Below are 57671 nucleotides of genomic sequence, written 5' to 3'. Positions count from 1 at the left end.
CCGCTCTGATCGCCGAAGCCCAGCATGCGTTAGTCTGGAAAGTTCACGCGCGGGATTATGGGTCGGCCGCGCTAAAGTTATACCACCGCGCAGATCGCGGGAACGAAGCTGCTTCGACCAGGCTTTTGTCGCTTTGGCAGGATCGTGGCGCGGTTGCCATTTATGCCGAAGCGGGCAAAGCCGTATTGATGGAGTGGTTGGAGGGTCCGACACTGGGTGACATCGCGCGTGACGGAAACGCTGAAAGCGCGCTGCAGGTTTTCTCGGAGATGGCCCACCGCCTTCACCAAAAGCCCACGGTTGCGTTCGACGAGCTGCGACCGTTGCACGAGGTATTCAATCCACTGTTTGATTGCACGTTTGCCCGCGATTGCCCTGATGCACTACAACGCGATGTGATCCGCGCAACGGAACTGGCATCAAACCTTCTGACGAGCCAACCGCAGGTGGTGCCGCTGCATGGTGACCTTCACACCGATAACGTAATTCAAACGCCTTCAGGGGCACGGGTAATTGATGCAAAGGGGTATCTGGGCGATCCTGCTTTTGAACTTGCAAACGCATTGCGGCATCCCAAAGGTATGCCCGATCTGGTTCGCAGCCGCGACCAGATCGAACGCTGCCTCCAGCTTTACTCCGGAGCGTTAGGTGTGTCGCGGAAACGTCTTGCCCAATGGGCCGCTGCAAAAGGTGCGCTATCCATCATGTGGCGCGGCCACGGGACAGTTTCAGCTGCGCCCGAGGCAACGCTCTTGAACCTATTGTTGCGCGCGGCGGATCAGTAAAGCCCGCCGCCCTGCAAATCGCCCTGGCTGGCATTTGGGCCAACGGTGATGGTGTCGCCGGTCGACGTGGTCACCTGACGACCCGAGCTGTTGACCTCTTCAAACAGCGGCAGGTCGGAACCCATCGCAAAACCACCGTCATAGATGCGGTCGATAAAGCCGTCGGCGCCATCGCGGAAATACTCGGCCACGACAAAGTCTCCGGACGCATCAGATGGCAAGCGCGCGCCGCTGAACCGGTCGATTTTGATAAAGTGACCACCTGGGGGCACCTCGAACGGGCCTCCACCGTATTTCTCGACTGCGGTTTCCATGAAGCTTTGGAACACAGGTCCACACAAAGTGCCGCCATACGCGCCCCGGCCCATCGGGCGGGGGCGGTCATAGCCGATATAGCAGCCTGCAACAATGTTCGAGGTAAAGCCGATGAACCAGGCGTCTTTGGATTCGTTGGTTGTTCCGGTCTTCCCAGCGGTGGGCACAGGCAGATTGATAACGCTGGATGCCGTGCCGCGATCTACGACACCTTTCATCATCGACGTCAGCTGATAGGCGGTAATCGCATCCATGACCTGACTGCGGTTTGTCTCGATCGTGGGGGATTCATCAGGTTCCAGCCAGGCCGAATTACAATCCAGGCACTGGCGGTCATCGTGGCGATAGATTGTCTTGCCGAACCGATCCTGAATACGGTCAACCAGAGTGGGTTCAACCCGCTCGCCGCCATTTGCGAACATCGCATAGGCCGCAACCATCTTGTACAGCGTCGTCTCTTCGGACCCCAGCGAGTTGGCCAGGAAAGCACCCATCCGGTCATAAACGCCAAAGCGTTCCGCGTATCCGGCAACCACGGGCATCGTGACTTCTTGCGCCAGACGGATAGTCATCAGGTTCCGCGACTGTTCAATCCCGGTACGCAATGGCGTCGGCCCGTAGAATTTGTTGGTCGAATTCTTGGGTCGCCACAGGCCCTGCGGTGTGTTCACTTCGATCGGAGCGTCGACCACAATGGTCGCAGGGCTATACCCGCTGTCCAACGCAGCGGCATAGACGAAAGGCTTAAAGCTTGACCCGGGTTGACGCTGCGCCTGCGTGGCACGGTTGAACACAGAATCCTGATACGAGAATCCGCCCTGCATCGCCAAAACTCGGCCCGAGTTCACATCCATCGCAACAAAGCCGCCCTGAACCTCGGGGACCTGACGGGCGGACCATTGGCCTTCTTCCCCGGCCATCACCAGAATGACGTCACCGCGTTTGAAGTTGTCGAAGAAGCTGCCCTGCATCCACTTGATGTCCGAGCGCGGGATGATGCCGTCAGCCGGACCATTTTCAATGCCGACGGTCAGGGCCTGCTCACCGACATCCAGTACTACGGCGGGATACCACTGCGTAGGCAGAACCACATCACGGGGGATTTCCAGAATCGCCAAGGTCTCACGCCACTGCACCTCATCCGCCAGTATTTCTTCGGCGATCACTTCGTCGGTCCCGTGCCATTTTCCACGAGACCGGTCGTATTTCTGCAGCGCCTCGCGCAGGGCGTGCGCGGCTTTGACTTGCATTTCCTCGTCCACAGAGGCGCGGACAGTAAAACCACCTGTAAAGAACTCGCCCTCGCCGAAATCTTCGCTCAGCTGGCGGCGGATTTCGTCGGTGAAGTAATCCCGCGGCGGTAAGGCGGTGCGGAAACTTTCGAAATCACCATTCTGGACAGACCGCAAAGGCATCTCGACCTCGGCCTCATAGGTCGCCGTGTCGATATAACCGTTTTGGTTCATCTCGCGCAGCACGTAATTGCGCCGGTTCACAAGGCGTTCTTTCTGCCGAACCGGGTGATAATCCGACGGCGCCTTGGGCATAGCCGCCAAAGTGGCGGCCTCATGCGGAGCCAATTCCTGAAGGGTCTTGTTGAAATAGGTTTGCGCTGCTGCGGTTACACCATACGAGTTCTGGCCCAGAAAAATCTCGTTCATGTACAGTTCTAGGATCTGTTCCTTATCCAGCGTATTCTCAAGCCGTGTGGCCAGGATGATCTCTTTGATCTTGCGCTCGGCCCGACGGTCCCCCGACAACAGGAAGTTCTTCATTACCTGCTGTGTGATCGTCGATGCACCCCGTACATTCTCGCCCTTGGATTTCACTGCCTCGACACCAGCGGCAATAATCCCGCGCGGATCATAGCCCTTATGGTTATAGAAATTCTTGTCTTCGGCCGAAATAAAGGCCTGCTTAACCAGTTCGGGGATTTCTTCTGACGGGGTGAACAGACGGCGTTCCTGCGCAAATTCGTCGATCAGCTGACCCTCGCCAGAATAAATCCGGCTGATCGTGGGCGGTTTGTACTGCGCCAGGGATTCGTGACTGGGCAGGTCGCGCCCATACATCCAGAACACCGCGCCGATAACCAGCGCAGCCATAAAAATACCCAAGGTCACGAGGCTGAATATCGCCCCGAAAATCGAAAGAATGAAACGGATCACGTTACTGCCTTTTGCTCGCGGTGCCGCCTATATAGTGTCGCACCTGTGCAGGGTCAAAACACCATGGCCAATAATAGCCGGTTTGCGCCACGGGGTCACTGTCCAATCAGGGATCGTTTTACCATATCGTCCTGGCGCCATTTCTCTAGCCCATCCCGAATACCGCGCGCCATTCCCATGCGCCACTCCTGATTTCGTATATTTTTCAAATCTCTAGGGCTGGAAAGGAAGCCAAGCTCAATCAGAACGGAAGGAATATCCGCTGCCTTCAGAACCGAAAATGAGGCGGTGCGAATTGGCTTGTTGTTCATCGGACCGCCCTGTTGCGTCATTCCATTCGCCAGCATTTGTGCCAACGCATCCGTACGCGGCCTGGTTTCCTGACGCGCAAGGTCCAGCAGAACATCTGCAACCTGATCATCCGCACCGCTCAGATCGACGCCCGAAATCAAATCACTGCGGTCGTGCCGCTCGGCCAGTTTATGGCTTGCCACATCCGAGGCATCTTGAGACAGCGTATAAACGGCCGCGCCATGAGCCCGCCCTTCTGTCAGAATGTCGGCATGTATAGAGATGAACACATCTGCACCTGCACGGTGTGCCAATGCAATACGACGTTCAAGAGAAACGAACTGATCATCGGTCCGCGTCATCTCAACCTCGTATCCGCCCGTGCGCAATAGCATCTCGCGCAGCTCTCGGGCAAAGGTCAGCATCAGCGTTTTCTCATCATCACCGTCAACTTCGGCGCCGGGATCAATTCCTCCATGCCCGGGATCCAACATGACACGCAAAGTTCCGTTGCCCTGCCCCCTTGGCGTGACAGATGTTACCGCCGGTTCCGGCAAATCCCAGCCGGTTTGCCGGGGCGTGCCAGCGCTGGCTGCGAAACTGTCGAAATCTGTCCCTTGCAGCCCAAGCGTCAAATGCGCGGCCCCAGTCGCAGAGTCCACTCGCATATCCGCCGTCTCGACCATCAGAGGCGCGCCCAACTCTAGCACCATGCGGGACCAGCCCGGTACGTAAGAGCCGAACTGCACACCACTGATACGACCAGTCTGTAGAAAGCGGTCACGATCAAGACCGGTCCAGTCTACCTCCTGGAAATCCAGGATCATCCGATACGGGTCGCGCAGGGTAAAAACGCGATAAGGCACCCCCTGGCTAAGCCCAAGCTGGATGCTTACACCGGACCGCCCGTCATCAACAATCGAACTTTGGTCTGGCAAAACACGGGCGAGTGCGCTGAAATCCTGCGCAACGGCGGTACTGCCTAGCGCCCAGATCAGCGCGATGGCGTAGATAATTCTGCTCATGGCCTCAAGTTTTCCCGAGATCGATTGAAGCGCAGCCTACCCGACCCGCACTTGGATGTGAACGCTTTAGGCTTGGGCAGAAATCAAGCCCCGATCAGCCATGAAACGCTGAAGCCGCCGCAGCCCCTCTTCGATATCCCCAGTCGAACGTGCATAGGAAAAACGGATGGTGCCGTGCCCGCGCTGAGGATCGAAATCCAGCCCCGGAGTGACCGCCACGCCGACCTTATCCAAAATCTCAGCCGCAAAGGCACGGCTGTCGTCGGTCAGGTCAGACACATCGGCGTAGACATAGAATGCCCCATCAGGTGGCGCGATATTGGTGAAACCGGCTTTGGGCAGACCGTCCAGCATCAGCGCCCGGTTCCGCCGATAGACATTAAGATTGGCCTGCAATTCCTCATCACAATCCATCGCCGCCAGCGCTGCCACCTGGCTGGCGTGAGGCGCGCAGATAAACATGTTCTGCGCAATCCGCTCGACGACGCGCACATGATCCTCAGGCACAACCATCCAGCCAACGCGCCAACCTGTCATAGAGAAATACTTGGAGAATGAGTTGATCACATAGCACTCATCTGTCAGCTCCAGCGCGGTGACGGCTTTGGCTTCGTATTCCAGACCGTGGTAAATCTCATCACTGATGAAAGACGCACCCTGCCCCTGAGCGGCCTCGATCAGCGTCCCCATTGCGGAGCGATCCAGCATGGTGCCTGTCGGGTTGGCGGGCGAGGCCACCATCAGCCCCTGCAAATTTAGCCCTGCGAAATCGGCTGGCACCGGCTGCAGGCGGTGTTCCGGAGCGGTGGGCAGATCAACCGCGACCAGCCCCAGGGCCCGCAATATCTGCCGATATGACGGATAGCCGGGGGCCCCAATACCCACGCGATCCCCGCTGTCGAACAGCGCGGTGAACGCCAGCAGAAATCCGCCTGACGAACCGGGGGTTACCACCACCCGTTCGGGATCGAGATCGACATTATACCACTCGCCATACATCTGCGCGATCCGGCGGCGCAGTGCTGGCAGACCCAATGCAACGGTATATCCCAGCGGGCCTTGCTCCATTGCCTTAGCCAATGCCTCGGTCGCCCCTTTGGGTGCGCCGGTTCCAGGCTGGCCGACCTCCATGTGGATGATGTGACGGCCGGCTTCTTCAGCTTTGCGGGCAGCCTCCATCACGTCCATCACGATGAACGGATCGACCCCGGACCGGCTTGAGTTTCGCATGGCCATCTCCCATGTTGCAATCATGGCTTTTGAACGCGTATCCAGGCTGGCGTCAATCCCAGCCCTGTTGCTGTTTGCAGTGACTTGGCTCGTAGGCGCTGTTCAGGCCCAAAGCCTGATCCGTGATCCAGATATTGAACACGGTCTGCGAGAGCTGGCCTTTCCCGTTCTGCGCGCCGCCGGTCTGAATACCAACCGGGTCCAGATACTGGTGGTCAATGACAGCACGTTCAATGCCTTCGTTCTGGATTACAATGCGATCTATCTGAACTATGGGTTAATCCTTTCAGTCGAAAGCCCCGAGATGTTGCAGGCGGTTATCGCACATGAGGCGGCCCATATCGCCAACGGGCATCTATCGCGCCGTTACGAAAACCTGAATGCAGCACGGCAAAAAGCCGGGCTTGGGACGGCTTTGGCTCTGATTGCTGCAGCTGCTGGCGGCGGCGAGGCTGCATTCGGAATTGCGGCCGGTACTAATTCGGCAGCCCTGCGCAGCTTTCTTGGCCACACCCGCGCTGAAGAGTCCTCGGCGGATCGCAGCGCAGCAAGCTATTTACGTTGGGCCGGCATCTCGCCCAGTGGCATGGTGTCTCTGCACCGTAAATTCGCGGGGCAAGAGCTGTTAAACACGGTCAACCAGGACCCATACATGCGATCACACCCCACCAGCCGCGAGAGGCTGCGTGCCGCCGAGGCGTTTCTGGAAGAGTTCGGCGACAAAGCCAAACCCAGCCAGAATGCCGATTACTGGTTCGCAAGGGCGAAAGGTAAACTATCGGCCTTCATCCGCTCGCCCACATGGACGATGCGGCGCGCCAAAGAAGAAACCGCCCAGGACATACGACTGATGCGCGAGGCAGCAGCCCACCATCAAAACCGTGATCTAACCAAAGCGCGCGCCGCGATTGATGGTGCTTTGGCAATCCGGCCCAATGACCCCTATTACTATGACCTCAAAGGCCAGATCATGCTTGAAAACCGTCAAGTGGCTGATGCGGTAGCAGCATATGGCAAAGCCGTTGAATTGGCGCCGAATAACCCACTTATCCTGGCCGGATACGGGCGGTCCCTGTTGGTTCAAGGTAAGACAGTGGAAGCCTTGCCCATTCTTGAAAAAGCACGGGCCAGAGATTTTCGTAACGCAAGATTGATGCAAGACCTGGGTGCAGCTTATGCCAAAACAGGCAATACTGGCATGGCATCGGCGGTTACAGCCGAAAGATATGCCCTGCAGGGCCGTTTGGATGACGCCGGTATTCACGCGAAACGCGCGGTTGCGCAGTTGCCGGTCGGATCACCGGGTTGGCAACGGGCCCAAGATGTGTTGATTGCGTTTGAACAAGCAAACAAGAGTAATTCGAAAAGGAAACGGAAATGACCCTCAGACACGCTGCACCAGCCCTTCTGGGGCTTTCCCTGATCGCAGGATCGGCGCAGGCCCTGGACCTGAGCCAGCTGACCGACGCCGAAAAACAACAATTCGGAGAGCAGGTACGCGAATACCTCCTGGAAAACCCCGAAGTCATCATCGAAGCGATCAACATTCTGGAACAACGCAACGCCGTGGAAGAAGCGCAGGCGGATAAAGAGCTTGTCGCCAGCAATGCTGATGAGCTTTTCAACGACGGGTACAGCTGGGTGGGCGGCAATCCGGACGGAGATATTACTCTGGTCGAATTCATGGACTATCGCTGCGGATATTGCCGCCGTGCGGTTCCCGAAGTGGCCAGCCTGCTGGCCGAAGATGGCAATATTCGGCTTGTGATCAAAGAGTTTCCGATCCTCGGAGACGCGTCGATGATCTCATCCCGCTTTGCCGTTGCCGCCAAACATGTTGCCGGGGACGATGCCTATAAACATGTTCACGATGCCCTGCTCGAATTCACCGGGGAACCGTCGCCGGTTACTTTGCGCCGTATCTCGGACGGGCTGGGTTTAGACAGTGACGCGATTCTGGCGGCAATGGACAGCGAACAGGTCACCGAGGAAATCCAAAAGACCCGTGAATTGGCGCAGCGGATGCAGATTTCGGGCACGCCTTCGTTTGTTCTGGGCACCGAAATGCTGCGCGGGTACCTGAAAGCAGATCAGATGCAGCAAATTGCGAATGCCGTTCGCGCCGAGCAAGGCTGATTTGGCAGGCCGGTTCCGCAACAGGAGCCGGCCATTCCGTCAGGGCATCGGGTCGCCAGCAAGGTGGCTTAGATATTCCTCTAGATTAGACCAGCCATCGCCGTCCCGGTCCGCCCAGACATCAGAGGGATCATTCGGGTCCAGGCCAGTCCGCCCTGTTTCCCAAGTATCAGACATTCCGTCCCGGTCAGTATCAACTGCCGCGTGAACAATGGGCAAATCCGGCCAACCGCCCACCTCGCCCGGATCGTTTATCCGATGTCCATCACAGCCACGGACGTTTTCGATCACCATCGCATCCAGACTGTCCAAAGCTTGGTCATCCCCGTGCCGGGCCCCCACGGTTCCAAGAACGGTTTCGTATGTCGTGCTCACCTCGGCAGGTTCAACCGACAGCGGCTGGTGAGGTTCAGCCACAAGGAATTCGACCGCCGCATCATCCGCAATCTTGCCCTTCACTGATCTGTCGCATAGCAGCTCAATACGGCTGTCCAGATGCAGGTTATCTTGTTCGAAAACCGAGATGCTGAACCCTTTGTCCGCGCCATAAGGGAACACCTCGAATGCGGCGGGGGGCGGCCTGTTCCGTGTACTGGGGCCCGGCAGGACCACGTTTCCCACATAGGCGATCCATGTGTCGCCGTAATGGTTCCAGAACTCACCGAATTGCGAGGTCGCGTCGTAGAACACGTTGTTAATAATGTCGACTTGCCCAGATGGTGACGACTGGATGTCTGGATTTCTGTCGCGGTTATGGGCAAACAGGTTTTGATACAGGGTGACCCGCCCACATTGCCTTGCCGTTCCATCATCGGAACACAGCAGAGCACCTTTTGAATGCTTTCCCTTTGTATGGGTGGACTTATCCAGAGCCAGGGCTGAGATGCTGCGGGCTATCGTGATATCTTCGCTTGGCAGGTTTTCCGTTCCAACGCCCAGATTCTCATCCGTGGCAAATTGGATCGAGACACGGTCAACGTAGATATTCGAACTGCTCTCTATGGAAAGCCCGTCCACGTTCGACGAGGGCTTGTAACTGGGTCCAGGCCGAAATTTGAGGTTCCGCAGCAAAACGTCCTGCGCCTCAAAAATCATCAGGGGTGAATCCAGAACCTTGCCAAGTTTGATCTGCACCCCCTGTCCCGGCGCGGTCTGTCCGGAGATATAGGTGTTCGAAGCCACTTTCATCTGGGTGTCTACAGTGATCGTCCCTGAAATATCGAAAACGCAAACCCGTCCGGAGCCGTCATTTTCGACGCACTCACGCAGGCTGCCCGGGCCGGTATCGTCCAGGGTTGTGATATGAAACACTTCGCCGCCACGCCAACCCGTAGCGTTCTGCCCATATCCCACCGCACCGGGAAATGCGGGCTGATCGGCCACTACGCTATCTGCCACCATGAAACCCGAACACCCGGCGATCACTGCACCCAGGCCGAAGGCTTTCAAGTTACGGCGCATTGCATAAGCCCCCTGTTAGAGTCCGGACCGCAAAGACCGAGGGCCGAAGAGGCAGGAGACAATCTAATCTTCAAACGATCGCTTACTGGCATACGACTAAGAAACCCATGAAACAAAAACAACAAATCTAAGCGGGAATGAAAATCTCATTCCTCACAATAATGTGGACCAACATCGTCGCGTTTTCAATGAGGTGTCTGGGATTGGGGTCCACCAGATACACGCGGCCAATAACATGCAGGCCCTATGAATTGACCCTGCATGCCCGCCGATCTGGTCATTCAACGGCCAATCAAGCTGGAAAATTACTCAGCGGCTTCTTGCGCAGCGTCCAATTCAGCGGCCTTCTTCTCGACCTCTTCAACAATGTGGTCGACCATCTGATCGTTGGACATCTTGTGGCTGGCCTTGCCCGCCAGATACACCATACCCGATCCGGCACCGCCGCCGGTAAAGCCGACATCGGTCATCAACGCTTCGCCCGGGCCGTTCACGACACAGCCGATGATCGATAGGCTCATTGGTGTTTTGATATGTTCAAGACGCTGTTCCAACGCCTCGACTGTTTTGATCACATCGAACCCCTGCCGCGCACAAGAGGGGCATGAGATGATATTAACCCCGCGATGGCGCAAGCCCAAAGATTTCAGAATCTCGAACCCTACCTTGACCTCTTCGACAGGATCCGCAGACAGGCTGACGCGGATCGTGTCGCCAATGCCCATCCACAGCAGATTGCCCAGACCAATCGCCGATTTAATGGTGCCCGAAACCAGTCCTCCGGCCTCGGTAATACCCAGATGGATGGGGGCGTCCGTGGCCTCGGCGATGCCCTGATAGGCAGCTGCCGACAGGAAGACATCGCTGGCTTTCACGCTGATCTTGAATTCGTGGAAATCGTTGTCCTGAAGAATACGGATATGCTCTAGCCCGCTTTCAACCATCGCTTCGGGGCAAGGCTCGCCGTATTTCTCGAGCAGATGCTTTTCCAAGCTTCCCGCATTCACCCCGATCCGGATCGAGCAATTATGGTCACGCGCGGCCTGAATGACCTCTTTCACCCGACTTTCATTCCCAATGTTGCCAGGGTTGATCCGCAAGCATGCTGCGCCTGCCTCGGCGGCCTCGATCCCACGGCGATAGTGAAAGTGGATATCCGCCACGATAGGTACTGGACTTTCGCGCACGATCTCTTTCAGCGCCTTGGACGAGGCCTCATCCGGGACCGAAACGCGCACGATATCCGCACCCGCCTCTGCGGCGGCCTGCACCTGAGCCACAGTCGCCGCCACATCCGTCGTCAGCGTGTTGGTCATCGTCTGCACCGCAATCGGAGCGTCACCTCCGACGGGGACGTTTCCAACCATGATCTGACGAGATTTGCGGCGGTAGATATTGCGCCATGGGCGCACGTGATTAAGGGACATGTGGACGGGTCCAAGACTGTCTGAGTTGATCTTTAAATAGTCAGCCTAACTGGCCACTGCAATGGTCAGATCATTCTGTCGGTGCGGCAGAGCTTTGCGCCTGAAGTTCCGCCACCAGTTGCTTGAGGGCGACGTTTTGCTCGGCCTCAAGATCAGCTACCGTATAGCGTTCGGAAACCGCATCCTTGGACAGAACGACACCTTTGGCGACAGTTCCTGGTGCTCCGACCGGGCCGAAATGGTCACCATTCATCGAGAAATAGACAGATCCGGCGGCACCTGCACGTAGGTTAGGCGGTTCTTCTGTCAGCGGTACCTCGAATGTACTGCCCTGTTCGACGGTTCCAAGCGTACCCTCGAAGATGATACTTCCATCCGCAGCGGTGACCCGCATCCACGCCGGATCAACGGCGACGATTTTCAGGGTCGTATCAATCTGTTCAACCACCTGCGGCAATGCCGGGCGAAGAACCGTATGGACTTCGGCAACCTCAACCTTGGGCGGCTCAGGCGGCTGGAAGGTGCCAACGGTACGCGGGTCCAGTGTAGAAATTGGTGCATCACGGGCAACGAGCACCGGCAAATCCAGGGCCTGTGGGCGATACAGCCTATCCAGAGCCTCAGCCGAGGGGGTGTCGATCAGCGCGACTTGATCTTCGGTAGTGCCACGCGCCGCCTCAAGCGGGTCCAAATCAGACAAGACAACCGGAGCCTGTTCAACCGGGCTTACCTGCACTTGCTGAATCCGGTTCAGGACGGACCATCCGCCATACCCAATACCGCCGATCACAGCCAACAGAACCAGAGACGACCCGATGGCACGCGGCTCGATCTGGCTGACCAACGATTCCCGTCCGGGAATATAGGGAGTGTTTGGCGAGATAAACGGATCGCGCCCCATCGGACCGCGAGCCGGCAAGCTGCCCGAGGTCTTTCGAACCACTGACGCCTCGGCCGACATGCCATGCGCGACCTCAAACCCGCTTTCCTTACAAAACGCAAAGAAAGTTTCGTCGGGGTTCATCCCCAGATAGCGGGCGTAAGAGCGCACATACCCAGCGATAAATCCGGGCGTATCGAAGGCGTCCGGGTCGGCATCTTCTATGGCTGCAATGTAGTTGGCTTTGATCCGCAGTTCGCGCTGCACATCCAGCAGGGATTTGCCCATTGTTGCGCGTTCACCACGCATCCTGTCACCCAGCCGCACCTCATAGTCGTCAAAGCCCTTGGGCCTGACGTCAGTGTCGCCTTCGGATCCGCGCTGTGATCTGCGCCCAATCATCCCTGCTGCCCCATTCTGCCTGTGCGTGTTTCACGCCGTGGTCGAATCATTAAAAGAATGATTCGCGCCGTAGTTTTGTTAGCGTAATTTTAGCACGCGGCATACGAATTGCACACTTTAGCGTTAGGTTAACCGGCAAGTTCGGCGCGATTTAGCGCACAATGTGACCAAAGTTCGTCCATCGCCTGGATCAAACGGTTCATTTCGTCAGGTCCATGAACCGGGGACGGTGTGAAACGCAGGCGTTCTGTTCCACGCGGAACAGTGGGGAAATTGATGGGCTGAACGTAGATTCCATGGTCATCCAGCAGCATATCGCTGAGTTTCTTCGTGTGCACGGGGTTGCCGACAATCACGGGCACAATGTGGCTGCCGTGATCAATCAGTGGCAGGCCCATCCCCTTGAGTCGAAGCTTGAGGATCTTTGCTTGCGTCTGATGCTGCTCTCGCAATTCGGACGCAGTTTTGAGGTAGGCAACCGAAGCTGCGGCACCCGCAGCAACGGCAGGTGGCAGGGACGTCGTAAAGATGAAGCCCGGAGCATAAGACCGCACAGCGTCGCACATTTTAGTGCTGGCCGCGATATAGCCCCCCATGACGCCATAGGCTTTGGCCAATGTGCCGTTGATGATGTCAATCCGATGGGCAAGACGATCACGCTCGGTCACGCCACCGCCGCGCGGTCCGTACATGCCAACGGCGTGGACCTCATCAATATAGGTCAGCGCACCGAATTCATCGGCCAGATCACATATCTCTTCAATAGGGCCAAAATCGCCGTCCATCGAATACACCGACTCAAAAGCGATCAGTTTGGGCGTTGCGGGATCATCCGCTTCAAGCAGTTCGCGCAGATGGGCGACGTCATTGTGGCGGAAGATGCGCTTGGACCCGCCGTTGCGGCGCACCCCTTCGATCATCGAAGCATGGTTCAATGCGTCAGAATAAATGATCAGACCAGGAAACAGTTTCGGCAAAGTGCTGAGTGTCGCGTCATTTGCGATATAGGCGCTGGTGAACAGCAACGCAGCTTCTTTGCCGTGCAGATCGGCCAGCTCGGCCTCAAGCCGTTTGTGGTAAACCGTGGTGCCCGAAATGTTGCGGGTTCCACCTGATCCGGCGCCTGCGGCATCCACGGCCTCGTGCATCGCCTCCAGCACCACAGGGTGTTGCCCCATGCCAAGATAGTCGTTGCCGCACCAGACGGTGATATCTTGCTGCGATCCATCGAGGCGCGTGCGCACCGCATGCGGGAAATGACCATTGCGACGTTCGATATCAATGAAGGTCCGGTACCGTCCTTCGTCATGCAGCCTTGCGATCGCTGAATCAAGCTGAGCAGTATAATCCACCGGTTTCTCCTTAGTTGCCCGACCGATATTACGGCGACCGAACGTCTTCTTCTGCGCAGGATACGAATCTGCACCAGAGCATTTCCCACTGCCTGCTTGATACCGCAAGCACAGTGAACGCTTATTTGATTTGCATCAAATATCCGCTCTGACCCTGACCGACAAGTAAAGTTACGCCCCCTGGACGCGAGGAAACGACGCAGGCACAGCACATTATCTCATCCGGGTTTCCGATATTATACCAGATTCCTGTCCTTGCGGGCTAGACGGCAAAAGTGGCGCTGATAGGGTTCCGGAAAATCCAAATCAAGCAGGAGCCCTCTTATGTCGCTGGACGCTGTTCTGAACCGCATCGACGCCGATTTGCCAACCTCAATCGACCGCCTGATGGAACTGCTCCGCATTCCGTCAATTTCCACCGATCCGGCCTTTGACCAACAGGTCAACCAGGCAGCTGACTGGCTGGTATCTGACCTGAAAAACATAGGAATTCAGGCTGAAAAACGTGAAACCACCGGACATCCCATGGTGGTCGGGCATATAGGTGAGGACAACAGCGCGCCCCATGTTCTGTTCTATGGCCATTATGACGTGCAACCCGTTGACCCGCTGAACCAGTGGAACCGGGATCCGTTCGATCCGGCCATTGAAGAAACCGAAAATGGGCCAGTTATCCGGGGTCGGGGCTCTTCGGACGATAAGGGACAGTTGATGACCTTCGTCGAAGCGTGCCGCGCATGGAAGGCCGTCCATGGCACCCTGCCCTGCCGCATCACCTTCTTCTTCGAAGGCGAAGAAGAATCCGGTTCGCCGTCGCTGGTCCCGTTCCTGCGTGAAAACGTGGCCGAGTTGAAAGCGGATCTGGCATTGGTATGCGACACTTCGATGGTGTCGCGTGGGGTGCCATCAATCGCGTCTCAGCTGCGCGGGATGCTCAAGGACGAATTCACCATCATCGGTCCGCGGATCGACCTGCACTCGGGCCATTACGGCGGACCGGGGCTAAACCCGCTGCGAGAGCTCTCCAAGATCGTCGCCTCGTTCTATGACGACGAAACCGGTCGCGTCGCTGTCGAAGGCTTTTATGACGGGGTTCATGAGGTCCCGGCCGAACAGTTGCGCCAATGGGAAAACTGCGGGTTCGATGAGGCGGATTATCTGAACTCGGTGGGGTATTCTCAGCCACATGGCGAAAAAGGGTATTCGACATTGCAACAACAATGGGCGCGCCCGACGCTTGAGGTAAACGGGCTTTGGGGCGGTTATAACGGCGCCGGTTCGAAGACGGTCATTCCCTCACAGGCGCATTGCAAGATCACCTGCCGTCTGGTGGGTGACATGAACCCTGACGCCTTGCGCGACCAGATTCGCAAGCATGTAGAAGACCGCCTGTCACCCGACGCGAAAGTACAGTGGGACAACGAACTTGAAGGCTCGCCCGCATCCGTCATGAATATCAACCGCCCCGAATTCGAAGCCGCCCGAGGTGCATTGTCCGATGAATGGGGGCGCGAGGCTGTCTTTACCGGAATGGGCGGGTCAATCCCTGTCGTTGGCTACTTCGACACGGAACTTGGCATGGATTCCATGCTTGTGGGCTTTGCCAATGATGATGACGCAATTCACTCACCGAATGAGAAATATGACGTCAAAAGCTTTCACAAAGGCATCCGGTCCTGGGCGCGCATTCTCGAAGCGCTGACCCAGTAACATTTGGCGAGGCTCTGCCTCGCGCTCCGAGGTATTTAGAGCCAGATGAAGATTGGATCCCCTGCTTCATCTGGCCAAAAATACCTCGGGGGAGTCGCCCGAAGGGCGGCGGGGGCAGAGCCCCCTGCCCTGAGTTACATATGGATCGCGCGCCCGTAAGCGTCCAAAACGCTTTCATGCATCATCTCGGACAAAGTCGGATGCGGGAACACGGTGTTCATCAGATCCTCTTCGGTGGTTTCAAGCTGACGCCCGACCACATATCCCTGAATCAATTCAGTGACTTCCGCACCGATCATATGGGCGCCCAACAGCTCTCCGGTTTTGGCATCAAAGACGGTTTTAACCAGACCTTCGGGCTCTCCTAGTGCGATTGCCTTGCCGTTGCCGATAAATGGAAAGCGGCCGACTTTGACGTCATAGCCCAGCTCCTTCGCCTTTGCCTCGGAATAGCCGACAGACGCAACTTGCGGATGGCAATAGGTGCAACCCGCGATGCTTTCGGGTTTGACCGGATGGGCATGTTTCCCGGCGATCAGATCGGCCACCATGACACCCTCATGGCTTGCTTTATGCGCCAGCCATGGCGCTCCGGCAATGTCACCGATGGCGTATAGGCCATCGACACCGGTGCGACAGAATTCGTCAGTCACAACATGGGTCCGGTCGATTTTGACACCCAAAGCCTCAAGCCCCAGATTTTCGATATTGCCGACGATGCCCACGGCAGAAATCACGGTGTCAAAGTCGTGCTTTTCAACCTTTCCCTTCACCTCGATATGCGCGGTGACTTTACCCTTAGCGCGGTCCAACTGCTTGACCATCGCCTTTTCCATGATCTTCATGCCCTGTTTGATAAAGGCTTTCTTGGCGAAGGCGCTGATCTCGGCATCCTCGACGGGCAGAACCCGGTCCATGACTTCAACCACCGTCGTATCTGCACCGAGCGTATTGTAGAAGCTAGCGAACTCGATCCCGATTGCACCCGACCCGATGACCAGCAATTTCTTTGGCATCCGCGGCGGCTGCAGGGCGTGTTTGTAAGTCCAAACCAGATCACCATCCGCTTCCAGCCCGGGAAGCTCGCGGGCGCGCGCGCCGGTTGCCAGAACGATGTTCTTGGCTGTCAACTCTTCGCTGCCCTTGTCGGTCTTGACGGAGACCTTGCCCTTGGCCGGGATCGTCGCCTCGCCCATGACAACCGTCACTTTGTTCTTTTTCAGCAGGTGACCGATACCGCCCGAAAGTTGCCCGGCGACACCGCGCGATCGCTTGACCACAGCATCCAGATCATATCCGATCTTCTCGGCCTTCAGCCCAAAATCCTTTGCGCGCTCCATCAGGTGAAACACTTCTGAAGACCGCAGCAGCGCCTTTGTTGGGATGCAGCCCCAGTTAAGACATATCCCCCCGAGATGTTCGCGCTCGACCACGGCGGTTTTCAAACCAAGCTGTGCTGCGCGAATGGCTGCGACATACCCGCCAGGACCAGCGCCGATTACGATCAGATCAAAAGATTGTGCTGCCATGTTTCCCTCTCGGAGCAGGTCATTTCCAAATTAGTTTACCATTAAACTAATATCAGCCACCCTTCAACACTTAGTCCCCGCGACAAAAGCTACGCAGGGTAAACCCATACGGATTGCAGAGGTTCGAGCCTATACCGCACCCGTTCAAAACGCTAGAAGATAGCTAAGTATCCCAGTTGCTCCATTCTAAATCCATTTACGCGAAAGGCATAACATGGCTAAAACGCTGAAAGATCTGGTCCTCGCCCTAATCAACGCCACGCTTATCCTGGTGGCCTTGTGTTTGTTTTTGGGCTGGAAGCTGACCACAACAGCGCAGTCCCTGATGTCTGATTTTTCACAGAAGGTTCAGATCGTCGCCCCTTTGCGCGAAGAGGTTCAAGGGGTGCGCAGTGAATTGGCAGCACTTCGCACTGAACTCGCGACAATACAAGTCAATGGCGCGCTTGCCGACACCGCCACCGCCCAACGGGTCTCGCAAACGCTCGACCGTCTGAGCCAAATCGAAGATACGCTACAGGTGGCGCAGTCTCGTATCGTTGGGGTTGCCGAAACGCCTGACGCCTTTATCAGCACCGCAATAGAAAAAACGGCCGACACTGTGGCCGACCGTATTATCACAATCAAAGGATGTTCGGTCGAAGGCTAACCTGCGGCCTGAAGCTCTCGGACGGTGGACCCGTACCCGCCCATGTTTACATAGGCGGCCTCATGTTCGGTCATGGGCCGCGACAATGCTTCGTTACGATAGGGGAAACGGCCGAACTTTCGGATCACCTCCCTATGCGCCCTTGCATGCAGCAGGTTGGTTGACTTGGCTCCGTCGATATTCTGGCACATCAGGCGTACACAACGCTCTTGGTCACACAGATTTTCCGAGTGCATCAGTGGAAGATAAAAGAACTGCCGCGCGGGCTCGTCAATCTTCATATCCCAACCCTTGTCGATGGCGCATTTCGCTGCAGACAAGGCTGCCCTGTCAGTGGCGAACGCCTTGCCGCTGCCGCGGAACATATTTCTAGGAAACTGGTCCATCAGAATGATATAGGCCAGTGCCCCGCTGGGGTATGTCAGCCAGAGAGAGAACTTTCCCTCATTAGCAATTTCCCATGTGGAAAGAAATTTTTCGCGGATCTCTGCGTCTAGCGCTTCATCCTCAATATACCAACCATCTGGACCCACTTGATCCAGCCAAAAACTCAATACTTCTTCAGGCCCTACCATTGCCTTGCTCCGTCGTTTTGCCCTCCCCAGGGACGTAACGTCATTTAAGGCTGATTTACAGATTTGTGACAGTAAAAATTTGCAACACTTGCGACATAATTTCGTGTCCTAGGCTACATCTTGCGTTTCCTGATCGGATTCGGCGGCTTCGATAGCCACCTCTTGCGCCAATTCGAACGCCACCGGCGAGGCCGTTGGGTAAAGCGGAGACATGGTGCCCGTCTCATCCACAGGAATCGCCGCACGCTGTGTCATGCGATACATCGCATAGACAGCAGTGGCTGCAAGCAGTGCAAAGATGATCAGGAAAAAGCCCGACGGTCCGAACACGTCATCGCCCATCAACCAACCGGTAATCAGCGGGCCAGCAATGGCGCCCAGTCCATTGATGAAGACCAGACCGCCAGAGGCCGCCGCCATATCCTCATGCTCCAGAAAGTCATTCGTATGCGCAATCAGCAGCGAATACAGCGGGTTAGACATGCCGCCAATCACAAAGGCCGAGGCCAGAAGGAACGGAAATGAAGTCGACCCGAACATCATCGCAGTGGCCGCCCCGCAAGCACCAATGATGCCCGCCAGCATGATCAGGAACCGGCGATCCATCCGGTCCGAGAACCAACCCAGCGGATATTGCAGCAGTATTGCCCCGACATAGAAAGCCGCCACGAAGGTCGAAATCTCAACCAGTGTCAGCCCAGCGCGCGCGCCATAGACCGCCGACATACCAAACTGGGCCGAGAACACTCCGCCCAGCAGGAACATGCCCACGCAGCCCAACGGCGACTTCCCCATCAGTTCACGCAATGTCATGGGCTTGGTCGTGTCAAATGCCGGTGTCGGTGAAATCGACAGCAGAATCGGAGCAAAGGAAACCGAAACCAGAATGGATGCGATCACAAAGGTTTCGTAACCAGCAGGATCGCCAACCAGCATAAGCCCCTGAGCGGTGATGATCCCAGTCATCTGTACGATCATATAAAGCGAAAGCGCCTGGCCCCGGTTCTCGTTATTGGCCGCGTTGTTCAGCCAGCTTTCGGCGGTGACATACACTCCCGAGAAACAAAACCCGATCACGACACGCCCCAAAGCCCACGCGACTGGCTCGGTCAACATCGGATACATGATCATCACGGCCGAAATAAAAGAAGCGAGCGCAGCAAAGACCCGCACATGCCCCACCCGCCGGATCATCTCCGGTGCAAGGCGAGAACCTCCGAGGAAACCTACGAAATAAGCTGACATCACAACAGACATCTGAAGGGTCGAAAACCCTTCGATCTCGCCTCGAACGCCCAGGATTGTGCCCTGTAGGCCATTGCCAATCATAAGCAGGCCCATGCCAAGAAGAAGTGACCACGCGCTGGTAATGACCTGAAGCATAGAGGCCTCCGAGATTGCTAACCTGAACTAGAGATTCGTTTTTATATCAAAAACGGCTTTGAACCAGCTTGTCTACGACATCGAAACGCAACGATCCCGACAACACGCCGCTCAAGGGATCAAAAGCGACCCATCCCCATATGAAAAGAACCGATAGTTCTGCGCAATCGCGTGCTCATAAACCTCTTGCATCCGATCCTGCCCCATCAAAGCTGAAACCAACATCAGCAGCGTGGATTTCGGCAGATGGAAATTGGTGATCAGCGCATCCGTGACGTAAAACTGAAAGCCCGGATAGATGAAGATGTCGGTATCGCCCTCCCAGGGTACGATCTGCCCACTGCGGGCGGCGCTTTCGATCAATCGCAGCGCGGTTGTGCCCACCGGAATGACACGGCCACCTATGGCTTTGGTTTCACGAATTTCACTGACGGCTTCCGCACTGACCCTGCCCCATTCTGCATGCATCTTATGGGTCGTCACATCCTCGACCTTGACTGGCAGAAACGTTCCGGCACCGACATGAAGCGTAACGTAGGAAACAGAAACGCCGCTCGCGGTAAGCGCCTGCATCAGCGCTTCGTCAAAATGCAGCGACGCGGTGGGCGCGGCCACGGCCCCGGAGTTGCGCGCCCAGATCGTCTGGTAATCCGTCTTGTCCTGCGCATCGGCAGGGCGCTTGGCGGCAATATAGGGCGGCAGCGGCATGGCGCCGGCCTGTTCCAGCGCAGCATCGAAATCCTGCCCCGTAAGGTTAAACCGCAGAAAGGCCTGCCCGTCCGCCACCCTATCCAACTCAGCGCTCAGTTGATCCGAAAACCGGATAACCTCACCTGTCTTGACCTTCTTGAGCGGTTTGATCAACGCGGCCCAGGTGCCGTCTGCCTGCGGATCAAGCAACGTCGCTTCGATCGACGCAGAAACCGGCCCTTGCGCACTGTCGCGATGACGCCGCCCGGTGAGGCGTGCTGGGATGACCCGCGTATCATTCAACACCAGCCGGTCACCGGGTCGCAGCCAGTCTGGCAGGTCAAAGACGTGCGCATCCGAGATTGCATCGCCCTCGGCCACAAGCAAACGCGCCGAGGACCGCGGGTTGGCAGGCCGAGTGGCAATCAAATTTTCGGGCAAGTGGAAATCGAAATCGCTGAGTTTCATGGGCGCGCCTTACAGGGTCGTATCAGATTCGGCTATATCCCTGTTCAGTTGTCTTTTGGCGGCGATCCAAAGGTGCGCTTGGGCTCATCCGGCTTGGCTTTCTGTGCATTTGGCCCATCCTGAACCTTCGGCGCGGGCTCCCTTAGAAGGTTGCGCAAGAACAATGGCGCAAGCCCTGACAGAGGGTTGACCGAGACAGAGGGTGATTTCAAAGGGCCGGTCAGAGTATAATTGAACGCGATCACACCCTCACCTTTTTTGGTGAAGACACTTCCAATCGCATTCACCAGATAGATTGGGGAAATCGCGCCACGCAAGTTCAGCATTTCGCTAACCGTGTCGATTGTCCCGTCGAAGGACAATCCCATCGAAGGACCGACGGCGCTGCCGCTGAGAACCTTGATTTCGGTCGGAGTAATCCGCATTCGGCTTTCGATGCTCGAGAAAAAGATGCCTTGCCCAGCCATTTCATCCACAAGTCCAACAAGGCTGATTGCGTTCAGCAAGGCAGCCATGGCCGGGGCGTCATGAATTCGGGTGTTCACGATCTTCATGATGACATCGAAATTCCCGGCCCCGCCGACCGGTTCCAGTTGCAGGTCCAGTTTGCCACCGCGCGCCTGGGTTATCATTTTGGCCGATCTCAGAACGTCACCTGCATCACCAGAGGTCAGATTGACTGCACTGCGCCCTCCGCGCGGGGTCACCTGTCCGCGCACAGCAGCACCGCCGTTTACATTCGCCGTGAACGCGCCGCTGACACCGCCAGTTGTCGCAAATTTTCCCTTGAACCCGGTCAGGGCGATCGTCTCTGTAATCTGGAGGCGATCCAACACTACATCCAGCTCGGGCCCCTGCCCGGAACCACCGCCACCACCTTCGGAGGATCCAAAGGTCGCGCCCCCCAGATTCATCACGCCCCCTAAAACCCTGATGTCGGGCAAAGCTGACCCCCGTGAAATCAGCTCCGCCGGAACCGCTAGCCAGTTCCCCAGCTCGAAGGAGCTGAACTCAACGCGATCGAAAGCACCATTTTTGAAATTAATGGAGGCCAGGCTTCGCAACCCCGCCGCATCCAGCCGAAGTGTATCCACGCGCATCTGATCGCCCAGCGTTGCCTCGACATCCATCGACCCCTTGGTACCAGCGCCTTTGCGCCACCCGAGCTCGGGGATGGACAGCACAACGCCTTCCAGATTCGATGTCGCCGTCAGTTTCGGGGGGCGGCCAGCACCGATGCCCAAGGTTATGTCGGCAACGCCTTTTCCGGTCAGCATACCCTTTGGTAACCCGGCACGCAGCTCGGTCACCAACCGGGGCGAAATCTCGATCTGCCCTTTCAGTTCACTGGGTTTCGGTTCTCGACCCCCAATAGGCTGGCGCCAGGTTGCCTGCAGGGGCACGTCGCCGAAATATCCGTCGCCGCCGACTTCGACAGCGGATTGGTCACCTGAAATAGTCAACTGAGGCGCGCTGACGACAAAACCTTTGACCAAGCGATCACTGTGCACATCACCAATCTTACCAGTAAAGTGAAACTGGGTTTCATCGAACTTCAGCCCCTTCTTCATCGGCAGAGATAAGGTGCCTGACAGTTCCACATCGCCAGAGGCCACATCCACGGGCAAATTTGCCTTTGTCATCAGCTGCAGAGGGGGACGATCCATCAAAGACAAGGCGGCCGTTGCCGAGCCCTTGGCCTTGACGCGCACAATCGCCGGCGAAAGCTTTTTGATCGACGTATCCGGAATAATGAAGGATGTTCCTGACCCGTCTATCGGGCCGCCCTGATCGGCAATGACAACCGCTTTCTCGGCTGTCACGGTAAACCGTTGGTTGATCAGGCTGGCCTGCCCCTGAGCGTCCTGGACCGGAGGTAAAGTTTTGGCAAAGCGGACTTTGGCGTCGTCGAACCCGAAGTCCAAGTAAATGTCCGGCTTGGTGTCCGGCTTCAACCGTAATGCAAAATCGACATCCGAGAGCCGGCCTTCATATAAATTGTCGGACACCCATTTACGCGGCTTTTCGGCAAGTAATTGGGGCCAGTATCTCAGCAACTGGCCTGACTCCAACTCGTCCAGATGGGCCTCGAGGTACCCCGACCAACCTTCGGCTTCACCATTCAGATTACCCGTAGCACGCAGCGTTAGGTTTTCGTCTTCAACCGTCATCTGTCCGAGGCGCAACTCGAACGGGGCCAGCTTCATCTTCAGATCAAGGTCGGCACGCGCCAACTTGAGGGGTTCCGGAAACAGCCCAGCCGGGTTGATGTCGATGCTGCTGAGACGGAGTTGAGAGGTCAGGCTTTCCAGCAGTCCATTCTCGATACCTCTCAAAAAGGCCCTTCCCTCGGCCTGAACGGACCCCCAGGCGGAGACTACAGAAACCTCGTCGAAATCCAGCTCCTGCCGACTTGGGTCATAGCTGAAATAAGCCCTGGCGGATTCAAACGGGATCGGTTTTGTCTCTTGGTTGGCTTGCACCGCGCCTGCCGCAAGGTTCAGGGTCGCAAATAACGGCCCCAGCGCCGCGTTGCCATCAACACTGCCGCGCACCGCGCCCGAGATCGGAGCGTCAAGGACCTGTAACCATGACAAGGCAAGGCTTTGACTTGCAATATCCTCGGCAGGCAGGTCGGTTATGGCAAAGCCAAAGCTTGCCTGGGGCGTTCCAAGTACGCTGGTATAATTTACCTCAATCGAACTGGCATAATCGCGCCCTGTCAGAACAGAGAACCCAGTGGACATGCGCATTTCGTCACCGGTACGGATGATCGAAATATGTCCGCCGTCGAAAACCCAGGCGCGCGACAGGCGCAAATCCTGATAGTCCAGCGTCAACGACTCAAGCTCGACCGACCGCAGGCCCGACAGCAGCGGTGACAAAAAGACATCGTCAGATTCCTCGATCAACTCGATCAATGTCCGCGCCCGCTGAACCGGTGCACTGCCAGAACCGACTGTCAACGAAAGCGCCCCGTCCAAGCCGCGGGTCAATGCGATTTGGGCATCGCGCAGGGTAATCGTGCGCGGCCGGATTTTCCCCCGTAGCAGCCACCGCATCGACAACCGTGTGCGCATATCCGCCACTTGCGCGATCTGTTGTCCCGCCGAGTCGCTTATGGTCACATCCGTCAGTCGCAAACGTGGCAACCAGTTTTCGTTGACGATAAAGCTAGCATCGCCAAAGCGGATCTTGATCCCCCCAAGGCTTTGATCCAGCCGTTTTTCGGCCTGGGCCCGCATCCAGTCAGGCGCGTGCAGCTGTTTGCCAATCAGAAAGAACCAGCCGCCAAAGGCCAGCAGGCAAAGCAACAGGAAGGTTCCGACGATCCCCCACGCAGCGATGCGGCGGCGTGACCGACGGCGGCGGGGCTTCCCGTCCGGGCCTTCTTGTGTATCTTCTTGCCGCGCCAATTTCCGACCCACGCCCTATTACCTGCTTGCACCGCACCATGATGTCAGGCAGCACTTAAAAACCTTTAGCGGAGTTTCCAATGCCCGACGTTACAGACATCGCCCCCGGTTTCACTTTGCCCCGCGACGGCGGTGGTGAGGTTACGCTGTCAGACCTGAAAGGCAGCGCCGTCGTTTTGTTTTTCTATCCCCGTGATGATACGCCGGGCTGCACCAAGGAATCCATCGGTTTCTCGGAACAACTTCAAGCCTTTGCTGATGCCGGCGCCCAGGTTTTCGGCATCTCGCGCGACACGGTGGCTAAGCATGACAAATTCGTCGCCAAACACGGTCTTACGACGCCACTTTTGTCCGACGAAGGCTCGACCGTTTGCGAGGATTACGGTGTGTGGGTCGAGAAGAACATGTACGGGCGCAAGTCGATGGGGATCGAGCGTTCGACCTTTCTGATTGACGCCGACGGTAAGATCGCTCGCATCTGGCGAAAGGTCAAAGTGCCCGGCCATGTGGAAGAGGTACTGGAAGCCGTGCGCGCGCTGTAACCCCTTCACCGCGGTCGTCATCCGGATTATGACCCGCACAAATCTTGAAAGCGGAGTTATCCCGGTGTCGAAAACACTGACCCAAATGGCGACCGAAGTTCTGACCACAGCAGACGGGCGCGAAAAGACCGCCCTGTCCAAGCGCCATGCCGCAGCTTGGTTTGCGGCGCGATCAGGGGACGCTCCTGCGATTGAAGTGGGCACCGCAACACCGCCGTTGAATCCCGCCCGACCGGACAAACCAGATTTGCTGTCCCCCCGGGATGTGCCGAAGCGCCGCCCCGGCTCCGAGGCTGGGCGCATTGCCCTGCTACACGCGGTCGCCCATATCGAACTGAACGCGGTTGATCTGCATTGGGATATCATCGCCCGATTTGGCCATGTCCCTATGCCTATCGGTTTCTACGACGACTGGGTCAAATGCGCCGAAGAGGAATCGCGCCACTTCGAAATGGTCTGCGATTGCCTGGAACAGATGGGCAGTCATTACGGCGCCCTGCCCGCCCATGCGGGTATGTGGCGCGCGGCCGAAGATACAGCAGAAGATTTGATGGGCCGTTTGGCCGTAGTGCCAATGGTGCTTGAGGCGCGGGGTCTGGATGTGACCCCCGGCATGATTGACATCTTCCGCAAGGCAAAGACTGAACAGGCCATTGCCGCGCTCGAGGTGATCTACGCCGAAGAAGTCGGGCATGTTGCTTACGGGTCCAAGTGGTTCCATTTCCTTTGCGGACGCGAGAACGCTGACCCAAAGGGTATCTTTCACGATCTGGTCCGGCGCTATTTTCATGGCGTTCTTAAACCGCCCTTCAACGAAGAAAAGCGGGCCGAAGCCGGATTACCGCCGGATTTCTATTGGCCGCTGACCGAAGGCCTGCCGCCGCCCGGCTCTGCCTGCTAGGTCGGCATGCACGGTCATAGCGGTCTTTGAAACATCCTCCAGTTGATGTAATCGGCAATTTCTCGCCGAGAATTGGCGGGATTAACCCTGTTTGTCGTGTGAACTAGTTAACAAACTTGCCCAAATCGGACGTCCCCTCTATTCAGTTGCCCCAAGGGACGGAGACCACTCACAACCGATCCCGAATTTGGGGATCGAGAGGTAAGGCGCGTGCGAACACGTCTGGCAATCAAACTACATTCGCTGCTTGAGCAGCACTTCCCGGAACGCCGGGTCTTTCTGAAATCTGACAATGACACACGGTTCATCCGGCTTAGCTCAGAGACACAAATCTTTGCAGTTGCTGGTGTTGCCCTGTTTGTTGGCTGGACTGCGGTCACTACGGCAATCCTGTTGATGGACAGCATCGGATCAGGCAACTTCCGGGAACAGGCCAAGCGCGATCAGGCGACATATCAGGAGCGGCTGAATATCCTGTCAGCAGAGCGTGACGTGCGCGCTCATGAGGCTCTGATGGCTCAGGACCGGTTCAACGCCGCGCTTGAGCAGATCTCTGCGATGCAATCCGAGCTGCTGGCGTCCGAAAACAGCCGCCGTGAGTTGGAAACGGGGATCGAGGTAATCCAGTCCACCCTGCGCACCACCATGAAACAACGGGAATCTGCCCGTCAGGAGCTTGCGGCGCTGCAACAATCAGATTCTGATGATGGGCTCACGTTGGCAAACACTGCCAGCCCCGAACAGATGGAATTTATGACCGTTGCTCTGACCCGCACCGCGCAAGAGCGTGATCAGATCGCAGCCGACGCCCGGAACGCACTGGATCAGCGGGACGATCTCGAGCTTGAGATCCGGCTGATGCAGGAACGCAGCGACGAAATTTTCCGTCAGCTAGAAGAAGCAATGATCATCTCGGTCGAACCGCTCGACAAGATGTTCCGACAGGCAGGTATGCCAACTGACCGTATCATTGAAGAAGTACGGCGTGGCTATAGCGGCATGGGTGGCCCCCTCACCCCAATTTCCTTCAGCACGCGCGGTGAGGACCTGACCCCCGACGAGATCCGCGCGAACACTCTGTTGCAACAGATGGACCAGCTGAACCTCTATCGTATCGCAGCAGAAAAGGCCCCGTTTGCCAGCCCGGTGAAAGCGGCTGTCCGCTTTACCAGTGGCTTCGGCACGCGCCGTGACCCAAAAACGGGCGGTCGCCGCATGCATAACGGTTCCGATTTCGCCGGTGCACATGGAACTGATATCTTTGCGACCGCCGACGGCGTAGTCACCCATGCGGGCTGGCAATCGGGTTTCGGGCGTCTGGTCAAAATCCGGCACGCCTTCGGAATTGAGACACTTTACGCTCATAACACCAAGTTACGGGTTAAGGTTGGCCAAAGGGTCTCGCGCGGGGATCATATTGCTGATATGGGTAACACCGGACGGTCGACCGGAACGCACCTGCACTATGAGGTCCGCGTAAACGGAAAACCAGTTAACCCAATGACTTACATCAAGGCTGCAAGAAATGTTTTCTAAGAGCAAAATCAACGAGCCCGGAACCAATGCCCCAGAGGCCGCCAAGCCTGCCGCTCCGGCCACTCCGGCAACCCCTGCACCGACGGAAACCAAGGCCAGCACCGCGCCCAAACCCAAGCCACCCGCATCGGTCCTGTCTTCGGATCTGCACATCACCGGCAACCTGAAAACCTCGGGTGACATTCAGGTCGAAGGTACGGTGGAAGGTGACATTCGTGCGCATCTGCTGACCATCGGTGAAACGGCGACCATCAAGGGCGAAGTCACTGCAGATGACGTTGTCATCAACGGCCGTATCGTTGGCCGCGTGCGTGGCCTGAAAGTGCGCCTGACCTCGACCGCACGGGTCGAAGGCGACATCATTCACAAGACAATCGCCATCGAAAGCGGCGCGCATTTCGAAGGCTCCGTTCAGCGTCAGGACGATCCTCTGAACCCTGGCCGCAGCGGAAAACCGGGCGCTAACCCGGCTGCTGACGTCAAACAGTAATCCTGACAGACTGACAGGAAACAAACGCCGCGGGACAGCCTGCGGCGTTTTCTTTTGCAATTCTGACCGAAAGACTTTCACTGATCAGGTTGGTTCCAGGTCGCATTGGCCTCGATCACTTCTGCGACCATCAGCGCCTTTTCGGACAATTCTGGTGGCGTGCCATCATCAAAGGCAAGCTGCTGCATTCTTCGATACATGACTTCAGACGTGTAAAAATCAAATGCAGCCGTGCCGTCCGGGCTTTCCCAGAAGGCCGTGATCCAAACCGAGGGCGCATACCCGTAACACCAGTCCTGCCAGAACCGTTCTGCCAAAGTCGCCGTTTTAGCTGCGGCTACTTGCGCCAAAAGGCCATCCATTGGCCAACCCCCGAGGCGAAACATGCAAAGCGTATCGTCCAGACATTCTTCTGAGCCCCCTTCGATCGCCTTCAGAAGAAAACGTTTCTGGAAATCGTCCAGGACACGCCACTCCTCCGACGACCAGTTCCGGGCCTGTCCCGTCGGATACCGGCTCAGGCTGACTTCGATCCCGACAGAGCTTACCTCTTCGCCACAGGCCAAGACCTCTAGCACACGCGGCAAAAGATAGGCCCAGGTATTCTTGGCAATCCCTCCCGGATAACTCGCTGCAAAATACCAGTCCTGAAGATAGTGCAACGGCAGTTCCTGAATGGGCGGGTGAAAGAAATCAGCCTCGATATCCGGTTCCATGCAGCACCCTTCGCAGACCTCGATATTGCTTGGCTTTGGACGTTTAAAAACGCGATAAGCATCCTGAATGAGCGGGAAGAACGGATCATCCGGCAATAACTTGGCCTTAACCGGCTTATTCGTCTTTGACGTCATCGTAGGCTGAACCCATATTTCCATGCCACACCCATAGGTCTATCTGCCCACTTTTGACGTGGCAAGCGCGCTCAAATACCCCTTCATTCTCCGCCGAATTTCTATGTGTGATGAGTAGCTTCGATATTTCTGTGTTTTGGATTACACTACAGCCCGTTGGTTTTCGGAGGACTTTTCATGTCAACAAAACTCATGGCTGAATTTTTCGGTACATTCTGGTTGGTGCTTGGCGGTTGCGGCAGCGCTGTTTTAGCGGCTGGCGTCGCGGATGTCGGTATCGGCTGGTTGGGCGTATCTTTCGCCTTTGGCCTAACAGTGCTGACTATGGCATTTGCCGTTGGCCACATTTCAGGCGGGCATTTCAATCCGGCAGTCAGTCTGGGTTTAATGATCGGCGGACGGTTCCCGGCTAAGGATCTGCTGCCCTATTGGATTGCTCAGGTTATCGGAGCCATTGCAGCAGCGGCTGTTCTGTATCTGATCGTCAGCGGCGCACCAGATTTCGCCGGGGTCGGAGGCTTTGCGTCCAATGGCTATGGCGAGGCATCACCCATGGGCTATTCGATGATGTCCGCCTTGGTGATCGAGATCGGGCTGACGGCATTTTTCATCCTGATCATTCTGGGCGCGACCTCAAGCGGTGCTCCGGCAGGGTTCGGGCCGATTGCCATCGGTCTGGCGCTGACGCTGATCCACCTGATCTCGATCCCGGTGACCAACACATCTGTCAACCCAGCACGGTCAACCGGTGTTGCCCTGTTTGCCGATGGGCCGGCGCTGGCTCAGCTATGGTTGTTCTGGGTTGCCCCGCTGATTGGTGGCGCGATTGGTGCGCTGATCTGGAAGGCCATGTCTGACGACTGACCCAAGCGCACGCTTACAAAAAGACCCCGGCACCTGATCAGGCACCGGGGTCCTTTTATCTATTCGGTCACGGTGACCTTTTTCATCGCATCCGGCTGGCCGATTACGGCTCCGTTCGGGCCTTCGCCCCGCTTGATCGCATCAACAACGTCCATACCGTCAGTGACCTGACCGACAACAGTATACTGACCGTTCAGGAACGGCCCAGGTTCAAACATTATGAAGAATTGCGAGTTGGCACTGTCGGGATCCTGGGCCCGCGCCATGCCAATAACACCACGATCAAAGTTATAGTCCGAGAACTCAGCTGGCAGATCCGGCCGATCCGAACCACCAGTACCGGCACGACGCATATCGCCACCGACCCGACCGTGTTCAACGTCACCGGTCTGAGCCATGAAGCCGTCGATCACGCGGTGAAACACCACGCCATCATACTGACCAGCAGCGGCAAGGGCGCTAATTTGTTCAACATGCTTGGGGGCAATATCGTCAAACAGATCAACGGTTACGGTGCCATTGGCCCCTTCACCCTCAATCTCGATCTCTAGGCCCGTGGCCAGTGCAGGACCGGCCAACAGGACAAATGCGGCGGCCAGCTTATACATCGGCAGCCACCTTGACGCTGATCATACGATCCGGGCTTGCGGGTGGCTCGCCCCGAACGATGGCGTCCACATGCTCCATCCCGTCGATGACACGGCCATAGACCGTGTATTGGCCGTTCAGGAAATGGTTGTCGCTAAAGTTGATGAAAAACTGCGAATTGGCCGAGTCCGGATTCTGCGACCGAGCCGCGCCCAACGTACCGCGATCATGCGGCAGTTTCGAAAACTCTGCCGGAACATTCGGCAGCGATGACCCGCCTGTGCCTGCACTGCGCAGATTGAATCCGTCTTCCATATCGCCGTGCTGCACGTCACCGGTTTGCGCCATGAAACCGTCGATCACACGGTGAAATGCCACGTTGTCATATTCACCGCTGCGCGCCAGTTCCTTCATCCGAGCGCTATGCTGCGGGGCCAAATCTGGCAGCAGCTCGATGACGACATTGCCGCCCTTCAGCTCGATGATGATTGTGTTTTCGGGATCCTTGATCTCGGCCATGTGGCCCTCCTGTCGTTTATCTTGCGCAAATACCTATGCGCCACACACGCGAAAGCCAAGTGACGCATTGACCTGAGGGCAAAATGCAGGAAAAGAACCGCCTAGATCGGTTGCCAAACACGAGGATCGCGCGATGGGCTGGAAAACACTGGACGATATGGACCTGAACGGTAAACGCGTGCTGGTGCGCGTGGATATCAATGTGCCCGTGGTGGATGGGGTCGTGACCGACGCTACCCGGATTCAGCGCATCGTTCCCACAGTACGCGATATTCTCGCCTCAGGCGGCAAGCCTATCCTTTTGGCCCATTTCGGACGCCCGGGCGGAGAGCGGCGCGAAAGCCTGTCGCTGAAACAACTTATTCCCACACTGGAAAGCGCCTTTGGCGCGCAGGTTCTGTTCGCAGCCGATTGCGTCGGAATCGAGGCCGAGCTTGTCGCAGACACTCTGCAAGCCGGACAAGTATTGCTGTTGGAAAACACCCGTTTTCATGCTGCTGAAACCAAGAATGATCCTGATCTGGCTGCTGGCATGGCCAAACTGGGCGAGGTCTATTGCAACGACGCCTTTTCCGCTGCGCACCGCGCCCACAGCTCAACCGAAGCTATCGCTCGCCTGCTGCCTGCCTGCGCTGGTCGGCTGATGCAGGCCGAGCTGCAAGCACTTGAAAGCGCCCTTGGCGCGCCCGAGCGTCCGGTGACAGCGGTGGTCGGTGGGGCAAAAGTGTCAACCAAGCTAGAGCTGCTGGGCAACCTGATCGACAAGGTGGATCACCTGATCATCGGCGGTGGCATGGCCAACACCTTTCTGGTGGCACAAGGTATCAGTGTCGGCAAATCGCTGGCCGAAACCGCGATGAAAGACACTGCCGCAGAGATTCTTGCCAAGGCGGAAAACTCTGGTTGTCAGATCGTTCTGCCGTGTGACGTGGTCGTTGCAAAAGCCTTCCAGGCCAATGCGCCGCATCAAGTTTTGCCCGCAGACCAATGCCCCGAAGACGGCATGATCCTGGATGCAGGCCCCGAGAGTGTCGCCGCTATCACTGAAGTCATCAGCCAAAGCCGAACCCTGATCTGGAACGGCCCTTTGGGCGCCTTTGAACTGGAACCGTTCGATGCTGCAACGAATGCGGCCGCACTGAAGGCTGCCGCGCTCAGCCGTTCGGGCCAGTTGGTCTCGGTCGCGGGCGGTGGTGATACCGTAGCCGCTCTGAACGCGTCCGGCGCGGCGCGGGATTTCACCTATATCTCGACAGCAGGCGGCGCATTCCTGGAATGGATGGAAGGAAAAACCCTGCCCGGCGTCGCCGCGCTGGAACAATAAATTCAGCTGCACGGGTAATTTTGCGAATCGGGGGATTCACAAGCCGAATCACCTGTGACATAGTGCAGTCAGATGCCAAGCATAATGGCACGACATTGAGGCAGACTTCATACGGCGGTAAACAGAGTGTCCCGTTCCCATCGGCCCGGTTTGGGCTCAGTTGCTTTTTTCTCGGTGGCTTTCATGCTGGGTGTGTATTTCACCTTTGCTGCCGTCCAAGGTGACTATGGCCTGTTTCGACGGGTCGAGATTGCAGCGGAACGGGATGCTCTGTCGCGCGACCTTGCAGCGTTGAGCACCGAAATCGCCGAAATGGAAAATCTGACCCGCAGGCTTTCAGACACCTATCTTGACCTCGATTTACTGGATCAGCAGGCGCGCTCGATCCTTGGTATGATCCGCTCGGATGAGATTGTCATCCGCTGAGCGGGACCAAAATTCTTCGTCGGAAATCCCTGCTGTGGTAACGTATACGTCCCTACCTGAACGGTTTTCCGCGTGTCAAACCACAGCGCAATATTTCCACTCGCCAGAAAGCCTCAAATGTTCTATTAGATAGTTTAACGCTAAACTATCTTGCCGAGAGGGGGAGATCGCCACAATGGCTGCGCGAAAAACCACAAAGAAACCAAACGTTTCTGCGGAAGAACTCAAGACCTATTACCGTGAAATGTTGCTGATCCGCCGATTCGAAGAAAAGGCTGGCCAGCTATACGGCATGGGTCTGATCGGTGGTTTCTGCCACCTGTATATCGGTCAAGAGGCAGTTGTTGTGGGACTGGAAGCAGCCGCCGAAGAAGGTGACAAGCGGATCACCTCTTATCGCGATCATGGGCATATGCTGGCCTGCGGCATGGATCCGGGCGGCGTAATGGCAGAACTGACCGGGCGCGAGGGCGGATTGTCCAAGGGCAAAGGCGGTTCGATGCATATGTTCTCGAAAGAGAAGCATTTCTATGGCGGTCACGGCATCGTCGGGGCGCAGGTTCCTCTGGGTGCCGGTCTGGCCTTTGCCGACAAGTATCAGGAAAACGGCCGCGTCACCTTCACCTATTTCGGGGACGGCGCCGCAAACCAGGGGCAGGTCTATGAGACCTTCAATATGGCCGCGATCTGGGAGCTGCCGGTGATCTTTGTGATCGAGAACAACCAATACGCCATGGGGACGTCCCAGGCACGTTCGACCTCGACCAAAGACATCTACCATCGAGGCGAGGCGTTCGGCATCCCCGGCGAGATCGTCAACGGCATGGATGTGCTAGCGGTCAAAGAGGCCAGCGAAAAGGCCGTCGCCCATTGCCGCGCAGGCAAAGGTCCGTACATTCTGGAAATCAAAACCTATCGCTATCGCGGACACTCGATGTCCGACCCGGCCAAGTACCGCACCCGCGAAGAGGTTCAGAAGGTGCGCGAACAAAGCGACCCGATCGAACATGTCCGCGAGCTGCTGCTTTCCGGCAAACACGCGACCGAGGATGACCTGAAGGCGATCGACAAAGAGATCAAGGAGATCGTCAATCAAGCCGCTGAATTCTCGAAAGAAAGCCCCGAGCCGTCGCTGGACGAGCTTTGGACAGATATCTACGCCTGAGAGGACGATTAAGACATGGCAACCGAAATTCTCATGCCCGCCCTTTCCCCCACGATGGAAGAGGGCACCCTGGCCAAATGGCTGGTCAAGGAAGGCGACACCGTATCAAGCGGCGATATCATGGCCGAAATCGAAACAGATAAGGCCACGATGGAGTTTGAAGCCGTTGATGAAGGGATCATGGGCAAGATCCTGATCGCTGAAGGCACCGAAGGGGTCAAAGTAAATACCCCTATCGCCATCCTCGTCGAAGAAGGCGAAGACGCCTCCGCCCTGCCTGCGGCTGCACCCACAGCCGCAGCGACGACCGAAGCCGCCCCTGCTGCGGTTGAGGCCCCTGCTCCTGTCTCTGCCCCAGCCGCACCTAAGGTAGATCTGTCCCCAGATTGGCCAGCTGATGCCGAGATGAAATCTGAAACCGTGCGTGAAGCCCTGCGCGACGCCATGGCCGAAGAAATGCGCAATGACGGTGACGTCTACCTGATGGGTGAAGAAGTCGCCGAATATCAGGGCGCTTATAAAATCTCGCAAGGTTTGCTGGATGAGTTTGGCGCCAAGCGCGTAATCGACACCCCGATCACCGAACATGGTTTTGCCGGGATCGCAGTTGGTTCGGCCTTTGGCGGGTTGAAACCGATTGTCGAGTTCATGACCTTCAACTTCGCCATGCAGGCGATTGACCAGATCATCAACTCGGCCGCGAAGACGCTCTATATGTCCGGCGGTCAGATGGGCTGTCCCATCGTGTTCCGGGGTCCGAACGGTGCCGCCGCCCGCGTGGCAGCCCAGCACAGTCAGGACTATGCGGCCTGGTATATGCAGATCCCCGGCCTCAAGGTCGTCATGCCCTATTCAGCGGCCGACGCCAAAGGCTTGCTGAAATCCGCGATCCGTGACCCGAACCCGGTGATCTTCCTGGAAAACGAAATCCTCTATGGCCGCTCATTCGAAGTACCGCAGGTGGATGACCTGAGCATTCCGTTGGGCAAGGCCCGCATCTGGCGCGAGGGCACAGACGTGACCATCGTCAGCTTTGGCATCGGCATGCAGTTCGCACTGGAAGCCGCCGACAAACTGGCCGAGGACGGTATCAGTGCCGAAGTGATCGACCTGCGCACCATCCGCCCGATGGACACAGGCGCAATCATCAATTCGGTGATGAAAACCAACCGTCTTGTGACCGTCGAAGAAGGCTGGCCGCAAGGCTCGGTCGGCAGCTACATTTCATCGGTGGTGATGCAGGAAGCGTTTGATTACCTCGACGCGCCTGTCATCAACTGCACCGGCAAGGATGTTCCGATGCCCTACGCAGCGAACCTCGAAAAACTGGCGCTGGTGACCACCGACGAGGTGATCGCAGCCGTCAAACAAGTGACCTACCGGTAAGGGAGCAACAGACAGATGCCCACCGAAATTCTGATGCCCGCCCTGTCGCCGACCATGGAGGAAGGCACGCTTGCCAAATGGCTGGTCAAAGAGGGCGACACAGTCTCCTCCGGAGATCTGCTCGCCGAAATCGAAACCGACAAGGCCACAATGGAGTTCGAGGCCGTTGACGAAGGCACAATCGGCAAAATCCTGATCCCTGAAGGAACCGAAGGGGTCAAGGTCAACACCGCCATCGCGGTTTTGCTGGAAGAAGGCGAAAGCGCTGATGATATCAGTGCAACGCCTGCAGCGGCTCCGGCGGCGGCGCCAGCCGCCATGGGCAACGAGGCCTCCGCTCCAGCGGCGTCCGAAGCGCCCGTCCCCGCCCCGGCAGCGCCGGTCAAGGCAGATGGCGGTCGTATCTTCGCCTCGCCCCTGGCTCGTCGCATCGCTGCGCAAAAAGGTCTCGACCTAGCGCAAATCAGTGGATCCGGCCCACATGGGCGTATCGTCAAGGCGGATGTCGAAAGCGCAACCGCAGCCCCTGCTGTGGCGGCTGCCCCTGTACAGGCCGCATTAGCACCAGCCTCCACAGCCGCGCCAACCGGCCCCTCGACGGATATGGTCATGCGGATGTACGAATCCCGCGATTACGAAGAGGTTAAGCTGGACGGGATGCGCAAAACCATCGCCGCGCGCTTGACCGAGGCCAAACAAACAATCCCGCATTTCTATCTACGCCGGGATATCAAGCTGGATGCACTGCTGAAATTCCGCGGTCAGTTGAATAAGCAACTTGAGGCCCGCGGCCTCAAACTCAGCGTCAATGACTTCATCATCAAGGCCCTGGCCAATGCGCTGCAACAGGTGCCCGAATGCAACGCCGTCTGGGCGGGAGATCGGGTTCTGCAGCTGAAACCCTCGGACGTGGCCGTTGCCGTCGCGATCGAAGGTGGCCTGTTCACGCCGGTCCTGCAAGACGCCGACACCAAGTCGCTGTCAGCGCTTTCAACCGAGATGAAGGACCTGGCTGCCCGTGCCCGCGAACGCAAGCTGGCCCCGCATGAGTATCAGGGCGGCACATTTGCGGTCTCGAACTTGGGCATGTTCGGCATCGACAATTTCGACGCTATCGTGAACCCACCGCATGCGGGCATTCTGGCCGTCGGCACTGGCGCAAAGAAACCAGTTGTTGGTGACGATGGCGAACTGACGGTTGCAACAGTCATGTCGGTTACGATGTCGGTCGATCACCGGGTCATCGACGGTGCCCTCGGTGCGCAGCTGCTGCAGGCGATCGTCGACAATCTGGAAAACCCGATGGTCATGCTAGCCTGATATCTGGCTAAAAAAGGCCGCCCTCTACTGGGCGGCCTTTTTCTTTAAGAACCTTCAGATCTAGTGATCTTTGCCCAGCATATGATCCATCGAGATCGAGGGCTGGTCACATCCAGCTTCACCGACGATCTTGGCCGGAATACCGGCAACAGTTTTGCATGGTGGCACCTCTTGCAGCACCACCGAACCGGCGGCAATCCGGCTACAATGGCCCACTTTGATATTGCCCAAGACTTTGGCGCCGGCGCCGATCAAAACGCCATCACCAATCTTGGGGTGACGTTGCTCCTCTTCTTTTCCAGTCCCGCCCAGCGTGACCGAATGCAACATCGAAACATTGTCGCCAACGATGGCCGTTTCACCGATCACGATGGAATGAGCATGGTCGATCATGATCCCCTTGCCGATTTTGGCAGCCGGGTGAATGTCGATACCGAAGATTTCAGAGGACCGCATCTGGAAGAAATAGGCCAGATCATATCGCCCCTTGAGCCATAGCCAATGGGCGACGCGGTAGGCCTGCATCGCTTGATAACCCTTGAAATACAGAATCGGTTGCAGAAGACGGTGGCAGGCCGGGTCCCTCTCGTAGACCGCCATCAGGTCTGCGCGGGCGGCCTCAATCAAATGGGGATCGTCAGCATAAGCTTCGTCCACGATCTCGCGCAGAACCATCATCGACATTTCGTTCGAACATAGTTTTGCGGAAACGCGATAGGACAATGCTCTGGTCAGGCTGCGATGATGCAGAATACAGGCGTGCACCAATCCACCCATCAGTGGTTCATTCTCGACCGCGGCCTGAGCCTCGGTCGTGATGCGATCCCAAACGGGATCTACAGGTGTGACATGACTGCGCTTTTCCAACATGGCTTTTGATCCTTTGCTGCGCCTAGAATGCCATTTAGTGGCTAAAACGCCAAACGCAAACCCGTGATCGGCAAAGCAACGAAAATGAATGAGGCTGACCTGAAGCAAATCAACGAGAAAATCCGTGCCAGGATGGACGAATTGGAGCGCCAAGCGCAGGCCGGGAAAGATGCGCAATCTGTTGTTGAACTGGATCAACAATCTATCGGTCGTCTGAGCCGGATGGATGCGCTACAGAACCAGGCCATGGCCAAGGCGCACCAAGTCAATCGGGACCTGGAATTCCGACGCCTTTTGGCCGCGCTGAAGCGGATTGAAAGTCAAGAATACGGATTCTGCGAAGATTGCGGCGAGCCGATTCCAAATGGCCGACTTGAATTGGACCTCGCCGCAACCAGATGTGTCAGCTGTGCTTCTGGTTAATGCGGAACCGGATCAAATGACGCAGCACCGTCTCAAAACACCGGCAATACTGCAGATCATCGAATGAGGGTTCGGCGGCAAGGCGCCGGTTTCGCGCCGCAGCCATTAACGAACCGTTGCCGAACAACGGGTGTAGCCGCCCTGTTTTACTTACATGGCCATCAGCCGTTTCAGCTTCGGCAATCATACGTCGGCATAAACGGTCACGCTGATCGGGCGGCGCGTTCAACAAAACACGCGCCGCCGCGCTGACATCTCCGTGCAATACGGGCCGCACCGCGCCTATCCGACCTGCAGCCTGACAGGCAATCCGGGTCCGTAAGCCGCAGATATCTGCGAAACCGACACCTCATAAGACCCTGTAACAGTATCCGTGGCCTTCATGGATGACGTATAGTGCCAATCCGGCTGGGCAACGACCTCTTCGCGGATCAGGCTACCATTCTGCCGGACCTGAACAAGGTAGGCTTCGGTTTCTTCATTCAACGGCACATCCAGCCCGGACCAGTCATCGCCATCCAGACGTGTCCGCCGCACCCATGAGAACACGTCCCTCGAGCTGGATTGCTGCACGCGAAGATGAGAGGGGGCATAGGGCCGCAAACCATTGCCTTCAAAGGCCTCGACCAGATGCTCGTAAGAGGGATCTTCATACCCTCTGGTTGCAGGGCCAATGCGATAATGTTTGGTCAGGCCACGTTCCGACCGCAACAACCCTGTCTGGAAGACACGTTCGTCCAACAACACGAACATTGACCCTTCGGGCCAGAGATCGGGCATAATCGCATCTGTCCCCAGCTGACCGCGCAACCGCCCGGACACGGAGTAGGCACCTGTCGATTGCAAAGCCGCATCCGCGAATTGGAACACCTCCCAGTTGTCCGGCGTTCCGTCGCCAATCGCCGCAAGATTTGCCCCGCTTAACAAGGCAGACCGTGGACGAGATTCCAACAGGCCATCTACCAGATTGACCTGCAAGGCATCGCCCTCGTCCCAAAGTCCGGCACTGGCCCTTCGCATCGGGCTTTCGGTGAAACCTATGACGGTCTGCCCTGTAATCACCTGTTGCAGCACATAATCTTCGTCTCCGGGTGCGGCGTACACCGCAACGCTTCCTGGCCAGGGATCTGCTGCAACCGCAAGATATGGCGCATGCGGCACTTCGGAACCGGTGATCAGAGGCAGGTCCAAGAATACCGGCAGCACCGGCACCGGAGCGACAAATGGCTTCGTCGTAACTTCATCAGCGGGGGTATCTGGCGGTGTGTAAACGCCGGGCTCGATCCTGACAGCCTCGGCCAGTTGCATTTCGGCCTGTTCAAGCCTGTCAATGCGATAGCGCGCGTCCTGCCCACCACTGACCAGCCGCACAACATCCCCTGCCCCGACATTCAAAAGCGAAGGCGGTAATGCAAACCTAGCCGTTTCACGCGAGACACGCGCCTCACTCAGCCAGCGTTCCACCGTTTGACGCCCCTCGGCCCGCGTCATGGACAACGGCATCTCATTTACCGATACCGAATGGGTTTCATCATCAGGCAACACAGCCTCTTCCGAGGCTATTTCATGGTCAGCATCAGACTGAACAAAGCGCAGCCTGACACGGCCAGACATTTCCGCCTCAGCCTCGCGACGATATTCCACGTGTCCGTCAATGTCCGAAGTGATGGCCAACTGCTCTTCATTCAGGGTCAGGGCACGTGCGCCATCCCGCATCTGAAAGATCAGCTTTCCTTCGCGTTCAAGCGCATCGAAACCATACCGCAGCATGAGCGGTTGCAATGCCGAACGGGCATCCGAAACCTGTTCAACCGCATAGCCCTGAACGGTACCGTAAAGACCCGAGACATCAATCTCGGTAACGCCGGCTGCATGGCAAAGTTCGGTCACAACAGAGGCCAGCGTTCGTGAGCCGGAACGCCCATTAAGCCAATGGCCGCGGGCATAGTTTGCCCCATCGCTCCATTGGCTGCGCAGGTTTGGAAAGGTCGGATAGGGCCGCGCATCCCACGCCCAGACATAGGCATTGGACACGTCCACCATCGGGCCACCATAGCTGGATGAAACTGGATTGATATCTGCGTCCGACCAATAGCCAAGGACCGCCCTGAGGTATTGCGCCTGCAGAAAGTCGTCCCGAAACCCGTTTGAATATTTCGGCAACCCGGATTCTGAAGATTTAGGATCCAGAAACTTGTTGGGCTGATTGGTGCCTTTGTCTACTGCCGCACAACCGAGCTCAGTGAACCAGATTGGCTTGGACTCTGGCAACCAAAGAGTCGGGTTATCGCTGCGCACACCATTGATTCGCTCGTGATGCGGTTGTGACCACCAGTTGCGAACGTCCTTATAACGCCAGATCCACGGCTCGTTATGGGTGCCGTCTTCGATCGGTGTGCGGATTTGTGCCGCCTCTTCTTCGGGCGAGGCATAATACCAGTCATAGCCTTCGCCACCTTCGATGTTCCCACGCAGATAGGAAAGATCGTAGATGGATTTTGCGCCGGCATCCGCATCCACGTGATCTTCACCGTCCCGCCAGTCGGACAGAGGCATGTAGTTGTCGATACCGACGAAATCTATGTTGTCATCCGCCCAAAGCGGATCGAGGTGGAAGTAGCGATCCCCACTGCCATCATTTGGCTGGTAGCCGAAATACTCGCTCCAGTCCGCCGCATAACCGATCTTTGTGTCTGGCCCCAGAATACTACGCACTTGCCCTGCCAAAACGCGCAGCTGCTCAACGGCCGGAAATCCGTTTAGGCCACGAATCTGGGTAAGACCACGCATTTCCGAACTGATACAGAAGGAGTCCACCCCACCTGCCGCCTTACACAAGGCAGCGTAGTGAAGAATAAATCGGCACAACCCCCATTCCTGCGGGCCAGAGTAGGAAACCGTGCCGTTTCCGATAACAAAATCATCCGCTCGCGCCTGACCAAAGAAATCGGACACCTGAACATCGGCCTCAGCCATCTGGTCCGGAGACCCGTCCCGCCCAGGCGCAACGCTCAGGGTGATGCGACCGCGCCAGGGAAGGTGGGGCTGATCGCTGGCGTCTGACCACGGATCGGGCAATCCGTTTCCACCGATCTGATCCATCAGGATAAACGGGTAGAACATGACCCGCTTCCCCTCTTGCTTAAGGTGTTGGATCGCTTGAATGACCGACGCGTCCGCTGGTGTCGCGCCATAGACGGGCTCGTTATTTTCCTGACGAACGATCTGGGCGGTTGCCCTTGTCAGCCCCGCGACACCCCAGGGCATATTTTTGCCTTCGATACCATTTTGCAGAACCTTTGGTTGTATCTTGCATTGACCGCATCGCAGATCACTTCCGAACCAGGACACAACCAAAGAGGCGGCTTCACAGCCCGGAAGTTCACTTTTCAAGGCTTGTGTGGACGTCACGAGATCAGGCAAACCAGAGGTTGAATTCACATTGGCCGCCCAACTGCGGCCGCGGCCTTTTGTGTAATTCACCTGCTGGGACGCCAGTGCATATTCACCGGTCCCAGGCATTAGCGCCACGCCTCGTACAATACGTGACAAGGAATTTTCGGTATCAGGCAAACCAGGCTGCTCTTGCCGCACGACCTCGAACGAGAACTGCGGGACGCGGTTTCCAAAAGCGCCCAGCTTCAAATCTTCGATCACAATATAGGCGGTGCCACGATAGGCCGGGACATTTCCAGTACCTTCGATTGCTTCGATCAACGGATCGGGCAGCTGATCGTCGGTGCCAGGATAGACGCGCATATTCAAACTGCTGCGCTCAATCTCTTCGCCATCCGCCCAGACACGCGGCACGTCAGATATTTGCCCCGCGCCCAACGCGACCGCTAATGAAACTGAATAGCTGTAGCTGTTGGTGGTCGTTGTAACCTCGGGCTGCTTGGGGGATCCCTTGCCACCCCCAACCGATTGCGTGGTAGAACTGGTGCTGCGGGCTTCCAGAAAATCCGAAGCCCAGATAACCTGCCCCCCGACACGCATCCGACCAAAGATGTTGGCGACAGCGGCGCCCTCGCCCGTCTGAGTAAGGCGAAAACGGTCCAATCGGCCCGTTTCTACAACTTCGCTGCCGCTGCCCATGACCGACTGGCTCATCAAACGCTGGTCGATGACACGCCCAAGAGTGGCACCAATGGCACGGCCGATAACTGCCGTGGACAGGCCCGCAACCGTCCCGCCAATGGCCCCGCCAACTGCGGCACCCGCCGCAGACAGTAATATCGTCGCCATCTAGATATCCTCCGTGGGGAACTCAAAACAAGAAACAACCCGCCGTCGCCACGGGTCGCTCAGGGCGCTTTCAACAACGCCATGTCCGGAATAAGCGTGAATGAACCGAGGGATGTCTCGACAGGTGCTGACAATCCCCAAATGCTTGGCAACGCCACTTTCCCGCATACGAAACAGCAACACGTCTCCGACAGAAAACCATGCCGGGTCTTTCTCGATAAGATGGCGGCGTGCTGCGGCCCACATACGCTCTTCGCCCTGTGGTTCAGACCAATCCATGCTATAGATCGGGACGGCCTCAGGTTCGTGCCCAAGCACCGCCCGCCATACGCCGCGCAGCAGGCCCAGACAGTCTGTTCCGACCCCTTTGACAGAAGCTTGATGAACATAGGGGGTACCAAGCCAGCTTCGGGCCTCATCAACAATGCTTTGCTTTATCGGGATCATCGTCTGCTGCCTCCGCGGTTCGCCCCGTTGTTCTTGGGAACGGCCATCACCCAATCTTCGGAAGGCAGGTCAGGAAAACCTTGGAAATTATTGATATTATTGAACTTCACACGACAGGTCGCCATGCGCTTGTCACAACCCGCGGTCAGCCTTACCTTGTCGCCCTCGGCCAATCCTCCGCTGATTGCAGACCACAGAACGACCGATCGACCTGTGTCGGTCTTTTGGTCCTTCTTGACCGCCCCCCACAGCCCAGCCGCACGGCCTGTCAGCACATCAAGCCGCCCACGTTCAAACCATGCCTCAAGGTGAGTTTCCGCCCCTCGCAGCTGCAAAATACTGCCCCCCGTCAAACCGACGATTTCGGCTTCGTCAGAATATCCCGGGGCATCGGTGTTGAACCCGCACGCCTTGTCGCCCAGCACGGCTGTGCAGGGCTTTTGGTAAATCCGGCCCAAAGGTCGGTTCAACTTATCTGTCAGGCCCCGCAGTTCGGCATGAAAAGCCCCACCTGCCCGTCGCAATTCACCAATTGATCCGCGGAACTGCAACATTCGCTGCGATGGATCGGCCCAGTTCACAAGCCATGCCCGCACCTCGGCCCCGTCGAAGCGACCGGATTCGATATCCTCTTCGGTTACTGCGACATCCGATAACGCACCCATTGCTTCCGAGTTATCAATGGACAGCCCCGTTGCCTGCTCGATCGCGGCCGCCGTCAGACCCGAACTTGCATTGAAGTCCAGGCCTTCAAAGCTCAGCTTCAGGTCATGGTCGGTAAAGCCAAGCTGAACACCGTCTGTGCGCGTAATCGCCCAACACCGACAGGTCGTTGTCAGACCGCTCTGCAGATGGGCCTGCAGGGCCTGTTTGTCACCAGCCATCAGACACGCACCTCGACCACTGGCACGTTCGGAACGTCCCCTGCCTGAAAACTCGCGACACTTGTCTGGATCTTGTCGGTGTCAAACCTCACTGGCACATCGAATTCAAAGCCGGCGGTGATATCAACCCGTTCAGGCGGAGGCGAATAGAACGTGACCAACCCCGAGTTCAGATCCACCTCGAAGTCGACACCTTCACGCATCTCATCCTGCTCGACGCCCACGCGGACGGTTCCCAATACGGGTTTGACGACCGGCCTTACATAAGTGAATCCACCCGAGGAATAGGTTTTTACCAGCTGGAATTCTGTCGCTACACCATCACCTTGCGCAATGATCTGGTCGCCTTGGGCAACTTCGCCCGTAGCCGCACCAGATTTGAAATCGGACCAGTCTTTCCAGCGAAATCCAAACATCTGCCCCTGCCTCGCCTCGAAGAAGGAGATCAACGTTTCGATGTCATCCAGGGACCGCATCCCCAAACCGGCATCATAGCGCCGCCGCGAATGCGCCCAAGGGGTATTGCGCTCTTCGAACCCGTTTGCCAGCGTCACAATATCCGTGCGCCTCTCGGGCCCACCGACCGAACCAAAACTCAGGCTGGCCGGAAATCTCACTTCGTGGAAATTCATGGTCTGCTCCCTGATCTACCTATTGCGATTGCCACGGCCCAGCGCGCGGCTCATCTGGGCCGCGATCTGGCTTTGGCTTCGACGAAAACCCTGCACGTCCGGGGTGGTGATGTTCATCACCACGTTCACCGCAGAGCCGCCGCCAGACATGCGCACACCTAATTTCCCATCGGTACCGCGGGCCAGCGGCATGATGGCCTCGGGGCCAGCCTCGCCCATCAGCCCGGTGCCCCCACGCATTGGAAACGTGGTTGGACCGCTGATCACTCCACCGTTGGCAAAGGGCATCACCCGTCCTTGGCTGAAGCTGCCGCCGTCAGCAAAAGGAAGAATGCCCTTCACAAAACCTCCGATCCCATTGGCTAGAAGGCCGCCGAAATGATCCGTGACCGGTTTGATCGCAGCAGAATAAGCGGTGCGGATCATCGAGTTCTTCAACACGTCCAGCGCATCGGACAGGTTCATTCCGTCCATCACGACTCCATCGAACGCCCGTCGCAGGCCACCGGACATGCCACGCTCCAGCGTCGCCACATCCTTGCCCGTTTCCTCAAAGGCTGCTTTGATGCGCTTCATCTGCCCATCAAATGCCGCGGCCATCGACGCCGCATCACCCAACGAGTCGCCAAGCGCCTCGCCCCGCTCCTGCAGGTCTTCCAACCCGTTACGATCCGTCATCACGCTCTCCTTTTGTCTTGTCCGGATAGGCCGCCAGCAACGCGTCCAGACCCATTCTGTTCATCGAAGGCATGCCCGCGCCATGCCCCAGCATCAGCCGCAACTCGGCCGGGGTAAGGCTCCAGAATTGATCCGGTGTCAGGCGTAGGCTGAGGTATCCGACCCGCATCAATGCGGGCCAGTCGAACCCGCTCATGCCTGCCCCGGCACCATGAAGGCCCTTGCCAACAACTCGGCCGCAGCACACGCGCCGTGCATTGGCCCGCCCTCAATCTCGGCACTCAGCAGATCGGCGCGGGTGACATTGGCCCCGCCCCCCCGCAGCCCGGCGACGATAAGCGCCAGAACATCACCGCTGGAATAGGCGCCGCCTTCGAACCGTTGCACCAGTTCAACCAGTGTCCCTGTGCCCAACTCCCGTTCCAGTTCCGCCAAAGCGCCCAACGTCAGCTTCAGAACCCGTTGCTCTCCATCGATGGTCAGTGCCACCTCTCCCGTCCACGGATTGGCCATCGTTACAGCGCCGTAAAGGTCAGAGCACCGGCGCTTGCCATGCTCATTTCATAGGTCGCTTCACCATTGTGAGAGCCCGCATATTCGATGCCGGTCACCTGGAACGCACCTTCAACAATCCCGAAATCCGGGATGATGATCTGAAAACCAGGTGTCTCACCGTCAAAGAACAGCTGTCGCGCGCGCTCATCCGTTCCCGCGTCCTTGAATACGCCCGAGCCCGAGATCGAGGCCGACTTGACCCCCGCGCCCGACAATAGCTCGCGCCAGCCACCCTGGCTTTCCAGGCTGGTGACATCGACACTTTCCGCATTGAAACTGACCCGCGTGGCACGCAGCCCCGCAATGGTCTCGAACAGGCCTGAGCCGTTCATATCCACTTTGACCAACAGGTCTTTTCCGTTCTGGGCAGCCATTTACTCTCTCCGTTGATTACTTAATCGTCTTCCACGCGGGCGCGGAATCTCAGGTCGATCTGGCGGATCGCGCCGCCCGTTCCGGTCCGACGGGCCGAGGCACGTTCGAACCACAGCCCGACCAATCGGCCTCGATCCAGGCTCAGCCCTGCACTGTCCAAGGCGTCACAAATCGCCCCCGCCAGCGTTTTTGCTGCACCGAACCCGGCAGCTTCGGACACGACGGACACCGTGAAACGATGGATGGCACCGGTCCCCGATCGGTCCGAGGCATCGCGCACCTCTTCCGGGCCCAGCGTCACATAGGTTCGCGGAACTGAACCCGCTGGAACGGCGTCATAGATCGCTCCACCTGAAAGAGTGCTGATCTGTGTGTCTTCCGACAATTTCTGGTAGATTGCCGCCTGCAACGCGGCTGAAACGCCATAGCTCATACCGCCACCTCCTCATCCGCAAAGCAGATCAGGTACTGGCCGCGCGGGTCTCGCTCGGCGACGGCGCGGATAACGAAACGGCGTGTGCCTTCCGCAAACCGCTGATCCGGCGAGGGGCGCATGCTCGATCCTTCTGGCTTGCCACGAACCACAATCCGGTAGCCGACACGCGAAACCGGCAACCCTGCAACATTTCTCTCTGACCCGCTGCGCGCAGTGACTTCGGCCCAAACCGAGCCCAAGGCGACCCATGTTTCCAGATACCCACCGGCGCCATCAGCGGTGCGCACAGAGGATTCAAGCAACAGTTTTCTATTCAGCCGGGGTGCCTTCATTGGGCCACCCCTGCACCAAAACGAACCACACGATAGCGTTGGATCAGGCTGGTCACGCCAAAGGGCATACAGCCGGCACCCAACGTGGTCTCATCCCGGTATTCATAGTAATGCGCGGCCAACAACAGAACCGCCTGCCCAAGATCTGCCGGCAAGTTTGACCATTCCCCGGCAATACCGGCGATAAACGCGATCTTCACGGATCCGCCGGTCGAAATAGCGGGCAAGACAGCCCCGGCAGGGCGTATCCGCGGGCGCTGGCTATCGCGATCCAATCTGTATCTGTCAGACGAAACGGCGGTTTCAGTACCCGCTGCATCCGTCAAACTGACCGTATTGATGGTCGAGACCGGCGCCACAGGCAGCACTTCGCCCGCAGGGTCACGCCAACTGTTAAGGCTCCAGGAAAACTCACGCGTGATAAGTACCTTCCCGGTACGCGCCTCAATCGCAGCAATCGCCGCCCTTAAGAAGCCCTTGAGCACTTCATCCTGCACGCTGGCACCAGTAAAGCCTGTTCCCAGCCTCAAATGCGCCTTGAACTGATCCACCGGCAGCGCCGCATCCGCGATGGCGGTTTCTTCGATCAACATCATCCATTCACTCCGCAATCTCGGACCCCTCCGGGGCCGTAACTTCAGGAATTGACGGGCACGCGCCGCCCCACGTTGCTCGGACGGAGGGGAGCAGCTAGACAACGCAGGGGTCTCACCCCGACCCGCGCCCGCCGCCCCGAGGGGCGAAGGCCCCCCGGGATTCAGCCCGCTTTAGGCGGTGCCGAATTTCACGAGTTTGATCGCAGCAAAGTCGCTGACATCACCGCCGACGCGCTTGGTCGCATAGAACAGAACATGCGGTTTGGCGCTGAAGGGATCGCGCAATACGCGCAGGTCCGGGCGCTCGGCGATGGTATAGCCCGCCTGGAAGTCACCGAAGGCAATCGAGAAACTGTCGGTTCCCGCATCCGGCATATCTTCGGCGATCAGCACCGGATAGCCCATCAGACGTGCCGGCTCACCCGCCGCCAGACCGTCCGACCACAAGAAGCGGCCATCGCTGTCTTTCAGCTTGCGGATCAGACCAGCAGTTTTCGAGTTCATCACGAAGGTTCCGTTGACCCGGTACTGCGCACCCAGCGCATAAACCACGTCCACAATGGCATCCGCCTCGACACCGCCATCGATGCCGGTGGGGACATAACCAATGTTACCCCAATCCCAAACATCGTTGTCGACCTTGGCGTGGTTCAGAATACCCTTGGGTTTGTCCGCACCGTCGCCGTTGATAAAGGCCGAGGCCTCGGCGCGTGCAAACTTGTCCGCGATACGGCCGGCCAGCCAACCCTCGACATCGAACGCGCTGTCATCCAGCAGTCGCTGCGAGGCTTTGGGCAGTGCGCTCAACTCGTGCAGCGGGATCGAGATTCGGTCAATCGACGGGGTGCTGGTTTCGCTCGCCGCAGCATTTTCATCTGCCCAGCCCGCACCGACATCCGTGTGGTCGATCAAAACATCGAACGAGTTCGCCTCGACATTTACGATCGAAGCAATCGAGCGGATAGAGGCCGTAGATTTCAGCACCGATTTGATGATCTCGGCGGTTTGCGGGTCAATCAGGTACCCACCGTCACTGTTCACAGCGCTCGAGAGGGATTTCACCTCCATCTCAAGACCACGCAGGCCGTCATCCTCACCCGAACGCACATAGGCATCAAAGGCCTTCTGATGCGGTGCGCCTTCCTCGATTGAGGCTGCAAGATGCGGGCGTGCCGCGATGGTTGATTTACGATCCAGCATGGTCAGTCGCTCTTCTGTCTGTTGCAATTTTGTCTTAACTTCAGCCTTGAGGCCCTTGAATTCGTTCACGAAGCCAGTCATCGCCTGCTTCACCTCCTGAACCAGGGGCACACCCTCTCCGGTCAAGGCCGGGGTTTCGGTCTTGCTCATCAGCACTTCCTTTTTGGGGGTGAGGTTTCGGCGCGCTAGGTTCGCGCCAGTTCCTGCCGGGCGTGATCAAACACCTCGGCAATACTGCGCCAGGTGTTCTCGGCCTCGGGGTCCACCCCCTTTGCCGCCACCCGCGCACTGGGCAGCATCGGGAACGTCACCAGCGACACCTCCCACAGCTCCAGTTCGGTCAGGACCCGCTGGCCCTTGTCATTCTTCACGGCGCGCTTGGTACGATAGCCAATCGACAGGCCATCCATTGCGCCCGCCCGGATCAACTCGGCCGCCTCGCGGCCTTTTTGCGTGCTTTTCAGCAGACGGCCCTTGACCCACAGGCCCCGGTCGTCCTCGCGCACCTCGTCCCAAACCCCGATGGGTTGCGCCGGATCGTGCTGCCACAGCATCTTGACCCTTTGGCCCGCTGTAGCCAGCCCCTCAAGGGAACCGCGATACGCACCTTTCTGCACCACGTCACTGCCCTGATCCACCTGTCCAAACAGGCTGGCATAACCTTCGATCACCGCGTCCTGGGTCACCGAAAGGCCCTCTCCGAACCGTGCGAACTTATGCTCCAAATCCATAATCTTCTCCATGTAACCTGCTGAATTCATGGTGTTACTGAAAGGAATGACTGAAACGCCTGCGCTAGGATCACCGCTGCCACGCCATACACCGTCAGCCACAACCGCCTCTCCAGCCGCTCCATCATCTCTTCGATCTGATCCAGCCGCCTGCACAGATGTTCATGCTGGATCTCGGCCACCCGCTCATGCGCGGCCAGCCGCAAGCCTGGCGCGCAATCGAATGGCGGATATCCTTCAGCCATCTGCACGCTCCGGCAGCCCCAGCAAGGCGCGCTTTTCGGCATCGCTCAGGAATTCGGCCCCATTGACCCGCGCCCATTGCGCGTCCCGTTCCGCCGACAGCGCAGGCACCTGATCCAGATCGGGCTTCAGCACCAATTCCTCACCGGAAAAACCCGCCAGCCACTCCGACACCGCCGCCGCCACCCGCGTCACCAGAGGCAGCACTGTCAGGCGATAGAACGCCCGGTTGGCCTCCTGATAGTTCGAATAGGTCGCGTCGCCTTGTATCCCCAGCAGCATCGGCGGGACCCCAAAGGCCAGCGCGATCTCGCGGGCGGCGGCTTCCTTGGTCTTCTGAAACTCCATGTCCGAGGGCGAAAAGCCCATCGGCTTCCAATCCAACCCCCCTTCCAGAACCATCGGACGACCAGCATTCCGCGCCCCGCGATAGTTCTGCTCAATCTCATCGGACAGACGCCGGAACTGGTCCTCGGCCATAACTCCATGGCCATCACCGCCCTTCCAGACCAGCGCCCCCGAAGGCCGCGCCGCATTGTCCAGCAGCGATTTTGACCAACGCGACGCGCTGTTATGCACATCAATCGCCATCGCCGCCGCTTGCATCGGCGAGAACCCGTAATGATCATCTTGCGGGTGGAACGACTTGATATGACAGATATTTTCCGCCGCAAACCGGTGTTTCTTGCCGCCCACAGCGTAATCATACGCCTTGGGCCAGCCATCCGCTCCCGGCACCACGCTCATCCGATCGGATCGCAGCACATGCAGCTCAACCGGCAGTCTTTCCTCGACCTGCACAGCCTCAACATAGGCATTGCCCGACAGCAGCAACTGCCCGAACAAGGCCTCCATCAACTCTGCCCGTCCCTGCGCCGCATTAGGACGCCGCATCAGGGACAGGATCGGATGCGTCTCATACCGCTGCGCCTGATCCTGCAGCACCAAAGGTAACGCCGCCGCCGCCTCGGCAATCAGCTTGACCGAGCGAAACCCCACCGGGTTCCCCGAAAACCCCGTCCGCGTCAGCGATACAGCGTCCCGAGGGCTCCACGCCACGCGCCCACCGGTTTGCCATGCAACCACGGGTCCGGCTGCACTTGCCTTTGCTTCGGGCGCTTCCTCTGCCGCTCCACGACGCAAGAAATCGAATACCATGTCCAGATGCTCCTTTCTGTCGCCGCTGTGTCCGGCTTGTTGAAAGGAGTTATGACGCAGAGAAGTTTATGCCTCGGGAATAGAACGTACGGGGGTAGGGCAACGGGTTGGAATTCTTACTAATTCACAACGCAGAAGCGAATAGAGTGGGTAGAAAAATCAATTTGGCGTTTACGGTCTCGCAAGAAAAACATGCCCCTGAATTTTGCCGGACACCGGCCCTTTACCAAACAGCTTTTCGATGTCGGCGGCGGCGGCGTCTGTAATTTCAGTCAATGAGCCCGCAGCACGTTCTTCCAACTCATTTCTAAGCGGTGTCCCCTGGCAGTAAGCCACTGCCGGAGCTTGCGGATTGCTCGCTCGGCTTTGCTCGGAAATGGTCAGTGTTTCGATATCCGTAAAACCAGCTTCCTTAAGATCATCGACAATTGAATCAATATTGCCGTGCCCATGGGGTGTTCTTGCTAAAAACACTGGGGGATCTTCCGGGAAAAACCGAGATGCCGTCTTCGTCACGCAATGCGCAAACTCGTTCTCTTCGATACTGTCCCAAACATTGAAGATAAAACACCCGCCATCCTTCAAAACACGAAGGGCTTCCTTGTAACCAGCTACTTTGTCAGGAAAAAACATCACCCCAAACTGGCAACAGACAACGTCAAATGTATTTGTCTCAAAGGGCAACGCCAACGCATCCGCCTGCTTCCATTCTATTCGATTGGCTTTCGGTTGCTGCGTTGACGCTCTGTCCAACATCGGTTGATTTAAATCAGTAACCACATAACGAATTTCGTCGCTCAGCAGCGGGGCCAACGCACGTGTTACTACTCCGCTACCCGCGGCGGTCTCCAAAACAGCTTTGGGTTTGGTATCAGCGACTCTCTTTGCCAAGTCTGCGGCATAAGATTCGAAAATCAATGGAACCAGAAATTCATCATAAATGTCTGGAATTGAGCCGGTGAAGTTTTTGTCACTTGTAGACACTACGAAATCCCTCCCCGACCCTGTGGTCGCAAAGGGTGTATTCCTAGCATAAATCGCTGGCTACGTCACTTCGGACCGCGATCAGTCCTTCAACCGCCGCTCTCCGCCTTTTTTTATCCTCACAAACTCCGCACCCTAGGCCGCCGATACGCCCCCGCAGGCCCTACAACCAACTCATGCAGCGCCCAGACCAGCGCGTCGACCCGGTCGGGCGAGCCCTGCCCTTGATACCCCCGCGCGGTCATCTGACACATCTGCTCCTCCAGCGCGTCCAGCCCGGCCACATGCGCCACCCGCCCCTGCTCGTACAGGGCCGACACAGGCTCCGCCCGCGCGAACTTGCCGCGTGACGCCCGCACCGCGCGGTACGGGACCAGAGGGTCCACCTGCCGCACGACCTCTTCCACCAGCTGGCCACCCTGATTGACCTCAGCCACCAGCCGTTCACCCCCGAACGCATCCATCGCGTCAATCGCCGCCTGCGCCCAGCCCGCCGGGCCAACGCCCTGCACCGTCCGGTCAGCCAGCACATAGGCGCGCCAGTCCTCGGGCGGCCCCTGCAACCGCACGCCCACGACCACGATCCCACAGGCATCCGCATCCGCCCCCGCCGTCACTGCCGGGTCCAGCGCCACCACGATGCGATCCAACTCGGGCACCTGCGCACAACGCGCTGCCTCTAGCATAGAACCCGTCCACAGCGCCCCCTCGACATCCGACAATAGCACCCCATCCAGCTCCTGCCGCCCCAGCCGTGTACCGGCATAGCGCGCGCGCACCTCGGCTAGAAACGACCCCGCCAAATTGGCCCGGTTCGCCTCGGTCGGCGCATGGGTCTGCACCGTGGACGGCGACGCCAGCAGATCCTTCAAAACTTTCACATTGCGCGGCGTGGTTGTCACACAGACCCGGGGCTGATCCCCCAACCGCAAAGCAAACTGCAGCATATCCCATGTCTCCCCAGACTTTTTCCACTTGGCCAGCTCGTCAACCCAGGCCGCATCGAATTGTGGCCCGCGCAACCCCTCAGGATCATGGGCCGAGAACGCCTGCGCCTCGGCCCCATTTGGCCAGACTAGTTTTCGCTCTGACGCCTTCCAAATAGGTCGACGATCCGGTGGTGAGCATTGCAATATCCCACTATCGCCAAAGATCATCACGTCGCGCACCTGATCAAACGTCTCGCCAAGCAGAGCCACCCGGCGCGCCTTACCCGTGTCCAACGGCAAAGACCCCTCGACCATAGACCGCACCCATTCAGCCCCGGCTCGGGTCTTACCGGCTCCGCGCCCGCCCATGATCACCCAGGACCGCCAGTCACCTTCTGGCGGCAATTGATGCGGCAGCGCCCAGAACTCAAACAGGAAAGGGAGGGCGCACAGCCCCCCCTCCCCGATCTCACTCAGAAATCTGTCCTGCACCGCAACAGGCGCGGAGGCGAGCCAGCCTGCACCCGATCTCAGATCGTGCCCGATCAAGGTCGAGCGCATAGCCCCCTTGAACAACTCCGGCTTGTCTGTGATGTTGTTCGACAAGGCTTGTCTCCACTTTTTGGCAACTTCGGATCAGCCCCTCAAGCTGTCCCAGTTGCTTACCTGCACCAGCAATATCTGCATCCTCCCCGGCACTGATCTGCCTGCGCAGTTCTTCCGCTGCTTTGCGCAGACCGCGAATGGATGTCTCAAGTGACTGCAACAAGTCAGCCGTTTGGAAAATCCGCTCTTCCGGGGTAATCAATGTCATGTTTGCGTATTGACCTCATGCGTGAGTTTTCTCCGCACGAGAGAAACGAAAAACGGCCGCCGGATGTTACCCCGAGGCCGTTGCTCACTTCTTCTAGCATGACACAGTTCGTACCAAATTAAGTTCGAAAAGTCAATGAATTGCGCAACACCCACGCAACAGGGAACGTTCGGTGCAGGTTAACAATTTCTTCCCCGCGCGCGTCTTTAGCTGCTGCCAGTCAAATCCTGTGCCAGCATCAGCGCATTCATATCCGGATCATAAAACGTGGCCGTGCTGACCATTCCTTCGATCGTTTCCGTCGCACCGTCGAATGCCACCCCTGCATCCTCTAACGCACTGCGCGCGGTGGAGATATCGGCGACCTCAAACACTGGAACACAATTTCCCGGTGAGGGCTCGGCCTGCTCTCCTAAACCCAATGTGACGCCATCCACATTGGTGCGCATCTCACTCCAACCCGCCTCATCTATGTGATGGGAAAGTTCAAACCCCAATTTGTCGCTGAACCATTCGGCGCTTGCATGGCGGTCCCGAACCGAAATTGCAAGGGTGATCGTGTTTTTCAAAGAAACAAGGGGCATCAATCTTTCCTTTTGAGCTAAATTATATTAACTATACTTTATGGACATTAATTTGCTTGTCAAGCTGACCTCCCGAGCTTGGTCGCTGAATATTCTGGCACTCATGCATTCCGGCACTCCTGGCAGGCAGGCCGCTCTGCTTGCTGCCACCAGCGCAGGAAGAACTGCCTTCGCGGCAAGTCTGGACCATCTCATACGCCTCGACCTGATCGAAAGGAATCCGGGCCACGGGCACCCATTGCGCCCTGAATTCCGATTAACCCTGCCGGGGATCGAAGCCGCCAGTATGGCCAGCGCAATCGTAAACGCCGTTCCGGATGACACCAAGTTCAAGCTCGTCCGTAAATCCTGGACCGTCCCGATCCTGGCACTCACCGGCACTCCGCACCGCTTTTCCGCCATCAAATCGGATTTGGTATCGATCACGGATCGGGCGCTGTCGTCGTCCCTTCAACAGCTAGAGGCGCTCGACTGGATCCGACGGGACATTGAAACTGCCGCGCGGATGCCCTTCCCTACATATCGAGCTGTAAGAACAGGTTTTGCGATCAACCAAGCGGTCAATCTCACTGCTTAAAGGTTGCAGACAGCCCACAACGATCCTTTTCGCCGGATGTGATCTATAACGCACAGCTTGACATTCCGCCCCGCAACCTGCATGAGCGCCTTAACAAAGCGCTGACGCGTGAGCATTGGCAGGTCCGACCTGCTCCACAGCGCTCGATTCACCCCATAGTTCCCCTTCACGCAGGGTTCTGAATGCGACGGCCGGATGCCGCAGGAAACGCCTGTGCATCCAGAGTCTTAGCGTAACCCTGTTGGCATCGCATATTGCGCTGCTGATTTATGTCGCCCGTGGTGATCCAGTCGCCGGGGGCAAAAAAGGAATGATATTTGTTCGACTTTGATATGCTGGGCCTGGCCCCGGCCCTGAACGACGCTTTGAAACGCGCCAATTTTTCACAACCCACTCCGATTCAGAACCAGGCAATCCCCATGGCATTGCAGGGGCACGATATTCTGGGCCTTGCCCAGACCGGCACCGGCAAGACGCTGGCTTTTGGCCTACCTCTGATCGACCACCTGCTGGCTCAGACCGGCAAGCCTGCGCCGAAAACCGCCAAGGCTCTGATCCTTGCCCCGACCCGTGAACTGGTCAACCAAATCGCAGATAGCCTGCGCAATTTGACCACGAATACGAAGCTGCGTGTGGCGACAGTTGTTGGCGGTCAGTCCATCAGTAGGCAGATTTCGTTTCTGGCACGCGGCACAGACATTCTGGTTGCCACCCCTGGTCGTTTGATCGACCTGATGGAACGCAGAGCAGTCGACCTCGGCTCGGTACGTCATCTGGTACTAGACGAAGCCGATCAGATGCTGGACATGGGCTTTATTCATGCTCTGCGCCGGATTGCACCGCAGTTGGGCACGCCCCGCCAAACGATGCTGTTCTCTGCCACTATGCCCAAGCAGATGGAAGAACTCAGCCAGGCCTACCTGACAAACCCGCAACGCATTCAAGTGTCCCCTCCGGGTAAAGCCGCCGACAAGATCACCCAATCGGTTCATTTCCTGAGCCGCGCGGAAAAACCGAGCAAACTGCGGGAGATTTTATCTGCGGACAAAGAAGCTCTGACGCTGGTGTTTTCGCGTACAAAACATGGCGCCGAGAAGCTGATGAAGGGTCTCGTGGCCGACGGCTTCAACGCCGCCTCGATCCATGGCAACAAAAGTCAGGGACAGCGTGACCGGGCGATCAAAGCTTTCCGCGCAGGCGAAATAAATGTCTTAGTGGCAACAGACGTGGCCGCTCGCGGCATCGACATCCCGGGCGTTGCCTATGTCATCAACTACGACCTACCCGAAGTGCCGGATAACTACGTCCACCGCATTGGCCGAACCGCCCGTGCCGGTCGCGAAGGCGAGGCGATCGCTTTCTGTGCACCGGATGAACTGGATCAACTGAAGCAGATTCAGAAACTGATGAAAATTGAGGTTCCGGTCGCCAGCGGCACAATGCCCGAGTTCGCCGAACCCGCAAAATCGCGGAAAGGCGGAGGGTTCCGTCGCCGTGGTCCAAAACCGCAAGCAGCTAACAAGTCGGGCAATCCCGGAGGCCCAAAACGTCGGCGACCGCGTCGATCCTCCGCCGCCTAAATCTAAAAGGCGCCGCTATTAGCGGCGCCTTTTTTAATTTCCGGTGCTTTGGCGCTCGGCCTCAATCTCACGCCATTTGGCGACGTTTCGATTATGCTCATCCAGTGTCTCGGCAAAAGCATGTCCGCCGGTGCCATCTGCAACAAAGAAAACAAAATCAGTCGCTTCGGGCGAAACTGCGGCTTCAAGACTTGCAAGACCAGGATTTGCGATAGGTGTTGGCGGGAGCCCATCAATCACATAAGTGTTCCAAGGCGTTGCACGGCGCAGTTCGCTGCGGCGCAGGCCTCGGCCCAACGTGCCCTGCCCCTTGGTGACACCATAGATTACAGTCGGGTCCGTCTGCAGCTTCATGCCTCGCTCAAGCCGGTTTACAAATACGCTAGCGACCTGTCCACGCTCATGCGGAACACCAGTTTCCTTTTCGATGATTGACGCCAAAATCAGCATCTCTTCGGGGGTATTGATTGGCAAATCATCCTGCCGCCCTTCCCAGGCGGCGTTAATGCGCAGTTGCTGCTTATCCTGCATCGACTGCAGGATTGCCGCCCGATCGGCACCTCGCACAATGTCATAGCTGTCCGGTGCCAGCGCCCCTTCGGCCGGTATTTCAGGGATTTCCCCCGTCAACGCGTCGATCTGCTTAAGACCCTCGACCACTTGCCAGGATGTAACACCTTCAGCAATCGAGACCCGGTACCGTGTGTCTGAGTCTTCGCGCTTTTGGGTATAAGCCGCGGGTATTTCTTCTTCCGCTACATCGAACGATGCGATTTCATCGAAGTCCAATGTTGCGGGGTTCAATTCGCGTACACGGGTTTGTATGCGGGTTACACCGATCCGGTACTCAATCTCGGATCCGCAGGTACTGGCCCCGCTCCGCGTAATCTCATCAATGATCTGCTCCATCGAAGCACCCTCGCGGACCAGAAAGCTGCCTGCCTTCAGCTGAGGTGCCTTGTCGGTATAATCCGCCGCCATACGGAATATAGTAGCGCTGCTGATCGCGCCCTGATCCTCCAGCTGTCGGCTGACCTGCGTCATGTTCGAGCCACGTTCGACCTGCAAACACATCGCAGTTTCCAGAGGGCCCGCATTCTTGTATCGCGCCTGCCCCCATAAAATCAGTCCACCGGCAAGAAACAGGCCGACCACCAGGATGGTCAGCATGTTGGAGGCCATCGCGCGCCACATTTAGCTGACCTTTCCGAAGATCACACTTGCATTGGTGCCGCCAAATCCAAACGAGTTTGACAACGCCACATCAATCTTGCGCTCACGCTTGGCATTCGGAGCCAGATCAATCGGTGTCTCGACCGCTGGGTTGTCCAAATTGATCGTCGGTGGCGCAACCTGATCGCGGATTGCGAGGATCGAGAAAATGGCTTCGATCGCGCCTGCAGCGCCCAACAGATGGCCCGTGGCCGATTTGGTCGAACTCATGGTTACATTCGCCGAATGCTCGCCCAGGAGACGCTCGACCGCACCCAATTCAATGGTATCGGCCATGGTCGATGTGCCATGCGCGTTAATATAGTCTAGGTCCTTCGGCTCCAGCCCCGCGCTGCGTAGCGCTGCGTTCATAGAACGCTCTGCGCCATCGCCGTCCTCACTGGGTGCGGTGATATGATAGGCATCACCGGACATGCCATAGCCCAGAACTTCGGCATAGATTTTCGCGCCACGCGCTTTTGCGTGCTCGTACTCTTCCAGAACAACGATGCCCGAACCTTCACCCATGACAAAACCGTCTCGGTCGACGTCATAGGGGCGGCTGGCTGCTTTGGGGTTATCCGCGTATTTGGTCGACAGCGCCTTGCAAGCGTTGAATCCAGCGATACCGATTTCGCAAATGCACCCTTCGCCACCACCGGCAACCATTACGTCAGCGTCACCGGCACGGATAATGCGGCTTGCGTCACCAATAGCGTGAGCACCGGTCGAACATGCAGTCACAACCGAATGGTTCGGGCCTTTGAATCCATGGCGGATCGACACCTGACCCGAGGCCAGGTTAATCAGCGCGCCTGGAATAAAGAAAGGCGACACCCGTCGAGGGCCCTTGTCACGGATCAGGTTAGCCGTTGCTGCAATGGAGCCCAGCCCACCGATACCTGAACCGATAAGAACACCAGTGCGCAAACGCGCCTCTTCATCCTCGGGCAGCCAGTCGGAATCCTTGCAGGCCATTTCAGCAGCTGCAATCGAGTACAGAATGAAGTCTTCGATCTTGCGCTGCTCTTTCGGCGGCATCCAGTCGTCAGGATTGAACGTCCCGTCGGTGCCGTCGCCTCGCGGAACTTCGCAGGCATACGTTGTGGTGACCCCACTTGCCTCAGCATCAAATTGCGTGATCGGGCCTGCACCGGATTCCCCATCCAGCAACCGCGACCATGTTTCCTCGACCCCGCTGGCCAATGGAGTGACCAACCCAAGACCGGTTACAACGACTCTGCGCATAAAATGCCTCTTGCCTGCTTCCTGTTTGAGAAACGCTCATACCCCGGGCCGGGGTGCGGGGGCAAGAGCAAGGCGCAATCATCATACAAGCAGATTGAGCGGAACATCTACAGTATACACTCTTGCAATGCGGC

The 57671-nt window shown here is 57.4% G+C and carries 55 protein-coding genes (1 of these 55 only partly in view); 18 read left to right on the top strand and 37 right to left on the bottom strand.

Annotated features, from left to right (window positions below; all coding sequences use genetic code 11):
• On the top strand, positions 1-785 hold the 3' portion of the coding sequence (locus AC2FFF_RS04030; RefSeq protein WP_281971945.1) for an aminoglycoside phosphotransferase family protein. Its footprint begins 49 nt before the window's first position; 785 of the gene's 834 nt are visible here — the last part of the coding sequence; its start codon lies beyond the left edge, outside the window; it ends in the stop codon at positions 783-785.
• On the opposite strand, the gene AC2FFF_RS04025 is transcribed toward AC2FFF_RS04030, so the two are convergent.
• From AC2FFF_RS04025 to AC2FFF_RS04015, 3 genes are all read right to left on the bottom strand, one after another.
• Positions 779-3268, bottom strand: coding sequence for a penicillin-binding protein 1A (locus AC2FFF_RS04025; protein ID WP_281971944.1), 2490 nt, complete (start codon positions 3266-3268; stop codon positions 779-781). The genes AC2FFF_RS04030 and AC2FFF_RS04025 overlap by 7 nt on opposite strands.
• Before the next feature lie 95 nt (positions 3269-3363).
• Positions 3364-4584 carry an N-acetylmuramoyl-L-alanine amidase gene (locus tag AC2FFF_RS04020; RefSeq protein ID WP_142633265.1) on the bottom strand — a complete coding sequence of 407 codons (1221 nt, stop codon included), beginning with the start codon at positions 4582-4584 and terminating at the stop codon, positions 3364-3366.
• A gap of 66 nt (positions 4585-4650) precedes the next feature.
• Positions 4651-5814: a pyridoxal phosphate-dependent aminotransferase gene (locus tag AC2FFF_RS04015; RefSeq protein WP_282021883.1), complete on the bottom strand. Its 1164-nt coding sequence runs from the start codon at positions 5812-5814 to the stop codon at positions 4651-4653.
• On the opposite strand from AC2FFF_RS04015, the gene AC2FFF_RS04010 reads away from it, so the two are divergent.
• Both AC2FFF_RS04010 and AC2FFF_RS04005 read left to right on the top strand, forming a co-directional pair.
• Positions 5813-7195 carry a M48 family metalloprotease gene (locus AC2FFF_RS04010; RefSeq protein WP_281972391.1) on the top strand — a complete coding sequence of 461 codons (1383 nt, stop codon included), beginning with the start codon at positions 5813-5815 and terminating at the stop codon, positions 7193-7195. The genes AC2FFF_RS04015 and AC2FFF_RS04010 overlap by 2 nt on opposite strands.
• Entirely contained in the window at positions 7192-7950 is a 759-nt protein-coding gene (locus AC2FFF_RS04005; protein ID WP_281971942.1) for a DsbA family protein, read from the top strand. The genes AC2FFF_RS04010 and AC2FFF_RS04005 overlap by 4 nt, the downstream gene beginning before the upstream one ends.
• Positions 7951-7989: 39 nt before the next feature.
• Here AC2FFF_RS04005 and AC2FFF_RS04000 read toward each other — a convergent pair whose 3' ends face one another.
• The 4 genes from AC2FFF_RS04000 to hemA all read right to left on the bottom strand — a co-directional run bounded on the left by AC2FFF_RS04000 (position 7990) and on the right by hemA (position 13472).
• The gene (locus tag AC2FFF_RS04000) at positions 7990-9411 is read right to left on the bottom strand and encodes a pectate lyase family protein (RefSeq protein WP_142633256.1); all 1422 of its coding nucleotides are present in this window, start codon (positions 9409-9411) and stop codon (positions 7990-7992) included.
• A 305-nt stretch (positions 9412-9716) separates the two neighbouring features.
• Complete coding sequence (gene ispG, locus AC2FFF_RS03995; protein ID WP_142633254.1) at positions 9717-10838, bottom strand: flavodoxin-dependent (E)-4-hydroxy-3-methylbut-2-enyl-diphosphate synthase; 1122 nt, start codon at positions 10836-10838, stop codon at positions 9717-9719.
• A 70-nt stretch (positions 10839-10908) separates the two neighbouring features.
• Positions 10909-12120 (bottom strand): helix-turn-helix domain-containing protein, encoded by a 1212-nt coding sequence (locus AC2FFF_RS03990; RefSeq protein WP_281971941.1) that lies wholly within the window; start codon positions 12118-12120, stop codon positions 10909-10911.
• A gap of 128 nt (positions 12121-12248) precedes the next feature.
• Positions 12249-13472 (bottom strand): 5-aminolevulinate synthase, encoded by a 1224-nt coding sequence (gene hemA, locus AC2FFF_RS03985; RefSeq protein WP_271947553.1) that lies wholly within the window; start codon positions 13470-13472, stop codon positions 12249-12251.
• A gap of 324 nt (positions 13473-13796) precedes the next feature.
• On the opposite strand from hemA, the gene AC2FFF_RS03980 reads away from it, so the two are divergent.
• Entirely contained in the window at positions 13797-15182 is a 1386-nt protein-coding gene (locus AC2FFF_RS03980; RefSeq protein WP_281971940.1) for a M20/M25/M40 family metallo-hydrolase, read from the top strand.
• Positions 15183-15316: 134 nt separating this feature from the next.
• Here the strand turns inward: AC2FFF_RS03980 and lpdA are convergent, their stop codons facing one another.
• Complete coding sequence (gene lpdA / locus AC2FFF_RS03975; protein WP_281971939.1) at positions 15317-16711, bottom strand: dihydrolipoyl dehydrogenase; 1395 nt, start codon at positions 16709-16711, stop codon at positions 15317-15319.
• 214 nt (positions 16712-16925) lie between these two features.
• On the opposite strand from lpdA, the gene AC2FFF_RS03970 reads away from it, so the two are divergent.
• Positions 16926-17360 carry a hypothetical protein gene (locus AC2FFF_RS03970; protein ID WP_281971938.1) on the top strand — a complete coding sequence of 145 codons (435 nt, stop codon included), beginning with the start codon at positions 16926-16928 and terminating at the stop codon, positions 17358-17360.
• Here AC2FFF_RS03970 and AC2FFF_RS03965 read toward each other — a convergent pair.
• From AC2FFF_RS03965 to AC2FFF_RS03950, 4 genes are all read right to left on the bottom strand, one after another.
• Positions 17357-17935, bottom strand: coding sequence for a DUF924 family protein (locus AC2FFF_RS03965; protein ID WP_271947560.1), 579 nt, complete (start codon positions 17933-17935; stop codon positions 17357-17359). The two genes, AC2FFF_RS03970 and AC2FFF_RS03965, sit on opposite strands and share 4 nt — an antisense overlap.
• Positions 17936-18043: 108 nt before the next feature.
• Entirely contained in the window at positions 18044-19318 is a 1275-nt protein-coding gene (locus AC2FFF_RS03960; RefSeq protein ID WP_281971937.1) for an MFS transporter, read from the bottom strand.
• A 111-nt stretch (positions 19319-19429) separates the two neighbouring features.
• Complete coding sequence (gene queA, locus AC2FFF_RS03955; RefSeq protein ID WP_142633235.1) at positions 19430-20476, bottom strand: tRNA preQ1(34) S-adenosylmethionine ribosyltransferase-isomerase QueA; 1047 nt, start codon at positions 20474-20476, stop codon at positions 19430-19432.
• Positions 20477-20520: 44 nt separating this feature from the next.
• On the bottom strand, positions 20521-23904 hold the full coding sequence (locus AC2FFF_RS03950; protein ID WP_496882854.1) for a YhdP family protein: 3384 nt from the start codon (positions 23902-23904) through the stop codon (positions 20521-20523).
• 68 nt (positions 23905-23972) lie between these two features.
• Here AC2FFF_RS03950 and AC2FFF_RS03945 point away from each other — a divergent pair, with 68 nt between their 5' ends.
• The 4 genes from AC2FFF_RS03945 (at position 23973) to AC2FFF_RS03930 (ending at position 27361) form a co-directional block, all read left to right on the top strand.
• Complete coding sequence (locus tag AC2FFF_RS03945) at positions 23973-24434, top strand: peroxiredoxin (RefSeq protein WP_281971935.1); 462 nt, start codon at positions 23973-23975, stop codon at positions 24432-24434.
• A 28-nt stretch (positions 24435-24462) separates the two neighbouring features.
• On the top strand, positions 24463-25335 hold the full coding sequence (locus AC2FFF_RS03940; RefSeq protein ID WP_281971934.1) for a ferritin-like domain-containing protein: 873 nt from the start codon (positions 24463-24465) through the stop codon (positions 25333-25335).
• A gap of 210 nt (positions 25336-25545) precedes the next feature.
• A complete protein-coding gene (locus AC2FFF_RS03935; RefSeq protein ID WP_281971933.1) occupies positions 25546-26871 on the top strand; it encodes a M23 family metallopeptidase in 1326 nt (441 codons plus the stop codon).
• Positions 26861-27361, top strand: a complete 501-nt coding sequence (locus AC2FFF_RS03930; protein ID WP_271947570.1) for a bactofilin family protein — start codon at positions 26861-26863, stop codon at positions 27359-27361. The genes AC2FFF_RS03935 and AC2FFF_RS03930 overlap by 11 nt, the downstream gene beginning before the upstream one ends.
• Positions 27362-27438: 77 nt before the next feature.
• Here the strand turns inward: AC2FFF_RS03930 and AC2FFF_RS03925 are convergent, their stop codons facing one another.
• On the bottom strand, positions 27439-28212 hold the full coding sequence (locus AC2FFF_RS03925) for a hypothetical protein (protein WP_496707832.1): 774 nt from the start codon (positions 28210-28212) through the stop codon (positions 27439-27441).
• Between the two features lie 177 nt (positions 28213-28389).
• Between AC2FFF_RS03925 and aqpZ the strand changes: the two genes are divergently transcribed.
• Positions 28390-29076, top strand: coding sequence for an aquaporin Z (gene aqpZ / locus AC2FFF_RS03920; protein ID WP_281971931.1), 687 nt, complete (start codon positions 28390-28392; stop codon positions 29074-29076).
• Positions 29077-29135: 59 nt separating this feature from the next.
• Here the strand turns inward: aqpZ and AC2FFF_RS03915 are convergent, their stop codons facing one another.
• The gene (locus tag AC2FFF_RS03915) at positions 29136-29684 is read right to left on the bottom strand and encodes a peptidylprolyl isomerase (RefSeq protein WP_142633219.1); all 549 of its coding nucleotides are present in this window, start codon (positions 29682-29684) and stop codon (positions 29136-29138) included.
• Entirely contained in the window at positions 29677-30183 is a 507-nt protein-coding gene (locus tag AC2FFF_RS03910; protein WP_142633217.1) for a peptidylprolyl isomerase, read from the bottom strand. The genes AC2FFF_RS03915 and AC2FFF_RS03910 overlap by 8 nt, the downstream gene beginning before the upstream one ends.
• Before the next feature lie 133 nt (positions 30184-30316).
• Here AC2FFF_RS03910 and AC2FFF_RS03905 point away from each other — a divergent pair, with 133 nt between their 5' ends.
• From AC2FFF_RS03905 to AC2FFF_RS03885, 5 genes are all read left to right on the top strand, one after another.
• Positions 30317-31507, top strand: a complete 1191-nt coding sequence (locus AC2FFF_RS03905; protein ID WP_142633215.1) for a phosphoglycerate kinase — start codon at positions 30317-30319, stop codon at positions 31505-31507.
• Positions 31508-31633: 126 nt separating this feature from the next.
• A complete protein-coding gene (locus AC2FFF_RS03900) occupies positions 31634-31933 on the top strand; it encodes an FtsB family cell division protein (RefSeq protein WP_185956602.1) in 300 nt (99 codons plus the stop codon).
• Between the two features lie 175 nt (positions 31934-32108).
• On the top strand, positions 32109-33098 hold the full coding sequence (pdhA, locus tag AC2FFF_RS03895) for a pyruvate dehydrogenase (acetyl-transferring) E1 component subunit alpha (RefSeq protein WP_142633213.1): 990 nt from the start codon (positions 32109-32111) through the stop codon (positions 33096-33098).
• A gap of 15 nt (positions 33099-33113) precedes the next feature.
• Positions 33114-34484, top strand: a complete 1371-nt coding sequence (locus AC2FFF_RS03890; protein ID WP_142633211.1) for a pyruvate dehydrogenase complex E1 component subunit beta — start codon at positions 33114-33116, stop codon at positions 34482-34484.
• A gap of 15 nt (positions 34485-34499) precedes the next feature.
• Positions 34500-35804 (top strand): pyruvate dehydrogenase complex dihydrolipoamide acetyltransferase, encoded by a 1305-nt coding sequence (locus tag AC2FFF_RS03885; RefSeq protein ID WP_281971930.1) that lies wholly within the window; start codon positions 34500-34502, stop codon positions 35802-35804.
• A 60-nt stretch (positions 35805-35864) separates the two neighbouring features.
• Here AC2FFF_RS03885 and cysE read toward each other — a convergent pair whose 3' ends face one another.
• Positions 35865-36674 (bottom strand): serine O-acetyltransferase, encoded by an 810-nt coding sequence (gene cysE / locus AC2FFF_RS03880; protein WP_142633207.1) that lies wholly within the window; start codon positions 36672-36674, stop codon positions 35865-35867.
• 84 nt (positions 36675-36758) lie between these two features.
• Between cysE and AC2FFF_RS03875 the strand changes: the two genes are divergently transcribed.
• Positions 36759-37097 carry a TraR/DksA family transcriptional regulator gene (locus tag AC2FFF_RS03875; protein ID WP_282021823.1) on the top strand — a complete coding sequence of 113 codons (339 nt, stop codon included), beginning with the start codon at positions 36759-36761 and terminating at the stop codon, positions 37095-37097.
• Here AC2FFF_RS03875 and AC2FFF_RS03870 read toward each other — a convergent pair.
• From AC2FFF_RS03870 to AC2FFF_RS03780, 19 genes are all read right to left on the bottom strand, one after another.
• Positions 37078-37374: a DUF7742 family protein gene (locus tag AC2FFF_RS03870; RefSeq protein ID WP_142633204.1), complete on the bottom strand. Its 297-nt coding sequence runs from the start codon at positions 37372-37374 to the stop codon at positions 37078-37080. The genes AC2FFF_RS03875 and AC2FFF_RS03870 overlap by 20 nt on opposite strands.
• Positions 37375-37379: 5 nt before the next feature.
• The gene (locus tag AC2FFF_RS03865; RefSeq protein WP_281971928.1) at positions 37380-41342 is read right to left on the bottom strand and encodes a baseplate multidomain protein megatron; all 3963 of its coding nucleotides are present in this window, start codon (positions 41340-41342) and stop codon (positions 37380-37382) included.
• The gene (locus AC2FFF_RS03860; protein WP_271947589.1) at positions 41343-41789 is read right to left on the bottom strand and encodes a C40 family peptidase; all 447 of its coding nucleotides are present in this window, start codon (positions 41787-41789) and stop codon (positions 41343-41345) included.
• Positions 41786-42673 (bottom strand): phage/gene transfer agent baseplate hub protein, encoded by an 888-nt coding sequence (locus AC2FFF_RS03855; RefSeq protein ID WP_281971927.1) that lies wholly within the window; start codon positions 42671-42673, stop codon positions 41786-41788. Before AC2FFF_RS03855 ends, AC2FFF_RS03860 begins: the two co-directional genes overlap by 4 nt.
• On the bottom strand, positions 42673-43305 hold the full coding sequence (locus AC2FFF_RS03850) for a DUF2460 domain-containing protein (protein WP_281971926.1): 633 nt from the start codon (positions 43303-43305) through the stop codon (positions 42673-42675). The genes AC2FFF_RS03855 and AC2FFF_RS03850 overlap by 1 nt, the downstream gene beginning before the upstream one ends.
• A 15-nt stretch (positions 43306-43320) precedes the next feature.
• The gene (locus AC2FFF_RS03845) at positions 43321-43983 is read right to left on the bottom strand and encodes an RcGTA-type gene transfer agent tail tape measure protein (RefSeq protein WP_271947594.1); all 663 of its coding nucleotides are present in this window, start codon (positions 43981-43983) and stop codon (positions 43321-43323) included.
• Entirely contained in the window at positions 43970-44179 is a 210-nt protein-coding gene (locus AC2FFF_RS03840) for a rcc01693 family protein (RefSeq protein ID WP_271947596.1), read from the bottom strand. Before AC2FFF_RS03840 ends, AC2FFF_RS03845 begins: the two co-directional genes overlap by 14 nt.
• Positions 44176-44496, bottom strand: coding sequence for a gene transfer agent family protein (locus AC2FFF_RS03835; protein ID WP_142633190.1), 321 nt, complete (start codon positions 44494-44496; stop codon positions 44176-44178). Before AC2FFF_RS03835 ends, AC2FFF_RS03840 begins: the two co-directional genes overlap by 4 nt.
• 2 nt (positions 44497-44498) lie before the next feature.
• Complete coding sequence (locus tag AC2FFF_RS03830) at positions 44499-44912, bottom strand: phage major tail protein, TP901-1 family (protein WP_142633188.1); 414 nt, start codon at positions 44910-44912, stop codon at positions 44499-44501.
• Positions 44913-44932: 20 nt separating this feature from the next.
• Positions 44933-45346, bottom strand: coding sequence for a DUF3168 domain-containing protein (locus AC2FFF_RS03825; protein ID WP_281971925.1), 414 nt, complete (start codon positions 45344-45346; stop codon positions 44933-44935).
• A complete protein-coding gene (locus AC2FFF_RS03820) occupies positions 45343-45681 on the bottom strand; it encodes a phage head closure protein (RefSeq protein WP_271947601.1) in 339 nt (112 codons plus the stop codon). Before AC2FFF_RS03820 ends, AC2FFF_RS03825 begins: the two co-directional genes overlap by 4 nt.
• The gene (locus AC2FFF_RS03815; protein ID WP_496688428.1) at positions 45678-46277 is read right to left on the bottom strand and encodes a head-tail connector protein; all 600 of its coding nucleotides are present in this window, start codon (positions 46275-46277) and stop codon (positions 45678-45680) included. Before AC2FFF_RS03815 ends, AC2FFF_RS03820 begins: the two co-directional genes overlap by 4 nt.
• Positions 46278-46448: 171 nt before the next feature.
• Complete coding sequence (locus AC2FFF_RS03810; RefSeq protein ID WP_271947605.1) at positions 46449-47627, bottom strand: phage major capsid protein; 1179 nt, start codon at positions 47625-47627, stop codon at positions 46449-46451.
• A 35-nt stretch (positions 47628-47662) separates the two neighbouring features.
• Positions 47663-48220 carry an HK97 family phage prohead protease gene (locus tag AC2FFF_RS03805; RefSeq protein ID WP_271947607.1) on the bottom strand — a complete coding sequence of 186 codons (558 nt, stop codon included), beginning with the start codon at positions 48218-48220 and terminating at the stop codon, positions 47663-47665.
• A gap of 14 nt (positions 48221-48234) precedes the next feature.
• On the bottom strand, positions 48235-48453 hold the full coding sequence (locus tag AC2FFF_RS03800; RefSeq protein WP_142633175.1) for a GTA head formation protein, RCAP_rcc01685 family: 219 nt from the start codon (positions 48451-48453) through the stop codon (positions 48235-48237).
• Positions 48446-49609 carry a phage portal protein gene (locus AC2FFF_RS03795; protein WP_496882853.1) on the bottom strand — a complete coding sequence of 388 codons (1164 nt, stop codon included), beginning with the start codon at positions 49607-49609 and terminating at the stop codon, positions 48446-48448. Before AC2FFF_RS03795 ends, AC2FFF_RS03800 begins: the two co-directional genes overlap by 8 nt.
• A 171-nt stretch (positions 49610-49780) precedes the next feature.
• Positions 49781-50593, bottom strand: a complete 813-nt coding sequence (locus AC2FFF_RS03790; protein ID WP_271947611.1) for a class I SAM-dependent methyltransferase — start codon at positions 50591-50593, stop codon at positions 49781-49783.
• 119 nt (positions 50594-50712) lie between these two features.
• Positions 50713-52083, bottom strand: a complete 1371-nt coding sequence (locus AC2FFF_RS03785) for a DNA-packaging protein (protein ID WP_486660046.1) — start codon at positions 52081-52083, stop codon at positions 50713-50715.
• A gap of 459 nt (positions 52084-52542) precedes the next feature.
• Positions 52543-52920, bottom strand: coding sequence for a VOC family protein (locus AC2FFF_RS03780; RefSeq protein WP_271947618.1), 378 nt, complete (start codon positions 52918-52920; stop codon positions 52543-52545).
• A 40-nt stretch (positions 52921-52960) separates the two neighbouring features.
• Between AC2FFF_RS03780 and AC2FFF_RS03775 the strand changes: the two genes are divergently transcribed.
• Together AC2FFF_RS03775 and AC2FFF_RS03770 are read left to right on the top strand one after the other, a co-directional pair.
• Complete coding sequence (locus tag AC2FFF_RS03775) at positions 52961-53497, top strand: winged helix-turn-helix transcriptional regulator (protein ID WP_142633164.1); 537 nt, start codon at positions 52961-52963, stop codon at positions 53495-53497.
• A gap of 317 nt (positions 53498-53814) precedes the next feature.
• Complete coding sequence (locus AC2FFF_RS03770) at positions 53815-55077, top strand: DEAD/DEAH box helicase (protein WP_142633162.1); 1263 nt, start codon at positions 53815-53817, stop codon at positions 55075-55077.
• Between the two features lie 33 nt (positions 55078-55110).
• Here the strand turns inward: AC2FFF_RS03770 and mltG are convergent, their stop codons facing one another.
• Both mltG and fabF read right to left on the bottom strand, forming a co-directional pair.
• Complete coding sequence (gene mltG, locus AC2FFF_RS03765) at positions 55111-56271, bottom strand: endolytic transglycosylase MltG (RefSeq protein WP_271947623.1); 1161 nt, start codon at positions 56269-56271, stop codon at positions 55111-55113.
• Positions 56272-57537, bottom strand: coding sequence for a beta-ketoacyl-ACP synthase II (gene fabF / locus AC2FFF_RS03760; RefSeq protein WP_142633158.1), 1266 nt, complete (start codon positions 57535-57537; stop codon positions 56272-56274).
• Positions 57538-57671 lie beyond the last annotated feature (134 nt).

This window comes from Ruegeria sp. YTSA226, assembly GCF_059609905.1.
This window is presented reverse-complemented; position numbering and strand designations above follow the sequence as displayed.

What these genes read in the sequence shown, in the direction of transcription:
- AC2FFF_RS03945 (WP_281971935.1), top strand. Translation starts at nt 23,973, where the DNA reads ATGCCCGACGTTACAGACATCGCCCCCGGTTTCACTTTGCCCCGCGAC.
- AC2FFF_RS03885 (WP_281971930.1), top strand. Translation starts at nt 34,500, where the DNA reads ATGCCCACCGAAATTCTGATGCCCGCCCTGTCGCCGACCATGGAGGAA.
- pdhA (WP_142633213.1), top strand. Translation starts at nt 32,109, where the DNA reads ATGGCTGCGCGAAAAACCACAAAGAAACCAAACGTTTCTGCGGAAGAA.
- AC2FFF_RS03990 (WP_281971941.1), bottom strand. Translation starts at nt 12,120, where the DNA reads ATGATTGGGCGCAGATCACAGCGCGGATCCGAAGGCGACACTGACGTC.
- AC2FFF_RS03925 (WP_496707832.1), bottom strand. Translation starts at nt 28,212, where the DNA reads ATGACGTCAAAGACGAATAAGCCGGTTAAGGCCAAGTTATTGCCGGAT.
- AC2FFF_RS04005 (WP_281971942.1), top strand. Translation starts at nt 7,192, where the DNA reads ATGACCCTCAGACACGCTGCACCAGCCCTTCTGGGGCTTTCCCTGATC.
- AC2FFF_RS03840 (WP_271947596.1), bottom strand. Translation starts at nt 44,179, where the DNA reads ATGAGCGGGTTCGACTGGCCCGCATTGATGCGGGTCGGATACCTCAGC.
- AC2FFF_RS03940 (WP_281971934.1), top strand. Translation starts at nt 24,463, where the DNA reads ATGACCCGCACAAATCTTGAAAGCGGAGTTATCCCGGTGTCGAAAACA.
- AC2FFF_RS03875 (WP_282021823.1), top strand. Translation starts at nt 36,759, where the DNA reads ATGAATGAGGCTGACCTGAAGCAAATCAACGAGAAAATCCGTGCCAGG.
- AC2FFF_RS03980 (WP_281971940.1), top strand. Translation starts at nt 13,797, where the DNA reads ATGTCGCTGGACGCTGTTCTGAACCGCATCGACGCCGATTTGCCAACC.
- AC2FFF_RS04000 (WP_142633256.1), bottom strand. Translation starts at nt 9,411, where the DNA reads ATGCGCCGTAACTTGAAAGCCTTCGGCCTGGGTGCAGTGATCGCCGGG.
- AC2FFF_RS04015 (WP_282021883.1), bottom strand. Translation starts at nt 5,814, where the DNA reads ATGCGAAACTCAAGCCGGTCCGGGGTCGATCCGTTCATCGTGATGGAC.
- AC2FFF_RS03855 (WP_281971927.1), bottom strand. Translation starts at nt 42,673, where the DNA reads ATGGCTGGTGACAAACAGGCCCTGCAGGCCCATCTGCAGAGCGGTCTG.
- AC2FFF_RS03830 (WP_142633188.1), bottom strand. Translation starts at nt 44,912, where the DNA reads ATGGCTGCCCAGAACGGAAAAGACCTGTTGGTCAAAGTGGATATGAAC.
- AC2FFF_RS03960 (WP_281971937.1), bottom strand. Translation starts at nt 19,318, where the DNA reads ATGCTTCAGGTCATTACCAGCGCGTGGTCACTTCTTCTTGGCATGGGC.
- AC2FFF_RS04020 (WP_142633265.1), bottom strand. Translation starts at nt 4,584, where the DNA reads ATGAGCAGAATTATCTACGCCATCGCGCTGATCTGGGCGCTAGGCAGT.
- AC2FFF_RS04010 (WP_281972391.1), top strand. Translation starts at nt 5,813, where the DNA reads ATGGCCATCTCCCATGTTGCAATCATGGCTTTTGAACGCGTATCCAGG.
- AC2FFF_RS03800 (WP_142633175.1), bottom strand. Translation starts at nt 48,453, where the DNA reads ATGGCTGAAGGATATCCGCCATTCGATTGCGCGCCAGGCTTGCGGCTG.
- lpdA (WP_281971939.1), bottom strand. Translation starts at nt 16,711, where the DNA reads ATGGCAGCACAATCTTTTGATCTGATCGTAATCGGCGCTGGTCCTGGC.
- AC2FFF_RS03820 (WP_271947601.1), bottom strand. Translation starts at nt 45,681, where the DNA reads ATGAAGGCACCCCGGCTGAATAGAAAACTGTTGCTTGAATCCTCTGTG.
- AC2FFF_RS03965 (WP_271947560.1), bottom strand. Translation starts at nt 17,935, where the DNA reads ATGGTAGGGCCTGAAGAAGTATTGAGTTTTTGGCTGGATCAAGTGGGT.
- AC2FFF_RS03815 (WP_496688428.1), bottom strand. Translation starts at nt 46,277, where the DNA reads ATGATGTTGATCGAAGAAACCGCCATCGCGGATGCGGCGCTGCCGGTG.
- AC2FFF_RS03865 (WP_281971928.1), bottom strand. Translation starts at nt 41,342, where the DNA reads ATGGCGACGATATTACTGTCTGCGGCGGGTGCCGCAGTTGGCGGGGCC.
- AC2FFF_RS03970 (WP_281971938.1), top strand. Translation starts at nt 16,926, where the DNA reads ATGGCTAAAACGCTGAAAGATCTGGTCCTCGCCCTAATCAACGCCACG.
- AC2FFF_RS03850 (WP_281971926.1), bottom strand. Translation starts at nt 43,305, where the DNA reads ATGAATTTCCACGAAGTGAGATTTCCGGCCAGCCTGAGTTTTGGTTCG.
- AC2FFF_RS03860 (WP_271947589.1), bottom strand. Translation starts at nt 41,789, where the DNA reads ATGATCCCGATAAAGCAAAGCATTGTTGATGAGGCCCGAAGCTGGCTT.
- AC2FFF_RS03915 (WP_142633219.1), bottom strand. Translation starts at nt 29,684, where the DNA reads ATGTATAAGCTGGCCGCCGCATTTGTCCTGTTGGCCGGTCCTGCACTG.
- AC2FFF_RS03835 (WP_142633190.1), bottom strand. Translation starts at nt 44,496, where the DNA reads ATGGCCAATCCGTGGACGGGAGAGGTGGCACTGACCATCGATGGAGAG.
- AC2FFF_RS03805 (WP_271947607.1), bottom strand. Translation starts at nt 48,220, where the DNA reads ATGGAGAAGATTATGGATTTGGAGCATAAGTTCGCACGGTTCGGAGAG.
- fabF (WP_142633158.1), bottom strand. Translation starts at nt 57,537, where the DNA reads ATGCGCAGAGTCGTTGTAACCGGTCTTGGGTTGGTCACTCCATTGGCC.
- cysE (WP_142633207.1), bottom strand. Translation starts at nt 36,674, where the DNA reads ATGTTGGAAAAGCGCAGTCATGTCACACCTGTAGATCCCGTTTGGGAT.
- aqpZ (WP_281971931.1), top strand. Translation starts at nt 28,390, where the DNA reads ATGTCAACAAAACTCATGGCTGAATTTTTCGGTACATTCTGGTTGGTG.
- ispG (WP_142633254.1), bottom strand. Translation starts at nt 10,838, where the DNA reads ATGTCCCTTAATCACGTGCGCCCATGGCGCAATATCTACCGCCGCAAA.
- mltG (WP_271947623.1), bottom strand. Translation starts at nt 56,271, where the DNA reads ATGTGGCGCGCGATGGCCTCCAACATGCTGACCATCCTGGTGGTCGGC.
- AC2FFF_RS03930 (WP_271947570.1), top strand. Translation starts at nt 26,861, where the DNA reads ATGTTTTCTAAGAGCAAAATCAACGAGCCCGGAACCAATGCCCCAGAG.
- AC2FFF_RS03775 (WP_142633164.1), top strand. Translation starts at nt 52,961, where the DNA reads ATGGACATTAATTTGCTTGTCAAGCTGACCTCCCGAGCTTGGTCGCTG.
- AC2FFF_RS03795 (WP_496882853.1), bottom strand. Translation starts at nt 49,609, where the DNA reads ATGGTATTCGATTTCTTGCGTCGTGGAGCGGCAGAGGAAGCGCCCGAA.
- AC2FFF_RS03780 (WP_271947618.1), bottom strand. Translation starts at nt 52,920, where the DNA reads ATGCCCCTTGTTTCTTTGAAAAACACGATCACCCTTGCAATTTCGGTT.
- AC2FFF_RS03810 (WP_271947605.1), bottom strand. Translation starts at nt 47,627, where the DNA reads ATGAGCAAGACCGAAACCCCGGCCTTGACCGGAGAGGGTGTGCCCCTG.
- AC2FFF_RS03910 (WP_142633217.1), bottom strand. Translation starts at nt 30,183, where the DNA reads ATGGCCGAGATCAAGGATCCCGAAAACACAATCATCATCGAGCTGAAG.
- AC2FFF_RS03845 (WP_271947594.1), bottom strand. Translation starts at nt 43,983, where the DNA reads ATGACGGATCGTAACGGGTTGGAAGACCTGCAGGAGCGGGGCGAGGCG.
- queA (WP_142633235.1), bottom strand. Translation starts at nt 20,476, where the DNA reads ATGAAACTCAGCGATTTCGATTTCCACTTGCCCGAAAATTTGATTGCC.
- AC2FFF_RS03890 (WP_142633211.1), top strand. Translation starts at nt 33,114, where the DNA reads ATGGCAACCGAAATTCTCATGCCCGCCCTTTCCCCCACGATGGAAGAG.
- AC2FFF_RS03785 (WP_486660046.1), bottom strand. Translation starts at nt 52,083, where the DNA reads ATGCGCTCGACCTTGATCGGGCACGATCTGAGATCGGGTGCAGGCTGG.
- AC2FFF_RS03825 (WP_281971925.1), bottom strand. Translation starts at nt 45,346, where the DNA reads ATGAGCTATGGCGTTTCAGCCGCGTTGCAGGCGGCAATCTACCAGAAA.
- AC2FFF_RS03905 (WP_142633215.1), top strand. Translation starts at nt 30,317, where the DNA reads ATGGGCTGGAAAACACTGGACGATATGGACCTGAACGGTAAACGCGTG.